The 57,088-nt window shown below is 67.6% G+C and carries 47 protein-coding genes and 1 pseudogene (2 of these 48 only partly in view); 25 read left to right on the forward strand and 23 right to left on the reverse strand.

The genetic code is table 11. From position 1 onward, the window contains the following. Positions 1–323: the 3' end of a sensor histidine kinase gene (locus HNP98_RS12050; protein ID WP_173810321.1), read on the forward strand. Its footprint begins 1,288 nt before the window's first position; only the last 323 of its 1,611 coding nucleotides appear in the window; its start codon lies off the left edge, out of view; the stop codon is at positions 321–323. Continuing rightward, a complete protein-coding gene (locus HNP98_RS12055; RefSeq protein ID WP_173810322.1) occupies positions 301–1,353 on the forward strand; it encodes a response regulator in 1,053 nt (350 codons plus the stop codon). The genes HNP98_RS12050 and HNP98_RS12055 overlap by 23 nt, the downstream gene beginning before the upstream one ends. Before the next feature lie 173 nt (positions 1,354–1,526). On the opposite strand, the gene mgtA is transcribed toward HNP98_RS12055, so the two are convergent. Then, entirely contained in the window at positions 1,527–4,079 is a 2,553-nt protein-coding gene (gene mgtA, locus HNP98_RS12060; RefSeq protein WP_173810323.1) for a magnesium-translocating P-type ATPase, read from the reverse strand. 171 nt (positions 4,080–4,250) lie between these two features. Next, complete coding sequence (locus HNP98_RS12065) at positions 4,251–5,852, reverse strand: Na+/H+ antiporter (RefSeq protein WP_173810324.1); 1,602 nt, start codon at positions 5,850–5,852, stop codon at positions 4,251–4,253. Positions 5,853–6,087: 235 nt separating this feature from the next. On the opposite strand from HNP98_RS12065, the gene HNP98_RS12070 reads away from it, so the two are divergent. Beyond that, positions 6,088–6,405, forward strand: coding sequence for a hypothetical protein (locus HNP98_RS12070; RefSeq protein ID WP_173810325.1), 318 nt, complete (start codon positions 6,088–6,090; stop codon positions 6,403–6,405). A gap of 14 nt (positions 6,406–6,419) precedes the next feature. Here the strand turns inward: HNP98_RS12070 and HNP98_RS12075 are convergent, their stop codons facing one another. Together HNP98_RS12075 and HNP98_RS12080 are read right to left on the reverse strand one after the other, a co-directional pair. Then, positions 6,420–7,250 (reverse strand): universal stress protein, encoded by an 831-nt coding sequence (locus HNP98_RS12075; RefSeq protein WP_173810326.1) that lies wholly within the window; start codon positions 7,248–7,250, stop codon positions 6,420–6,422. Between the two features lie 191 nt (positions 7,251–7,441). Further along, positions 7,442–8,503 carry a cyclic nucleotide-binding domain-containing protein gene (locus tag HNP98_RS12080; protein ID WP_173810327.1) on the reverse strand — a complete coding sequence of 354 codons (1,062 nt, stop codon included), beginning with the start codon at positions 8,501–8,503 and terminating at the stop codon, positions 7,442–7,444. Between the two features lie 278 nt (positions 8,504–8,781). Here HNP98_RS12080 and HNP98_RS12085 point away from each other — a divergent pair, with 278 nt between their 5' ends. Beyond that, positions 8,782–9,948 carry an Acg family FMN-binding oxidoreductase gene (locus tag HNP98_RS12085; RefSeq protein WP_173810328.1) on the forward strand — a complete coding sequence of 389 codons (1,167 nt, stop codon included), beginning with the start codon at positions 8,782–8,784 and terminating at the stop codon, positions 9,946–9,948. 299 nt (positions 9,949–10,247) lie between these two features. On the opposite strand, the gene HNP98_RS12090 is transcribed toward HNP98_RS12085, so the two are convergent. Together HNP98_RS12090 and HNP98_RS12095 are read right to left on the reverse strand one after the other, a co-directional pair. Continuing rightward, positions 10,248–11,078, reverse strand: a complete 831-nt coding sequence (locus tag HNP98_RS12090) for a DUF6544 family protein (protein ID WP_173810329.1) — start codon at positions 11,076–11,078, stop codon at positions 10,248–10,250. Between the two features lie 117 nt (positions 11,079–11,195). Continuing rightward, entirely contained in the window at positions 11,196–12,635 is a 1,440-nt protein-coding gene (locus HNP98_RS12095) for a BON domain-containing protein (protein ID WP_173810330.1), read from the reverse strand. 230 nt (positions 12,636–12,865) lie between these two features. On the opposite strand from HNP98_RS12095, the gene HNP98_RS12100 reads away from it, so the two are divergent. Genes HNP98_RS12100 through HNP98_RS12115 form a run of 4 tightly spaced genes read left to right on the forward strand, consistent with a single transcriptional unit; the run spans position 12,866 to position 16,000 of the window. Beyond that, positions 12,866–13,411, forward strand: a complete 546-nt coding sequence (locus tag HNP98_RS12100) for a hypothetical protein (RefSeq protein ID WP_173810331.1) — start codon at positions 12,866–12,868, stop codon at positions 13,409–13,411. Between the two features lie 60 nt (positions 13,412–13,471). Continuing rightward, positions 13,472–14,194, forward strand: a complete 723-nt coding sequence (locus tag HNP98_RS12105) for an MlaE family ABC transporter permease (RefSeq protein ID WP_246275102.1) — start codon at positions 13,472–13,474, stop codon at positions 14,192–14,194. Between the two features lie 10 nt (positions 14,195–14,204). Further along, a complete protein-coding gene (locus HNP98_RS12110) occupies positions 14,205–14,990 on the forward strand; it encodes an ABC transporter ATP-binding protein (RefSeq protein ID WP_173810333.1) in 786 nt (261 codons plus the stop codon). Between the two features lie 44 nt (positions 14,991–15,034). After that, on the forward strand, positions 15,035–16,000 hold the full coding sequence (locus tag HNP98_RS12115) for an MlaD family protein (protein WP_173810334.1): 966 nt from the start codon (positions 15,035–15,037) through the stop codon (positions 15,998–16,000). Positions 16,001–16,192: 192 nt separating this feature from the next. Here HNP98_RS12115 and HNP98_RS12120 read toward each other — a convergent pair whose 3' ends face one another. Both HNP98_RS12120 and accC read right to left on the reverse strand, forming a co-directional pair. After that, the gene (locus HNP98_RS12120) at positions 16,193–17,188 is read right to left on the reverse strand and encodes an amidohydrolase family protein (protein ID WP_173810335.1); all 996 of its coding nucleotides are present in this window, start codon (positions 17,186–17,188) and stop codon (positions 16,193–16,195) included. Between the two features lie 125 nt (positions 17,189–17,313). Next, positions 17,314–18,825: an acetyl-CoA carboxylase biotin carboxylase subunit gene (gene accC, locus HNP98_RS12125; protein ID WP_173810336.1), complete on the reverse strand. Its 1,512-nt coding sequence runs from the start codon at positions 18,823–18,825 to the stop codon at positions 17,314–17,316. A 217-nt stretch (positions 18,826–19,042) separates the two neighbouring features. On the opposite strand from accC, the gene HNP98_RS12130 reads away from it, so the two are divergent. Together HNP98_RS12130 and HNP98_RS22345 are read left to right on the forward strand one after the other, a co-directional pair. Further along, positions 19,043–20,281 carry an aminotransferase class I/II-fold pyridoxal phosphate-dependent enzyme gene (locus tag HNP98_RS12130; RefSeq protein WP_173810337.1) on the forward strand — a complete coding sequence of 413 codons (1,239 nt, stop codon included), beginning with the start codon at positions 19,043–19,045 and terminating at the stop codon, positions 20,279–20,281. 254 nt (positions 20,282–20,535) lie between these two features. Then, a pseudogene (locus HNP98_RS22345) lies at positions 20,536–20,706 on the forward strand (histone H1); the annotation flags it as partial. A 246-nt stretch (positions 20,707–20,952) separates the two neighbouring features. On the opposite strand, the gene tyrS reads toward HNP98_RS22345, so the two are convergent. Then, on the reverse strand, positions 20,953–22,263 hold the full coding sequence (gene tyrS / locus HNP98_RS12140; RefSeq protein ID WP_173810339.1) for a tyrosine--tRNA ligase: 1,311 nt from the start codon (positions 22,261–22,263) through the stop codon (positions 20,953–20,955). A gap of 170 nt (positions 22,264–22,433) precedes the next feature. On the opposite strand from tyrS, the gene holA reads away from it, so the two are divergent. Beyond that, positions 22,434–23,495 carry a DNA polymerase III subunit delta gene (gene holA, locus HNP98_RS12145; RefSeq protein WP_246275103.1) on the forward strand — a complete coding sequence of 354 codons (1,062 nt, stop codon included), beginning with the start codon at positions 22,434–22,436 and terminating at the stop codon, positions 23,493–23,495. 4 nt (positions 23,496–23,499) lie between these two features. On the opposite strand, the gene HNP98_RS12150 is transcribed toward holA, so the two are convergent. The 9 genes from HNP98_RS12150 to HNP98_RS12190 form a co-directional block, all read right to left on the reverse strand. Beyond that, positions 23,500–23,934, reverse strand: a complete 435-nt coding sequence (locus tag HNP98_RS12150) for a hypothetical protein (RefSeq protein WP_173810341.1) — start codon at positions 23,932–23,934, stop codon at positions 23,500–23,502. An 18-nt stretch (positions 23,935–23,952) separates the two neighbouring features. Continuing rightward, the gene (locus HNP98_RS12155; protein ID WP_246275104.1) at positions 23,953–24,432 is read right to left on the reverse strand and encodes an XrtX-associated membrane protein; all 480 of its coding nucleotides are present in this window, start codon (positions 24,430–24,432) and stop codon (positions 23,953–23,955) included. Beyond that, positions 24,419–24,988 carry an exosortase X gene (gene xrtX / locus HNP98_RS12160; protein ID WP_173810342.1) on the reverse strand — a complete coding sequence of 190 codons (570 nt, stop codon included), beginning with the start codon at positions 24,986–24,988 and terminating at the stop codon, positions 24,419–24,421. Before xrtX ends, HNP98_RS12155 begins: the two co-directional genes overlap by 14 nt. A 94-nt stretch (positions 24,989–25,082) precedes the next feature. Continuing rightward, the gene (locus tag HNP98_RS12165; protein WP_173810236.1) at positions 25,083–25,310 is read right to left on the reverse strand and encodes a PID-CTERM protein-sorting domain-containing protein; all 228 of its coding nucleotides are present in this window, start codon (positions 25,308–25,310) and stop codon (positions 25,083–25,085) included. 78 nt (positions 25,311–25,388) lie between these two features. Continuing rightward, on the reverse strand, positions 25,389–29,111 hold the full coding sequence (locus tag HNP98_RS22235; protein ID WP_173810343.1) for a DUF4394 domain-containing protein: 3,723 nt from the start codon (positions 29,109–29,111) through the stop codon (positions 25,389–25,391). Between the two features lie 242 nt (positions 29,112–29,353). Further along, the gene (locus HNP98_RS12175; RefSeq protein ID WP_317171101.1) at positions 29,354–30,703 is read right to left on the reverse strand and encodes an MFS transporter; all 1,350 of its coding nucleotides are present in this window, start codon (positions 30,701–30,703) and stop codon (positions 29,354–29,356) included. Between the two features lie 76 nt (positions 30,704–30,779). Then, positions 30,780–31,616, reverse strand: a complete 837-nt coding sequence (locus HNP98_RS12180; protein WP_173810345.1) for a phosphatase PAP2 family protein — start codon at positions 31,614–31,616, stop codon at positions 30,780–30,782. Positions 31,617–31,755: 139 nt separating this feature from the next. Next, positions 31,756–33,327 (reverse strand): ABC transporter permease/substrate-binding protein, encoded by a 1,572-nt coding sequence (locus tag HNP98_RS12185; protein ID WP_173810346.1) that lies wholly within the window; start codon positions 33,325–33,327, stop codon positions 31,756–31,758. A 207-nt stretch (positions 33,328–33,534) separates the two neighbouring features. After that, on the reverse strand, positions 33,535–34,191 hold the full coding sequence (locus tag HNP98_RS12190) for a CatA-like O-acetyltransferase (RefSeq protein WP_173810347.1): 657 nt from the start codon (positions 34,189–34,191) through the stop codon (positions 33,535–33,537). A gap of 77 nt (positions 34,192–34,268) precedes the next feature. On the opposite strand from HNP98_RS12190, the gene HNP98_RS12195 reads away from it, so the two are divergent. Further along, entirely contained in the window at positions 34,269–34,964 is a 696-nt protein-coding gene (locus HNP98_RS12195; RefSeq protein ID WP_173810348.1) for an HAD family hydrolase, read from the forward strand. Between the two features lie 180 nt (positions 34,965–35,144). Here the strand turns inward: HNP98_RS12195 and HNP98_RS12200 are convergent, their stop codons facing one another. Next, on the reverse strand, positions 35,145–36,116 hold the full coding sequence (locus HNP98_RS12200; RefSeq protein ID WP_173810349.1) for an ABC transporter ATP-binding protein: 972 nt from the start codon (positions 36,114–36,116) through the stop codon (positions 35,145–35,147). A 199-nt stretch (positions 36,117–36,315) separates the two neighbouring features. Between HNP98_RS12200 and HNP98_RS12205 the strand changes: the two genes are divergently transcribed. From HNP98_RS12205 to trmB, 9 genes are all read left to right on the forward strand, one after another. Next, on the forward strand, positions 36,316–37,302 hold the full coding sequence (locus HNP98_RS12205; protein WP_173810350.1) for an aldo/keto reductase: 987 nt from the start codon (positions 36,316–36,318) through the stop codon (positions 37,300–37,302). Positions 37,303–37,517: 215 nt separating this feature from the next. Beyond that, positions 37,518–40,820, forward strand: a complete 3,303-nt coding sequence (locus HNP98_RS12210; protein ID WP_173810351.1) for a tetratricopeptide repeat protein — start codon at positions 37,518–37,520, stop codon at positions 40,818–40,820. 25 nt (positions 40,821–40,845) lie between these two features. Beyond that, complete coding sequence (locus tag HNP98_RS12215; RefSeq protein WP_173810352.1) at positions 40,846–42,591, forward strand: TonB-dependent receptor; 1,746 nt, start codon at positions 40,846–40,848, stop codon at positions 42,589–42,591. Between the two features lie 126 nt (positions 42,592–42,717). Further along, positions 42,718–43,965 (forward strand): HU domain-containing protein, encoded by a 1,248-nt coding sequence (locus HNP98_RS12220; RefSeq protein ID WP_173810353.1) that lies wholly within the window; start codon positions 42,718–42,720, stop codon positions 43,963–43,965. A gap of 6 nt (positions 43,966–43,971) precedes the next feature. Continuing rightward, positions 43,972–44,679, forward strand: coding sequence for a MotA/TolQ/ExbB proton channel family protein (locus HNP98_RS12225; RefSeq protein WP_173810354.1), 708 nt, complete (start codon positions 43,972–43,974; stop codon positions 44,677–44,679). Positions 44,680–44,776: 97 nt separating this feature from the next. Next, entirely contained in the window at positions 44,777–45,193 is a 417-nt protein-coding gene (locus HNP98_RS12230) for an ExbD/TolR family protein (RefSeq protein ID WP_173810355.1), read from the forward strand. Between the two features lie 129 nt (positions 45,194–45,322). Beyond that, the gene (locus HNP98_RS12235) at positions 45,323–46,237 is read left to right on the forward strand and encodes a hypothetical protein (protein WP_173810356.1); all 915 of its coding nucleotides are present in this window, start codon (positions 45,323–45,325) and stop codon (positions 46,235–46,237) included. A 94-nt stretch (positions 46,238–46,331) separates the two neighbouring features. After that, positions 46,332–47,645, forward strand: coding sequence for a bifunctional folylpolyglutamate synthase/dihydrofolate synthase (locus tag HNP98_RS12240; protein ID WP_173810357.1), 1,314 nt, complete (start codon positions 46,332–46,334; stop codon positions 47,643–47,645). An 81-nt stretch (positions 47,646–47,726) separates the two neighbouring features. Next, on the forward strand, positions 47,727–48,392 hold the full coding sequence (gene trmB / locus HNP98_RS12245) for a tRNA (guanosine(46)-N7)-methyltransferase TrmB (RefSeq protein ID WP_173810358.1): 666 nt from the start codon (positions 47,727–47,729) through the stop codon (positions 48,390–48,392). Positions 48,393–48,533: 141 nt separating this feature from the next. Here the strand turns inward: trmB and HNP98_RS12250 are convergent, their stop codons facing one another. Continuing rightward, positions 48,534–49,391 (reverse strand): redoxin domain-containing protein, encoded by an 858-nt coding sequence (locus HNP98_RS12250; RefSeq protein ID WP_173810359.1) that lies wholly within the window; start codon positions 49,389–49,391, stop codon positions 48,534–48,536. Between the two features lie 207 nt (positions 49,392–49,598). After that, positions 49,599–50,243 carry a beta/alpha barrel domain-containing protein gene (locus HNP98_RS12255; protein WP_173810360.1) on the reverse strand — a complete coding sequence of 215 codons (645 nt, stop codon included), beginning with the start codon at positions 50,241–50,243 and terminating at the stop codon, positions 49,599–49,601. A gap of 222 nt (positions 50,244–50,465) precedes the next feature. Here HNP98_RS12255 and mnmA point away from each other — a divergent pair, with 222 nt between their 5' ends. From mnmA to HNP98_RS12270, 3 genes are all read left to right on the forward strand, one after another. Beyond that, entirely contained in the window at positions 50,466–51,620 is a 1,155-nt protein-coding gene (gene mnmA / locus HNP98_RS12260) for a tRNA 2-thiouridine(34) synthase MnmA (RefSeq protein WP_173810361.1), read from the forward strand. Positions 51,621–51,788: 168 nt separating this feature from the next. Next, positions 51,789–52,553 carry a hypothetical protein gene (locus HNP98_RS12265; RefSeq protein ID WP_173810362.1) on the forward strand — a complete coding sequence of 255 codons (765 nt, stop codon included), beginning with the start codon at positions 51,789–51,791 and terminating at the stop codon, positions 52,551–52,553. Between the two features lie 133 nt (positions 52,554–52,686). Continuing rightward, positions 52,687–54,363: a S8 family peptidase gene (locus HNP98_RS12270; RefSeq protein WP_173810363.1), complete on the forward strand. Its 1,677-nt coding sequence runs from the start codon at positions 52,687–52,689 to the stop codon at positions 54,361–54,363. A gap of 124 nt (positions 54,364–54,487) precedes the next feature. On the opposite strand, the gene aspA is transcribed toward HNP98_RS12270, so the two are convergent. Further along, complete coding sequence (gene aspA, locus HNP98_RS12275; protein ID WP_173810364.1) at positions 54,488–55,894, reverse strand: aspartate ammonia-lyase; 1,407 nt, start codon at positions 55,892–55,894, stop codon at positions 54,488–54,490. Positions 55,895–56,146: 252 nt separating this feature from the next. Between aspA and HNP98_RS12280 the strand changes: the two genes are divergently transcribed. Further along, positions 56,147–56,476: a hypothetical protein gene (locus HNP98_RS12280; RefSeq protein WP_173810365.1), complete on the forward strand. Its 330-nt coding sequence runs from the start codon at positions 56,147–56,149 to the stop codon at positions 56,474–56,476. Between the two features lie 70 nt (positions 56,477–56,546). Here the strand turns inward: HNP98_RS12280 and HNP98_RS12285 are convergent, their stop codons facing one another. Next, positions 56,547–57,088 carry the final stretch of an NAD(P)/FAD-dependent oxidoreductase gene (locus HNP98_RS12285; protein ID WP_173810366.1) on the reverse strand. 1,024 nt of this gene lie beyond the right edge of the window, so the window shows 542 of its 1,566 coding nt (coding positions 1,025–1,566); its start codon lies beyond the right edge, outside the window; its stop codon occupies positions 56,547–56,549.

Below are 57,088 nucleotides of genomic sequence, written 5' to 3' on the forward strand. Positions count from 1 at the left end.
TCGTGGTCAACCTGCTCTCCAACGCCCTCAAGTATTCGGGCGATAACTCGGTGGTGACCGTGCGAGCCAGCTGCCAGGCCAACCAGCTGGTGCTGAGCGTGGAAGACCAGGGCGTGGGCATTTCGGAGGCCGACCAGAAGCACTTGTTCGAGCGGTTTTTCCGGGCCCGCAACGTCAGCACCGTGCCCGGCACCGGGCTGGGCCTCTACATCATTGCCAAGTACCTGGAGCTGCTGCGGGGCACCATTGCCCTGCGCAGCGCGCTGGGCCAGGGCACCACCGTCACCGTCACCATTCCCTATGAAAACGATTCTGCTGATTGAGGACGATGCCTTCATCCGGGAAAATACGGCCGAGCTGCTCGCGCTGACCGGCTACACCGTGCACACCGCCGAAAACGGCAAAGTCGGCGTGGAACAGGCCCTGGCCGCCCGGCCCGATCTGGTCATCTGCGACATCATGATGCCGGTGCTCGACGGCTTCGGCGTGCTGCACATCTTCAACCAAAACCCGCAGCTGGCGGGCGTGCCGTTCATCTTCCTCACCGCCAAAACCGAGCGCGCCGACCAGCGCCGCGGCATGGAGCTGGGCGCCGACGACTACCTCACCAAGCCCTTCAGCGAGCACGAGCTGCTGAGCGCCATCAGTGGCCGCCTCGACCGCTTCCAGCACCTGCAGCCCGACTACGACCTGCAAGCCGGCGGCCTGCACGCGTTTCTGGACGATGCCCGCGCCGTGGGCAACCTGGCCGGCCTCTCGGCCGACCGCCGCGCGCACCCGGTGCGCCGCAAGCAGGACATTTACCTCGAAGGCGACGAGCCCACGCGGGTGTATTTCGTGCAGGCCGGCCGCGTCAAAACCTTGAAAACCACCGAGGGGGGCAAGGAGCTGATTACCGGTTTCTACGGCCCCGGCGAGTTTTTTGGCTACCTGGCGCTGCTGGGCCAAACGCCGCACACCGACTCGGCCGTGGCCGTCGACGACGCGGAGCTGGTCTACATTCCGCAGGATGATTTTTCGCAGCTCGTGCTGCGTAATCCGGCCGTGAGCCAGCAGTTTATTCACCTGCTGGCGGGCCGCGTGGGCGAGCGCGAGCAGCAGCTGCTGGCCATGGCCTACAGCTCCATCCGTCGGCGGGTGGCCGACACGCTGCTGCGCCTCTACGAGCCCACGGCCGCCGACCCGGCCGCCACCATCCAACTCACCCGCGAGGACATGGCCGCCATGGTCGGCACCGCCTCCGAGTCGCTCATCCGCACCCTCAGCGAGTTCAACCAAAGCGGCCTGATTGAGCTGACGCCCAAGAACATCCGGGTGCTGGAGCCCGAGAAGCTGCGCCGGGCGCACTGGTAAGGCCCGCCGCGGCCCACTGCGCTTCCCAAGTCTGTGTCCGTGCGCCGGTCCGTCGGCGGAGCCGGCCGACCGGTTGACGGGTGCGCCGCCTGGCCAGTCATTCAGCCCCCGTTCCCACGACAACCGGCCGGCCGGCTCCGCCGCCGGCGCTGTACACCAACCCCGAAACTGCGCTAGTGCTTGGCGTAACGCCGGTAAAACCAGCCCTTCAGCAGCTCCGCCGCCGCCACGTAGGCCCCCACGATGCCCAGCAGGGCCCCGTAGAGCGCCAACGGCAGCGGCACGAAGCCAAACACGCGGGCCAGGGGCGTGAGCGGCAGCACCAGCACGCCCAGCGCGACGCCGCCCGTGGCCAGGGCCAGCCAGCGGCCCGGCCGGGCGCGGTAAAACGCCCCGCGCGTGCGCACCACCAGCACAATGGTGGCCGCCGACAGCACCGATTCGACGAACCAGCCCGTTTGAAACAGCCGCTCGCGGGCGTGGAACACCAGCAGCAACAGCCCAAAGCTCACGTAGTCGAACACGGAGCTGAGCAGCCCGAACGCCAGCATAAACCGCCGGATGAAGCCCAAGTCCCACTTGGTGGGGCCCGCCACGGCGCCGGGCTCCACGTTGTCCGAGCCGATGGTCATCTCGGGCAGGTCGGTGAGCAGGTTGGTGAGCAGCACCTGGGTGGGCAGCAGGGGCAAAAACGGCAGAAACAGCGAGGCCCCGGCCATGCTGAACATGTTGCCGAAGTTGGCGCTGGTGGCCATGAAAATGTATTTCATGGTGTTGGCAAACGTGCGGCGGCCCTCGCGCACGCCGTCGAGCAGCACGTCCAGGTTTTGCTCCAGCAGCACGATGTCGGCCGAATCCTTGGCCACGTCCACCGCCGAGTCCACCGAAATGCCCACGTCGGCCGCGTGCAGGGCGCTGGCGTCGTTGATGCCGTCGCCGAGGTAGCCCACCACAAACCCGGCCTGGCGCAGGGCCAGAATAATGCGCTCCTTCTGGTTGGGCTCGACTTCGGCAAACACCTGGGTGGCCACCACCCGCTGGCGCAGGGCCTCGGGGCTGAGCTGCCGCAGCTCCGCGCCGGTGAGCACCGCTGGGCTGCCCAGCCCCAGCCGCTCGGCCACGCTGGCCGCCACCAGGGCGTTGTCGCCGGTAATCATCTTGAGCTGAATGCCCAGGCCGGTGAGCGCGGCCAGCGTTTCGGCAATGCCGGCCTTGGGCGGGTCAAACAGGGTGATGAAGCCCAGAAACGTCATGCCCGTTTCGTCGGCTTTGGTGATGTCGCGCTGGCCGTTGGTGTTCTTCGTGGCCAGCCCCAGCGTGCGAAAACCCCGGCGGCTCAGGTCCTGGTAGGTTTGCTGGAGTCGGGCCAGGTGCGCGGCCAGGGGCTCCGGCGGGCCGGGGCCCACGGCCACGAACTGGCACACGTCGAGCACGTTTTGCAGGGCCCCCTTGGTGCTCATCACCAGCTGCCCGTCCAGCTCGGTGAGCAGGGTGAGGCGCTTGCGCAGGAAGTCGTAGGGCACCTCGTCCACCCGCGGGTAGGCCGACACGTCGGCGGGCTCGAAGGCCAGGATGGCCACGTCAATCGGGTTGCGGAAGCCCTGCTGGAGCTGGGCGTTGATTTTGGCCAGCAGCGCCGCCCGCGCCGAGGGCTGCCCGGCCGCGTCCATGATGCGGTCCACGCGCACGTTGCCGTCGGTGAGCGTCCCGGTTTTGTCGGCGCAGAGCACGTTCATGCTGCCAATGTTCTCGATGGCGCTCAGGCGCTTCACAATCACCTGCTTTTGCGCCATGCGCCGGGCCCCCTGGGCCAGGTTGATGCTGATGATGGCCGGCAGCAGCTGCGGCGTGAGGCCCACGGCAATGGCCAGCGAAAACAGCAGCGCGCTCAGCACCGGCTTGTGCAGTCCCACGTTGATGGCGAAAATCAAGAACACCAGCACCAGCGTGATTTCCATCAGCAAGAAGCCGAACCGGCGGATGCCGCGCTCGAAGTCGGTTTCGGGCGCGGCCTGGCCAATGCGCTGGGCAATGCGGCCCAGCTCGGTGCGCTGGCCCGTGAGCACCACCACGGCCTGGCCGCTGCCGCTCACCACGCTGGCCCCCATGAACAGCGCGTTGGTGCGCCGGGCCAGCGGCGCGTCGGCGGGCACGCTGCCGGGCTGCTTTTCCACCGGGAAGGTTTCGCCGGTCAGCGTGGCCTCGTTCACGAATAACTCGTTGGCAGTTAGCAGGCAGCAGTCGGCCGCTACCAGGTGGCCCGCCTGCACGCGCACCACGTCGCCGGGCACGAGCTGCTCAGTAGGGATGGTGGTTTCCTGGCCGTCGCGCCACACCGTCGTTTTCATCGTCACGATGCCCTGCAAGTGCCGCATGGCGTTGGACGCGCTTTTCTCCTGCCAGAAGCCCAGCAGCCCGCTCACGGCAATGATGACGAAGATGATAACCGCGTCGGTGGTGTCGCGCAGGGCAAAGGAGAGCCCGGCCGCGGCCAATAAAATGAGCGAAATCGGGCTTTTGAACTGACTCAGGAACAGCCCAAGCGCCGACGTTTCGGCCGTGGCCCGCAGCTGGTTCGGCCCGGCCGCCTGGCGCGCCGCCGCCGCCTGCGCCGTGCTCAGGCCCGTGGCGGTGGTGCGCAGCTGGGCCAGCAGCGCAGCGGGCGGCAGGGCCCAGAAGGCGGCCCCGTTGGCCGGGGCAGCGGGGGGGGGAGCAAGGGTTGGCATTGCCAGACGGGGTTTTTGGGGAAAGCACTTGGTTTTTCCCAGGGGCGGTAGGGGCGGGGCAGCACCGCAAAGGTTCTCTCGCCGATTCCCGCTGCGCCCTAGCAAAGTGCAGGCCGGGCCATGATTTTGGTCAGGTGCCGGGCGATGCCGGCCGGGCGAAAGGGGGTAAGCTCAAAACAAGCCCTTGTCCAGCTCCAGGCGCACCTCCTCCAAATCCAGCTCGTTCCCGAGCTTGCGCAGCACTTCCTCGCTGGTGCGCTCTTTTTGCTGTAGTTCCTGCAGCACGCCGCGCTCGAATCTAATTAGCTCTTCCTGAAGTAATTGTGACTTGGTAAAGGGCTTTTCGCGCAGGTCGTAGGCGTGGCGGCCTTTGAGGGCGGTTGTCCAGCTGCGCAGCAGGCCCAGGCGCAGGCCGTAGCTGGCTTTCATGCGTTGCAGCACCTCGGCGGGCACCCAGTTGGCCGTGGCGGGGCGGTCCAGGTACGCCAGGATGCGCAGCGCCAGCTGCGTGCGCACGTGCACTTCTTCGCGCCCGGCCTGGGGGTTGGGCCGGATGCCCAGCCAGCGAATAAGCGGCCCCAGGCTGAGGCCCTGCACCACCAGCGTGCAAAAAATGACCACGAAGGTGATGAGCAGAATCACGTCGCGGTGCGGAAACGGCCGGCCGGGGGCCAGGCTGAGGGGCAGGGCCAGCGCGGCGGCCAGCGAGAGCACGCCGCGCATGCCGGTCCAGGCCACCACGCTCACCAGGGCCAGCGGCGGCACGGGCTCGGCGGCCTGAATGTCGGCGCTCAGCCAGCGGGGCGCGTAGGCGCTGGGGTACCACCACAGCAGCCGGGCCACCACCACGGCCAGGCTGATGAGCAGCCCATAGCCCAGCACCGCCCACAGCAAGCTGGGCGCAATGCCGTGCAAGAGCGCGGGCAGCTCCAGGCCCATCAGCATAAATACCAGGCAGTTGAGCATAAACACGGTAGCGCCCCACACGGCCTCGCTGCGCAGCCGGGCCTGGGGCCCCAGCGTAACCTGCCGCCCCAGAAACAACCCCACCGTGACCACCGCCAGCACCGCTGACACGTGCAGCTCCTCGGCCGCGAGGTAGGCGAGGTAGGGCGTCAAAAACGTGAGGCTGGTGCCCACCACGGGGCTGCTGGTGAGGCGGTGCACGTGCAGCACGAGCCAGCCCACGGCCAGGCCCACGCCCACGCCGGCGGCCGCCGCCCACACCAGCTGCAGGCTGGCCTGCCACAGCACGAAGTGGCCCGTGGCCACGGCGGCCACGGCGCAGCGGTAGGCAATGAGCCCGGTCGCGTCGTTGACCAGGCTTTCGCCCTCGATAATGGCCGTGACGCGGCGCGGCAGCCCCAGCCCCTGCGTGATGGCGGCGGCCGCCACGGCATCGGGCGGCGACACGATGGCCCCGAGCAAAAACGCCGCCGGCCAGCCGAAGCCCGGCAGCAGGTAGTGCGCTACCCCGGCCACCAGCCCGGTCGTAAACAGCACGCAGCCCAGCGCCAGCAGCCCAATGGGCCGCCGGGCCGCCTTAAAGTCGGGCCACGACGTGCTCCCGGCGGCCGCGTACAGCAGCGGCGGCAGAAACAGCAGAAACACCAAATCGGGCGCCAGCTCGACCCGGGGCCCGCCCGGCAGCAGCCCCAGCCCCGTGCCCACCAGCATCAGCAAGATGGGGTAGGGCAGCCGGCTGCGCTCGGCCAGCTCGGCCACGGCCGTGGCCACGGCCAGCAGGGCAATCAGAAGTTCGAGGTTGTGCATGGGGGCCGCCCTCCCGGCGGTTGGCTTAAAGCAAAGTGGGGCAAGCCGGCGCCGCCGCGGCGCGCTGCTGGGGTGCCGCCGTCACAATCCGCACCCTTATCATAACCGGCCGCATGAGTTTAATCAACTGAAAACGTGATTTTTGACAGCGCCCACGGGGGCTTGCCAGCGTTACTTGGGGTAGCCGGGCGGAGGCCGCCTTCCGCTCGGCTACCCACGCTAAAACCCCTGCGCCATGCCCTTTATTTCGTTTAGCAATGAGCCGCACTCGCCCCGCCTCAACGTGGCCCACCTCGTGAGCCTGGAGCTGCTGACCGGGGCCGGCCCCCTGCCGGCCGTTCGCATTCGCGCCTCACGGCCCGAAGCCGATTTAACGATTGAGTTTGCCACCCTGGCGGAGGCGCAGGCCCTCATTGCGGCCATTGTGGCGTACAGCGCCCAGGGCGCGGCGGCGGCCCCCGAGCTGCTGGCCCCGGCCGGGGCGAAGCCCAGGCTACTCGCCTTCGCCCACTTCGAAGCCGACGAGCCCTACGAGCCGGGAGAGGCCAGCTAGCCAGCCACGCCCGCCTAGTTGGTGGGCAGCACCAGCACCGGCACCGGGCTGTGGCGCAGCACCTGCGCCGTAACGCTGCGGTGAAACAGCCCCCCCAGAAACGAGTGGGGCCGGGCCAGCAGCACCAGCAGCTGGGCTTGCAGCTCGCTGGCCATCAGCAAAATGCCATCGGCCGGTGATGCGTCGCGCACCTCGTGCAGGCTGCGGCTGGTGAGGGGCCCAAACAGCCGCGTGCGGCGCACCGACTCCAGGGCCACGTTGCCCCGGGAGGGGCCGTGCGTCTGGGTGGCCACGTGCACCACCGAGGTAGTGGGCCGCAAGGCCAGCAGCAGGCTGCCCAGCGCCAGGGAAGGCGGCGTGAGCCAGAACGACTGGCCATCGGCGGCCACCAGCACGCGGCGCGGCAGCTCGGTTTCGGGGCAGCCCTCGGGCACCACCAGCAGCGGGTGGCGCACGCTGCGCAAAATCGACACCGTGCGGTGCGGAATGAGCCGGCCCAGCAGCGAGTGCGGCTGCTCGCGGCCCAGCGCCAGCAGCAGCGGCTGGTGGCGCTGCACGGCCCCGCGCACGGCCGCGTCCAGGGTATCGAGCGAGAGCTCGGCGTCGGCGGTGAGGGGCAGCTTTTCGGCTTGCTGGCACAGGTTGGCGCGCAGCTGCCGGCGGGCGGCCAGCTGGGTAGTGGTGGTGGCCAGCACCGTTTCGGGCTCAATTAAGGCACTGACGTTCAGGAAGACGTGCAGCAGCACCAGGCGGCCGTCCAGGCACGCGGCCAGGCGGGTGGTGTAGGTGAGCGCCGCATCGGCCGCCCCCGACAAATCGGTGAGCACTACAAAGGCTGGTTTCATACTAAAGAGCGGCCGCCACCAGCAGCAACAACCGCCCGCACCGGGCCGCAGGCAGCCCGCAGCCGTAAAAGTCGGCCCTACTGCCCGCCGCCGCAATGATGAATGAACCCCCATTGTCTGATTTATTGCGCAACCGCTTGTGGCGCAAAGCAGGCCGCGGGGGAGTGACCGGGCGCGCTGGTCCGCGCCCCCTACCAGGGCGTATGCCGCAGCTTGTCGGGCTCCAGCAGCCGGATGGTCCTGGCCGTCAGCTCCAGTAAGCCCGCCTGCTTGAACTCCCGAATGGCGCGAATGAGCGACTCCGGCGCGGTGCCTACCAGGGCGGCCATGTCTTCGCGCGCCAGCTCAATAGCCGTGGCCGCAGTGCCGCCCGCCTGCGCGTGCAGGCGCAGCAGCGCATCGGCCACGCGCCGCCGCACCGAGTGGTAGGCCATGTCGAGCAGCTGCTGCTCGCGCTCGCTCACCCGCCCCGCCAGCAGGCGCATAAACTGCGGGCCCACCTCGGCATGGTGCAGCAGCTGGGTGAAGTCTTCGGCTGAGATGTAGATGAGCTCCGAGTCGTCGATGGCCACGGCCGAGTCGCGGTGGGGCGTGTGCTCGAGCAGGGGCAGGTAGCCCAGAAACTCGCCGGGCCCGTAGAGGCCGGTAATCAGCTCCTTACCTTCGGTGTCGGTTTTCAGCGTTTTGAGGCGGCCGGCCTGCACAAAGTAGGCCCGCGTGGCCTCGTCGCCTTCGAGATACACATCCTGGCGGCGGCGCACGGCGTGGGCCTTGCGGTGGCCGGCGAGGTGGTCGAGGCGGGCGGTGGCGCGGGCATCCTCCACAAACTCGCCCAGCCCACCGGGGGCCGCCAGGTCGTGGCCGGCCTGCAAGTGGCGGAAGCGGTCGAGCCGGCCCGCAATGGCCCCCAGCAGCTCGTCGTCGGCCAGGGGCGGCGCGAGGTAGTCGTCGGCCCCCAGCGCCATGGCCCGGCGCTGGCCGGCGTGGTCAGGCCCGCTGGCCAGCAGCAGAAAAGGCACGCCCGCCAGGCGCGGGTGCTGGGTAAAATGCGCCAGCACGGCGTAGCCATCGAGCCCCGGCAGCCCGGGCAGCCCCACGGCGCACAGTACCAAATCGGGGAGGTGGGCCAGCGCCAGGGCCAAGCCGGCCGGGCCGGTGGGCGCGGTGTGCACGCCGTAGCCGGCCAGCTCCAGCAGGGCGGCCAGGCGCTCCCGGTCAGCCGGGTCATCGGCCAGCAGTAGAATCGTTTTCATAGGAAGGCCGCGTGAAAACGGCCGGGCTGCCGAGCAGCCTGGCTGAACGTAAGCGGCGGTAGGAGAGATAGTCAATATCGGCCTAATAAGCTGATAATAAATTTTTTATCTCGCTGAGATAAATCATAGGAATAACCGCTGCCCCGCGCTACCGGCCTGACAATAGTCAGCCCGCCGGGCTGACTACGCTCATGGTGCCCGCCCCGCCTGGCCCGCACCTTTGCCAGCGCCCGCCCCCGCCAACTGCTGAGGTGGGTTTACCTAATTCCCTTCCCGCCATGACCCGCAGACACTTTTGGCCGGCCGTTGGGGGCGTGCTGCTCACTACCGGCGGCCTCGCCTACCTGGCCACCGACCCGCCCCAAACCACCCGACCCCCGGCGCCGCCCGCCGGCCCGGTGACCTTGCTGCCCGACGAACGCGAAATTCTGCGCCTGGCCGCGCTGGCCCCCAGCGGCCACAACACCCAGCCCTGGCGCGTGACGCGCCAGGGGCCCTTCCGGTGGACCATCGGCTGCGACCGCACCCGCTGGCTGGCGGCCGTGGACCCCACCCAGCGCGAAACCATCCTCTCCATGGGGGCCTTCCTGCAAAACCTGGAATCCGCCGCCAACCACCTCGGCTACGCTTGCCGCTGGCAGCTGCTGGCCAACACCAACCAGGCCGCCGACCTGATGGACGTAACCCTGACCAAGACCGCCGGCCTCCCCGCCGCCGACATCACCGGCCTGCTGCGCCGCCGCACCGTGCGCACCGGCTTCCGCAGCGAGCCGCTGGCCCCGGCCGACGTGCGCGCCCTGACGGCGGGGGAGCCCGGCTACCACTTCTTCCGCCGCGACTCGCCCCAGGGCCAGTGGCTGGACGCCCAGACCCTGGCCGCCAACCGCCAGCAAACCTACCGCGACGCGGCCGAGCAGGAGCTGAGCCGCTGGGTGCGGTTTTCGGACCAGGAGGCCGCCCGGCACCGCGACGGCCTCACGCCCGCCAGCATGGAAATTGGCGGCGTGGCCGGGTGGTGGGTGCGGCACTTTTACACCCCGGCCACGGTGATGAAGGCGAGCTTTCGGGAAGCCGGGCTGGCAAACGTGGCCGAGCAGGTGGGCCAGTCGGGCGGCTGGCTGGTGCTCACCAGCGCCGACCGCGCCACCCTCACGCTGCTCGACACCGGCCGGCGGGTGCAGCGCCTGTGGGTGCAGGTGCGGGGCCACGGCATCGCCCTGCACCCCATGACGCAGATTCTGGAGGAAGCCCCCTTCGCCCAGCAGGTAAACGGGGCCCTGGGCCTGGCCGCGCCCGTGCAGTTCCTGCTGCGCTGCGGCTACGTGGATGCCTACCCCGAGCCCGTGGCCGAGCGCCGCCCGGTGGACTGGTTCGTGCAAAACGGCGGGGTGGCGGAGGATGTGGCGCAGGCCGGGGCCCTGCCGCTTGAAAACCGGCGGGCTTAGCGCGGTTTCCAAGCAGACGCGCTTAGTTAAAAGTTAAAAAAACCGAGGGTTAAAATGCTTTTAAACTGCATTTTAACCCTCGGTTTTTTTAACTTTTAACTCTTTTAAAGCGGTTTTCAGGTTCGTGTACGGTCCGGTCCGCCGGCCTTTTCAGCCGGCCGACCGGTTGACCAACCGCCACTTATTTTCCGTAGCGACAATCGGTCGGCCGGCTGAAAAAGCCGGCGGACCGGCAGCAGCCAAACCGTACATCGACCTGAGAACTGCTCTAAAATACGTGCATCGGTGTGAAATGCGCTCTAAAACGGCCGCAGCTGGTCGTAGGCCAGCGCGCGCACGGTGAAGCGGGCGTAGGGCTGCAACTGCCCGTCCACCACCCAGCTGGCCTCCAGCGCGGTGGGGATGCGCACGCCGTGCCGCTCCTGGTAGTGGGCGCAGCGCACCACCCACGGCAGTAAAGTATCCTCGCCGAAGTAGCGCTGCGTTTCGCACTGCACCAGCTCGTCGGCCTCGTTGAAGCGCACGAGGTAGGCCAGCTCCTCGCCCCGGTAGGTGAACAGCAGGCGGGCCGAATGCGCATCCACCGCCTGCCAGCGGAGCCACTGGCTGGGCAGCAGGGCGGTGGGCAGCAGGATGCTTTCGCTCAGCCAGCGCAGCAGCTCGCCCTGGTCGTAGTGCGGGCCGTGGCCCCGCACGATGGCCAGGGCCCCCAGCAGGCGCACTGTGAGGGCCCCCCGGCCGGCCACGTACTCGTCGCGGGCCGTGAACCAGCGCGTGGTGCCCTGCCAGATGAAGCCCGGCGGGTCGGCCGTCACGTACTGCTCGCCCGTGATGTTCATCCAGTCTTTCTTCAAATCGGTTTTGAACTGGCCGGCGTGGCGCCAGCGCAGGCCGCGCAGGTAGGGCTGGCCCGCGCGCAGCACGTGGCGGAAGTAGCGCTGCACCGGCGCGGGCAGCCCGTCCAGCTGCGCCACCCGGAAAACCTGGGGCGAAACATCGGTGGCCCGCGCGAACAGCTGCTCCACGTCGCGGCGCAGCTGGCGGGCGGCCCGGGCGCGGCCCAGTAGGGCCCCCAGCGCGGGCAAGGCCAGGGCGGCGGCCGCCAGTTGCCAGGCAAGTTTCTGGTTCATAGTAAAGGTGGTTGAGGGTAATAAAAGGGCTTTTGCGCGGCGGCTGCGTCCTGGCCAGGGGCCCCACGAAGCACCAAGCCGGAACAGTAAGCCCGTTTTCAAATGGCTAACAACCCATTAAGTAGTTATCAGCAAATGGTTGTTCACGTCGCAGGCCCCGCAGGCGTAGGCCTCGCTGGCGGCCAGATGGCGGAGTAGCCACGAGTCTACGGTGCCGCTGAGCGTGACGCGGCCGGCTTGTACGTGCAGGGCAATCGGCTGGTCGTGGAGCAGCGCCGACCATTGATAGTGTTGGTGCAGGCGCTTTTTTAGCTGATTATCGGCCTTCTCGCGGGCGGGGCGCGCGAGCGTGCCGGGCATCGCCTCGCCCGTGCCGGGGGCTGCCTGGGCACTGGGGGCCCCCGCCAAGTGCACGTGGTTCAGCACCTCTACTACGCCGCTGATGCCGGCGGCTACGTCGGCCGCCCGCTCCCGGTCGAAGTGGGTGGCGGCCCCGCCCGATAGCTGCACCCGCCCGTTGCCAACCCGCACGCTAATGGGCTGCCGACACACGTACAAGTCGTGTTGCAGGGCGGCCAGCACCTGGGCCTGGATGGCGGCGTCGGGCGCGGGGTGGGGGCTGCGCACCTTCAGCAAGTTGTGGACCTCCCAGGCGCCCAGCACGTTGCGGGCATCCTCCTCGGCGGCCTGCCGGGCGCGCAGGTTGCTGAGCGTGCCCAGCAGCGTCACCACTCCGGCGCGCACCTGCACGGTGGGGGGCAGGGGGTCGAGGCGCGGGTCGGCGCGCAGGGCATCGCGGATGGCCTGGGCCACGTCGGCATCGGCTTTGGGGGCGAGCCGCTGGCGGCGCAGGGCGGGGTCCTGGGCCCAGTAGGCCACCCGCAAGGCGCTGGCCTCTACGCGGCTGGCCCCGGCCACGTAGGCCGTGGCCACGGCCTGGTCGTGCGCGGCCGCCGAGCCCACGGTGCCCGTAAAGTACACCACCCCGTCGGTGGTCCGCACGTCCACCCACGCGCTTTGCACCCGGATGTCCCAGGCCAGAAACGCCTGGATTTGGGCCGTAATTTCCGCATCGGAGTTGGTGAGCCGGCCGCCGCGCACCACCAGGTGGCTGTGCAGCTGGCGCAGGCCGGGCACCCCCAGCAGCACCTGGCGCACCAGCTGCGCCTCGGCCCACGACTGCACGGTGCCCTCCACGGTCAGGGCCCCGTTGCTGGCCCGGCAGTCCACGGCGTAGCCGCCCACGGCCGGGTCCTGGGCCAGGGCCTGCCGCACGCGGCGCAGCAGCTCGCCGTCGGGCACGTCGGGGGTGCGCACCGCTAGCTCGTTCACCACGCCGCGCACGCCGCGCACGGCCTTGGCCAGGTCGGCGGCCCGCTCCCGCGCCAGCAGGCTGTCGGTGAAGCCGGTCAGTTCCACGATGCCTTCGCGGCAGGCGGTGGTGATGCGGGCCGCGGCCACGCCCAGCGGCTGGTCAAACAGCCGCGCCACCGCCGTGAGAATGTCGGCATCGGCCAGGCACGCTTCTTCGGTGGGCAGGGCTAGGGGCAGGTACATGGCAGGGGAGGAGAAAAGCGGGGGCATTGGCCGCCCGCGGGGAGGACGGCCGCAAAGCTCCGCGCCAGTGCTTTTGGGGGCGCTGATAAGTGTCAGCCGGGGCCCTGATTTATGTCATGTTCGCCCGCGGCCCGGCGCGGCCACCTTTACGGCACGCCTTGCCGCCTTTTCGACGGGCTGCCAAGGCGCTGTTTACAAGCTAGTTGCTCATTAGTACTTCCCGCCCGCTCATGAAGCCTGCCCCCGCTTTCCTCCACGACCTGCACGTTTCCCAAATCTTCCTGGCCGGCCTCGTGCCGCACCCGCACCCCGGCACCAGCGTGGTTTTGCCGGCCCGCTCGCCCAAATCGGTGGTGAAAGCGCTGCACCACGTGGCCGACTACCTGCGCAAGGAGCAGAAGGCCGCCCGCAAAGCCGCCCAGCCCCCGGTCAAAGCCGCCAGCCGCGCGCTGGCCGCCGAGCTTACGGCCACGCTGCAAGCCTACCTGGCCCCCGCCCCCGGCACCGCCGGCAAGCTGCCCAAAGCCCTGGCCAAACCGCTGGCCCGGCTGGCCACCAAGCTGGTGAAGCAGCGCCGCAAGCAGGTCGAAAAGGCGTACAAAAAGGCCCTCAAGCACCCCCTGGATGCCACTGCCCCGGCGGCCCCGGCCAAGCCCGCGCTGCGCCTGCCGCTGGCCGCGGGCCGGGCCGCGCCCCGCAAGCGGCCGGCGGCCAAAACCGTTTCCCCGCTGCCGGCCCCCGGCGCCGACCACGTGGCGCGCCCGCCCGCCAATTAGCCCCCGCCGCCTTTTCGCTGCCCCATGTTCAACGGCCCCCTTTTTACTGAATTCCGGGCCATGGCGGGCTTTGCCGGCCGGTTCCTCCGCGAGGGGTTCCGGCCGCGCTACGAGTGGCTGGAGCTGGCGAACCAATGCTACGCCATTGGGTACCAGTCGCTGCCGCTGGTGGGCATCACCAGCTTCATCATGGGCCTGGTGCTCACGCTGCGGCTGCGGCCCACCATGGTGCAGTTCGGGGCCACGTCCTGGATTCCGGTCATGGTCGGGCTCACCATCATCCAGGAGCTGGGCCCCATCATCACGGGGCTGATGGTGGCCGGCAAGGTCGGCTCCAGCATCGGGGCCGAGCTGGGCTCGATGCGCGTGAGCGAGCAGATCGACGCCATGGAAGTATCGGGCACCAACCCGTTCAAGTACCTGGTGGTCACGCGCATTCTGGCGGCCACGCTCATGGTGCCCATCCTCACGCTGCTGGCCGATGCCATTGGCCTGGGGGCCTGCTACCTGGGCATCAACCTGCAGGGCGTGACCTCGGTGGCGCTGTTTACCAACAACATTCTGGGCCGCCTCACCTTCGGCGAAGTGCTGCCGGCGGTGGGGAAAACCTTCTTTTTTGGCTTCGCCATCGGCCTGATTGGCTGCTACAAAGGCTACAACGCCGACAACGGAACCGAGGGCGTGGGCGCGGCCGCCAACTCGGCCGTGGTGCTCGCCTCGCTGATGATTTTCCTGCTCGACCTGGTGGCGGTCGGCGTCAGCACCGCGTTTGGCTTTATCTAACCCGCTGCCCATGTCGCCCGCCCTCCCGCCCGCTCCGGCCGCCGCGCTTCCTGCCCCCGCCCCGGGGGCCGAAGTGGTGCTGACGGTGGACAACATCAGCAAGTCGTTCGGCGACAACCACGTGCTGAAAGACTTTTCGCTGACGCTGCACCGGGGCGAAAACGTGGTGGTGCTGGGCAAGTCGGGCTCGGGCAAGTCGGTGCTTATCAAGTGCATCATCGGCCTGCTCACGCCCGATGCCGGCACCATCGCGGTGCTGGGCCAGCCCGTGGCCACCCTCGGCCACGCCGCCCTCGACCAGCTGCGGGCCAAGGTGGGCTTCCTCTTCCAAAGCAACGCCCTCTACGACTCGATGACGGTGCGCGAAAACCTGCTGTTTCCGCTGCGCCGGCACTGGCTGGCCGACCATAAAGGCCAGGAGGACAAGCTCGTGCACGAGGCCCTTGACGACGTGGGCCTGCCCCAAACCATCGACCAGTTGCCCGCCGAGCTGTCGGGCGGCCAGCGCAAGCGCATCGCGCTGGCCCGCACCCTCATCGTACCCCCCGAAATCATTCTCTACGACGAGCCCACCACCGGCCTTGACCCCGTCACGGCCCGCGAAATCGACCAGCTCATCCGCCACGTGCAGCAGAAATACCACGCCTCGGCCCTCATCATCTCGCACGACATGAACTGCGTGCGCCTCACCTCCGACCGCGTCATCCTGCTGGCCGAGGGCCGCAGCTACGCCGAAGGCACCTACGCCGAGCTGCTGGCCAGCACCGACCCCATCGTCCACGCCTTTTTTGAATGAGTTGGGTCAGCCAAACTCATAATTCATAACCCATAACCAAAAACATGCCCACTGCCAGTCGTCACATCCGCCTCGTCCTGTTCGTGCTGGCGGGCCTGGCGTGCCTGGCCGCCACGCTGGTGCTGCTCGGGCAGCGGCAAAACCTGTTCGGCGCTTCGCTGACGGTGCGGGCCGATTTTCGCAACGTGTCGGGCCTGCTCACCGGCAACAACGTGCGCCTGGCGGGCATCACCGTGGGCACGGTGAAGGAGATTAGCATCTTGAATGACAGCACGGTGCGCGTGGTGATGCACCTCAACCGCGACGTGCAGCCCCACGTGCGCAAAAACGCCGTGGCCTCGGTGGGCACCGACGGCCTGGTGGGCAACACCATCGTGAACCTGACCGCCGTGGCCGCGCCCGCCCCGCTCATTGCCGACGGCGACGTGCTGCGCACCACCACCCCGCTGGCCATCGACGAGATGCTCCAAACCCTCAGCGTATCGAACAAAAACCTGGTCGGCATCACCCAGGACTTGCACCAGATTACGGGCAAGCTCAACGGCAGCCGGGCGCTTTGGGAGCTGCTCGGCGACCAGCACGTAGCGGCCAACGTGCGCCAGAGCCTGCGCCACCTGGCCGGCGCCACCGCCACGCTCCAGACTTCCGCCACCGATATCAGCCAGCTCACGCGCGGCATCCGCCAGGGGCGCGGCCCGGCGGGCTACCTGCTGACGGACAAAGACTTTGCGGGCCAGATGCGCCACGCCACCCGCCAGCTGGCCCGCAGCACCGACACCCTGGCCGGCACCCTGGGCAGCCTCCAGCGGCAGGTGCAAACCGGCGCCGGCCCCCTGCACACGCTGCTCACCGACACGGCCATGAGCGGGCAGCTGCGCCAAACCCTCGGCCACGTGGAGCAGGGCACGGCCGGCTTCAACCAAAACATGGAGGCCCTAAAACACAACTTTCTGCTGCGCGGCTACTTCCGCAAGCAGGCCAAGAAGAAGGCCCAGGCCGCCGGGCAGTAACCACGGCAAGGAACCCGAGATGAAAACCGGCGGTGGACGGGTGCGGCGGCTCGGGCAGGGCGTTCCAGGACGGGGTTGTGCACTTCCTTTGCAAACAGGCCAATCAAAACCAGGGGCAGGGGTTGGACCTGCTAACCGGCCAGCCGTGCCCCAACAGCCAGGGCCCCGGCTGGTTTCGGCCGGAGCCCTGCATTACCGCGCCAATTTCAACACCCTGTCCGCGTTCCCGTAAGCCAATTTTTCCAAATCCGCCGGGGCCATTTGCAGGCCATTGAGGAAGGCTTTGCCGGGCGCGTTGGGCGCGAACGGGTAGTCGATGGAAAACAGGACGCGGTCGAGGCCGAAGGTGGCCAGGGCGGCCTCCAGCGGCGGCCGGGTGAAGATGCCGCTGGTGGTGATGTGCACTTGGTCGCGCAGGGTTTGGGACACGGTGCGCGGCAGCTGGGTGACTTTAGGGGCCAGGATTTGGTCGCAGCGGGCCATCATCACGGGCAGCATCTCGCCCATGTGGCCGATGATGAGTTGCAGGCGCGGGTAGCGCTCCAGCGCGCCGGCGAGCACGAGGCGGAGCACGTGGATGGCCGTTTCGGCGTGCCAGCCGAAGCCGGCGATGCCCAGGTTGAAGCCCAGCTCGTGGGGCAGATTACTGTAGTAGGCGTCGCGCACCGGGGCGGGCGGAATGCCGGGGTGCAGGTACAGCGGCACGCCCAGGGCCTCGGCCCGGGCCAGCAGCGGCGCAAACCGCGGGTCGTCGAGGAACAGGCCGTTGGTGGTGCCGTTGACGAGGGCCCCCACGAAGCCGAGGGTTTCCACGGCGCGGGCCAGCTCGTCGGCCGCGGCTTTGGGGTGGGTGAGGGGCAGGTGGGCGAAGCCGGCAAAGCGGTCGGGGTGCGCGGCAATGGCCTGCGCCAGGCGGTCGTTGTATTCGCGGGCAAAGGCGGGCGCCTCGGCGGGGGGCAGCAGCTCGGCCCCGGGGCCCGCCACGGACAGCACCTGCACCGTCACGCCGGCTTCGTCCATCAGCCGCAGCCGCTCGGGCCCAATTTCGGCCAGCTGCGCCGCGTGCTGCTGCTGCGGCGAGTTGGGCGCATCGGCCGGCGGCCAGCCCGCCTGCGCCCGCGCAGCGGGGCTGAGGCGGGCCACCATGTCGGGAAAAGAAAAATGTTCTTCGAGGGCAACGACGCGCATGGCCAGGAGCAGTTGGTGGATGCAAGGGTTCGTCGGTACAACGTAGGGGCCCGGCGGTGGGTTGAACAAAAAAAGCACGGCTGGAGCAGCCGTGCTTTTGTGTTTGCATTGCCCTCACCAATTCCTCACCGCACGCCCAGCCGGTTCCGCCGCCACCCCGAGGCGGCCGGGGCCCCCGCGGCATCGGCGGCGGCCGGGGTTTGGGGCTGCTTGGTTTCCATCAGCATGGCCACCAGGGCGGCCGCTACCTGGGCGGTGGCCTCGTCGGGGGCGGGCGGGGCGAGGGCCCCGGGGGGAAAATGGTCGCGGATGAAGTTGGTGTCGAACTGCCCGCTCACGAAGGCGGGGTGGCGCAGCACGTAGGCCCCGAAGGCCAGCGTGGTTTCGATGCCCGTAATCTGGTACTCTTCGATGGCCCGCAGCATGCGGGCGATGGCCTCGGCGCGGTCGGCCCCGAAGGTCACCAGCTTGGCAATCATCGGGTCGTAGTAAATCGGGATGTCCATGCCCTGCTCGAAGCCGTCGTCCACGCGCACGCCGGGGCCCTGGGGGCGCACGTAGGTGGTGAGGGTGCCGATGTCGGGCAGGAAGTTGTTCTGCGGGTCTTCGGCGTACACGCGCAGCTCCAGGGCGTGGCCCTGGATGGTCAAATCTTCCTGGCGGAAGGGCAGGGGCTGGCCCTCGGCGATGCGGATTTGCTCCTTCACCAGGTCGAGGCCCGTGATTTGCTCCGTCACGGGGTGCTCCACCTGCAGGCGCGTGTTCATCTCCAGGAAGTAAAACTTGTGGTTTTCGTCGAGCAGAAACTCCACCGTGCCGGCCCCGGTGTAGTTACAGGCGCGGGCCACGTCCACGGCCGCGCGGCCCATTTCGGCGCGCAGCGCGGGTGTGAGCACCGACGACGGCGCCTCCTCAATCACCTTCTGGTGGCGGCGCTGGATGCTGCACTCGCGCTCGAACAGGTGCACGATGTGGCCGTGCTCGTCGCCGAGCACCTGGATTTCGATGTGGCGCGGCGAGCCGATGTACTTCTCAATGAACACCGACCCGTCGCCGAACGCCGACGTGGCTTCCGACACGGCCAGCTGCATCTGCTCCACGAATTCGTCGGCGCTGTTCACGATGCGCATGCCCTTACCGCCGCCGCCGGCCGAGGCCTTGATCAGAATCGGGAAGCCCACCTGCGCGGCAATGGCCTGGGCGGCGGGCACGTCGGTGATGGCCTCCTCGGTGCCCGGCACCAGCGGAATATCGAAGTCGGCCACGGCGGCCTTGGCGGCCAGCTTGCTGCCCATCAGCTCCATGGCCTCGGGCGAGGGCCCCACGAAGAGGAGGCCGGCGGCGCGCACGGCCCGGGCAAAGCCGGCGTTTTCCGAGAGGAAGCCATAGCCGGGGTGGATGGCGTCGACGCCTAAATCCTTACATATTTCAATGATTTTGTCGCCCCGCAGGTAGCTGTCTTTCGAGGGCGGGGGGCCCACGCACACGGCCTCGTCGGCGTAGCGCACGTGCAGGGCGTGGCGGTCGGCCTCGGAGTAGATGGCGACCGTCCGGAGGCCCATTTCCTTGGCCGAGCGCAGCACGCGCAGGGCAATTTCGCCCCGATTGGCGACGAGCAGCTTGGTGATTTTTTTCATGCGGCGGGTGGGATGACGGGCAATGTGGCGCAAAGAAAGTTGGAAACCGCCCGGCCCCCGCAAACCTCGCCGGGGTGGGCGGGTTATTACGCCCAAATTATGCACAACCGCGCCCCGGGGTTATCTTTGTAATTGCCCTTTATTATGCAAGCCGCATTCTTTGCGCCCGCCCCGGGCTTTTCTTACGTTACCTCTCATTTCACCAGCCCGTTTTTCAGTGGATATTTTTGACCGCATCGCCGCCAACCGGGGCCCGCTGGGCTCGCACTCGCACTACGCCCACGGCTACTTCACGTTTCCCAAGCTGGAAGGCGAAATTCAGCCCCGGATGCAGTTTCGCGGCAAAGAAGTGCTCACCTGGAGCCTGAACAACTACCTCGGCCTGGCCAACCACCCCGAGGTGCGGCAGGCCGACATCGACGGGGCCACCGCCTACGGCATGGCCTACCCGATGGGGGCCCGCATCATGAGCGGCAACTCCAACCGGCACGAGCAGCTCGAAAACGAGCTGGCCGACTTCGTGCAGAAGCCCGCCGCCCTGCTGCTCAACTTCGGCTACCAGGGCGTGGTGAGCATCATCGACGCGCTGGTGAGCCGCCACGACGCCATTGTCTACGACGCCGAGTCGCACGCCTGCATCATCGACGGCGTGCGCCTGCACCAGGGCAAGCGGTTCGTGTTCAACCACAACGACCTGGCCAGCCTCGAAAAGCAGCTCGAGCGCGCCAAGCGCCTGACCGACGAAACCGGCGGGGCCATCCTGGTCATTACCGAGGGCATGTTCGGCATGTCGGGCAACCTGGGCAAGCTGCCCGAAATCGTGGCCCTGAAGGCCAAATTTGACTTCCGCCTCTTCGTTGACGACGCCCACGGCTTCGGCACGCTGGGGCCCACCGGGGCCGGCACGGCCGAGCATTTGGGCTGCGCCGAGGGCGTGGACCTAATTTTTTACACCTTCGCCAAGAGCATGGCCAGCATCGGCGCGTTCGTGGCGGGGCCCAAAACCGTTATTGAATATTTGCGATACAACATGCGCAGCCAGATTTTCGCCAAATCGCTGCCCATGCCCCTCGTAATCGGGGCCCTGAAGCGTTTGGAGCTGATTCGGACCCACCCCGAGTACCGCGAAAAGCTCTGGACCATCGTGCGGGCCCTGCAAAGCGGTTTGCGCGAAAAAGGCTTCAACATCGGCACCACCCAGTCGCCGGTGACGCCGGTGTTCTTAAACGGCGAAATTCCCGACGCCACGGCCCTAACCTTCGATTTACGCGAGAATCACGGCATTTTCTGCTCCATCGTGGTGTACCCGGTGGTGCCCAAGGGCGTGATTATGCTGCGCCTCATCCCCACGGCCGTGCACTCGCTGGCCGACGTGGACGCGACCATCACGGCTTTCGAAACCGTGGCCGCCAAGCTCGACAAGGGCCTGTACAGCAAAAGCGCCCAACCGGCCTAAACGGCCCCTGCGGGGCGTTGCGCGCCGGCTGCCCCCAGGGCGGCCGGCGCGCTTTTTTTTGTACTATACCAAGGCAAGGGCCGTGGCGGGGCAGGGCGCAGGCAATGCTATTTCACCCAAAAACTGCCTCTCCGTGCAATGCGGGGCGTTTAGAAAATTTCATAAAAGTTGCTTGCATTTGAAATCCCTGTATATTAGGGCCGGCTAAACGCTTAAAACTGTTTCTTTTTCCCATCCAACCCCCCCAAACTTCCATGAACAATTTTGCCAAACTGAAGGACCTGGTACTCTCGCTGGAAGGCGACTTCGACAAGTTTTACGACAAGCACAACGCTGCCGCCGGCACCCGCGTCCGCAAGGGCATGCAGGAGCTGAAGACGATGGCCCAGACGTTCCGCACCGAAGTGCAGAACATGAAGAACACCGCCGACGCCCCGGCTCCCGCCAAGAAAGCTGCCCCGGCCGCCGCCAAGAAGGCTGCCCCGGCCGCCGCCAAGAAAGCCGCTCCGGCCGCCAAGAAAGCCGCCCCGGCCGCCGCCAAGAAGGCCGCCCCGGCCAAGAAAAAGTAATCTGGGCCACGGGTTCGTGCGGCTTGCGCGAATTCTGTGCACGTGAAAAGGGCCCCGCTGTTCAGCGGGGCCCTTTTTTGTGGCTGGTGTGAAACGGCCCGGCTAGACCAGCTCCACGAGGTAGTAGTTTTTCTTGCCGCGCTGCACCACCAGGTACCTGCCGTGCAGCAGCGGCAGGCCGGCCACGGGGGCATCGGGCGCGGTGGCCTTCTGGCCGTTCAGGGCCAGGCCGTTGGCCTGGATGAGCTTGCGCACTTCGCCGCGGGAAGGCAGGATTTGCTGGCCAGTGGCCTCGCTTAGCAGCACGGCCACGGTGAGGGCCCCGGCGTCGGCGCGGGGCACGCGCAGGTGCGGCACCCCGGCAAACACGTCGAGCAGGGTGGCCTCGTCGAGGGCCCCGAGGTCGCCGCCGCCGAAGAGTACCTGCGACGCGGCCAGGGCGGCGTCGCAGGCGGCCGCCGAATGCACCCGGGTGGTCACGTCCCGGGCCAGGGCCTTTTGCAACGTCTTCAGGCCCGGGTTTTGGGCGTGGGCGGCTTCGAGGTCCTCAATTTCGGCTTGGCTGAGCAGCGTGAACACGCGAATGAGGCGGGGGGCGTCGGCGTCGTCGGCCCGCAGGAAAAACTGGTAGAACTGGTAGGGCGAGGTCAGGGCCGGGTCGAGCCACACGGTGCCGGTTTCCGACTTGCCGTACTTGGTGCCGTCGGCCTTGGTGATGAGCTGGCCCGTGAGGGCGTAGGCCTTGCCCTCGCCGCCGCCGAGGCGCCGAATCAGTTCGGTGCCGGTGGTGATGTTGCCCCACTGGTCGCTGGCCCCCATTTGCAGGGTGCAGCCCAGGGCGCGGTGCAGGTGCACGAAGTCGTAGCCCTGCAAAAGCTGGTAGCTGAACTCGGTGTAGCTGATGCCCTCGGAGCCCCCGCCGCCGGCCTCCTCGCCGCCGCCGATGCGGCGCTTCACCGAATCCTTGGCCATCATGTAGTTCACGGTGAGGTGCTTGCCCACTTCGCGCAGGAACTGCAAAAAGCCGAATTCCTTGAACCAGTCGTAGTTGTTGACCACCCGGGCCCCGGTGGGCGAGTCGTCGAACACCAGGAATTTTTCCAGCTGGGCCCGGATGCCGGCCTGGTTGGTGCGCAGCGTGGCTTCGTCGAGCAGGTTGCGCTCGGCGCTTTTGCCGCTGGGGTCGCCGATCATGCCGGTGGCCCCGCCCACCAGGGCCAGGGGGCGGTGGCCGGCGCGCTGCAGGTGCACCAGCAGCATGATGGTGGCCAGGTTGCCGATGTGCAGCGACGCGGCCGTGGGGTCGAAGCCGATGTAGCCCGTCACGGGCGCGTGCCGGGCCAGGTGCTCGGCGGTGCCGGGCATGGCGTCGTGAAACATGCCGCGCCAGGTCAGTTCGTCAATGAGGTCCAATGGGTGAATGGGAGAATGAGTGAAGGAGTGAATGAGCCGGGGCCCCACTCGGAAAAATACGCGCTGGGAACGCCGCGCCAAAGGTACTAGGCCGCTTTACCTTTGCCTTGGAGTGGCAATAAATGTGGCCGGCGGCCATTCACTCCTTCACCCATTCACTCCTTCACCCATTGACCACCGACGCCGACGCCCTTTTCAAGCAGCTGCGGCAGCGGCAGTTCCAGCCCGTGTACTTTTTGCAGGGCGAGGAGCCGTACTACATCGACGTGGTGGCCGATTTGATCGAGAAAATGGCCCTGCCCGAAGCCGACCGCAGCTTTAACCAGGCCGTGATTTACGGCAAGGACGTGGACGTGGCCGCCGTGCTGGGCCAGGCCAAGCGCTTCCCCATGATGGCCGAGCGCACGGTGGTCATCGTGAAAGAGGCCCAGACCATCGCCGACCTGGAGCAGGAGCGGAGCTGGCCGTTTTTGGAGGCTTACCTCAAAAACCCGCTGGCCAGTACCGTGCTGGTGCTCTGCTACAAGCACAAAACCCTCGACAGCCGCAAGAAGCTCGGCAAGCTGCTGGCCGGCAAAGACGCCCCGGGGACGGTGCTGATGACCAGCAAGAAGCTCTACGACAGCCAGGTGCCGGCCTGGCTCACGGCCCACGTGCGGGGCCTGGGCCAGCAGATTACCGGGCAGGCCACGGCGCTGCTGGCCGAGTACATCGGGGCCGACCTGAGCCGGCTGGCCAACGAAATCGACAAGCTGGTGCTCAACCTCCAGCCCGGCCAGGCCATCGACGAGGCGCTGGTGCAGCGGCTGGTGGGCATCAGCAAGGAGTACAACATCTTTGAGCTGCAAAAGGCCTTGGTGCAGCGCGACGTGCTGAAGGCCAACCGCATCCTGGGCTACTTCGCCGCCAACCCCAAAGCCAACCCGCTCATCCCGAACCTGACGCTGCTCTTCGGCTTTTTCAGCAAGCTGCTGGTGCTGCACCAGGCGGGCCCCCACCCAGCGGATGGCGTGTACAAAAGCCTGGGCATCCTAAACGGCTTCGCCCAAAAGGAGTACCAGCACGCCCTGAAGGCCTACCCCGCGGCGCGGGTCGTGGACCTCATCCACCTCATCCGCCGGGCCGACGCCCAGAGCAAGGGCATCGAAAGCGGCAGCATGGACGAGGGCGAAATTCTGCGCGAGCTGGTCTGGCTGATTCTACATGCCGTGCCGGCCGGGGTGGTGGGGTAGGGTTTTAGCTATGGGAGGTTTGGATATAAACCGTTCCTCTGGCCCAATCAATCCATACGGTGCCGTAAAGCTGTGCCGCGTCTGGTGCGATTAAAAAAACATCCTCTTTGCCCGCCGTGACTGTAGCAAACCAGGCCGGTGCATCCGCGGCAGGTGCGGCTGGTGAAACGTGGGCGGTCTGCTTTTTAGCCAACGAAGGAGAGCGCCTAACCCAGGCGTAAATAGCAGTATCGGACGCCGTGAATGTTAACCAGAAAGTTCTGGAAAAAAGACTTCCAGCGGTATTGATGTGGATGTTTTGCGCCCCTGCCGGAAGTTGGGCCAGCCGTCCATAAGCCAGGGCAGCTTCAACTTTATTCTGTTTTGAACGGCCGAATAGGAACGAGAAAACCGCAATGAGCGCAGCACCTAAAGCGACGAGTAACGTACATTTTCTCATTAGCCATGTTTATTGGAATCAGGATTTTTCGGTCCCTGGTGGCGCTGCCCGGGGCCCTGCCAGCAGCGCCAGCGGGTAGGCAAACATGACCGGCAGGGGCGACGATAATACATCGAGCACCCGGTGGCCGGTGAGGGCGGCCACCGGCAGGCCCGCCCGCTGCCCCAGCCACAGCAGGCCCGCGCCGGCCGCGTAGCCGCCAGCGAAGCCCAGGGCCGCGGCTTTGGTGTAGCGGCCGCCCAGCAGCAGGTGCAGCAGGGCCACGTTCAGCCCCGCGTAGAGCAGGCGGTAGCTGATGGCCACGGGCCAGCCGTGGGTGGTGAGGCCGGGCACGGCCGCCGCGGCCCCGCCGCCGGGGTGCCACAGGCGGCCCAGCGCGGCAAACACCGCTTCGTCGAACAAGCCCAGGCCCAGGAGCAGGGCGATGAGCCCGGCCACCAGCAGGCGGCGGCCCCCGGCCGGGCCCGGGCCCGGGCCCGGCGGGCTAGCCGGGGCCATGCAGGGGCAGGGCCGCCAGCATCGCCGGGGCGGCGGTGCTGCGCCGGGCCCACAGCGCCCAGAGGCCCCCGATGGCCCCGTACACGACGAAGGTGAAGGTGTAGTGGTGGTTGAAATCGACGGTGTGGTACCAGTAGGCGTGGTTGAGGGCCAGCAGGGCCACGCGGGCCACGTTGAGGGCGTAAATGGCGAAAATGCCCAGCGGCACGAACCACAGCTTCTGCCGCCCGCGCCCCGGAAACGCCACCACGAACCCGGCAAACAGCGCGTACATCAGCAGGCCGTTGCACGGGTCGCCCACGGACACCACCGGCTGGCCGTTGAGCAGCACCAGCGTGGGCACCGACGCCCCGGTGCCCGCCGCGAAGCCGGCCAGCCGCAGCACGGTGCCCGCCGCCGCCGCCAGGTTCACCGACAGGGCGTGGTCGAGGCGGCCGTTGGGGCCCACCAGGTCGTCGTAGCCCAGCACCCACGCCGCGTACAGGGCGGCAAATACCAACAGAAAGCGCCAAGCGGGCCGCATCGGCCGCGCGCGGGAGGGTAGCGAAAGCATCATACCAGCAAGGAAAAAAGGTGGAAAAACGAAGGCCCGGCGGCCGCTTCGCCCCGCGGGGTGCAGCGCCCGCCGGGCCCGTAGCAAAGCACTGCGCCTACTTGCGGCGGCGGCGCAGCACGCGCACCCCGTAGGCCACGCCCCCGGCCAGCAGCAGCGACGCGCCCCCGTCGAGCGGCACGGCCGTGGGCGGCGTAGTGGGCGGCGTAGTGGGCGTGGGGCCCCCCGAATCCTGGGCACGGGCCTGGGTGGCGGCCCCGGCCAGCAGGGCCAGGCCCGCGCCGAACACCACGGCGCGGCGCGTAGAAGCAAATATATTTTTCATGGCGGAGAAGCAATAGGTGGGAAAAAGCCGGCCGGAGCCCCGGGCCGCCGTGGCCCGGGGCTCGTGGGTCAACGGCCGTTATTCAACGATGAGGCGCTTGCTGACGGTGCCGTCCGCCGTGAGCAGGCGCAGCGTGTACACGCCCTGCGCCACGCCGGGCAGCGCCAGCGCGTGGGCGGCCGTGCCGGCGGGCAGCGTGGCCCGCAGCACCGTCTGGCCCAGGGCGTTTACCAGCGTGGCCTCGGTGGCCTGGCGGGCCAGGGCGGCGGGCAGGCCCACCGACACCGTGCCGCGGGCCGGGTTCGGGAACACGCTCACCTGCTGGCTGATGGCGGCCGGGGCCGTGGCCAGCACGCCTTGCGTGGTGAGCAGCAGGCTGAAGCGCCCGGTGGCCGCCGCGCCGGCCACCACCTCAAACGCGTAGCTGGGCTGGGCGGCCAGGTCGGTGGCGGTGCCGGTGAGGGCGTCGCGCAGGTAGGCCTTCACGCCGGTGGGCAGGCGCAGCAGCTCGGCGGCGTTGAGGGTGTAGGAGCCGGCGGCGGCCCGCACTTGCAGGGGCACGGCCACGGCGGCGCTGCCCAGGGCCGGGCGGGCGTCGATGGAGAGCACGGCGCTGGTGGCCTCGGTGGCCAGGGCCATCGTGGCCCCGGCGGGGTTCAGCTTGTAAGCGTCGAGGGCGGCGTCGAAGCCCGGGGTGGCGGCGTCGTCGAAGTACACCACGGCTTCGTCGGCGCGGCCGGCGGCGTCGCGCAGGGCCAGGCGCACCAGCGGGGCGCTGCCGCTGCCGCGCTGGAAGGCGGGGCTGGCGTAGGCCGTGAGGCGGCCGGCGTTGGTGAAGGTGAGGGCCCCGGGGGTGCCGGGGGTGCTCACGCGGGCAAAGAAGCCCTGCATGGCGGCCAGGTTGTCGGTGCCGCCGTTGATGCCCGTGCCGTTCACGTAGCTGGCGTAGCTGCCCGCGTACTGGCCGCTCGACTTAAACACGTACACCGCGTTGTCGAGGCCGGTGGCCCCGTTGGCGTAGGTGGCGGTCCAGCTGATGGGCGAGGGGTAGGGGTTGCCCAGCAGCTGCCAGCCCGAGCTGGCCTGGGTGCCGCGGCTGAGGCCGGTGCGGGCTACGTTGCCGTTATTGAGCACGCCCACGAAGTCCACGGTCTGGGTGGCGGGGATGTTCACGGTGTAGCCCTGCCCGGGCACGAGGGCGTCGGTAAGGGCCCCGGGCGAGAAGAAACCCTTGTCGAAATCCTGCGGGGCGGCGTTGCCGCTGGTATTCACGCGGGTCTCGTCGTAGCCGTACACCGTGGGGAAGGGCGTGACCTGGCTGGGCACGGCGGCGGTGTTGTAATCCGGGTTCACTACCGGCGAGTAGCCGGCGGTGGCCAGGTCGGCCACCGTGGTGGCCTGCACCGGCGCGGCGTAGTGGCGGTAGCCGGGGCCCCCGTTGAGGCTGCCGTCGATGTAGCGCTGCACCGTCACGGGGCCGGTCACGACGGCCGCGCCGCTGTTCACCACGTGGGCCGAGCCGTTGGCGTCGGAGAGCAAGGTCAGCGACTGGCCGGTGGCGGTGAGGTTGCCGTTAAGCAGCAGCACGCGGCGCACCGCGGCGGGGCCCGCCAAGCTGGCGGGGACCGTGCCCACGGTCAGGTTCTGGAAGGCCGAGGTGCCGGTGCCGCCGATGACCTGGGCGGCGGTGCCGGCCAGGGCGATGGTGCCGGAGCCCGCGCCGAGCAGCGTGCCGCCGTTGTTGGTGAAGTTGCCGCCCACGGTCAGCGTCGAGCCGTCGTTGCTGGTCAGCGAAGCGCCGCTGGCCAGCACCACGTAGCGGGCCGCCTGGCTGCCGCTCACGGCGGGTTGGTTGGGCGTGCCGGCGTTGATAGTCACGTCGTCCACGTTGGTGGGCACGCGGTTAGGGGTCCAGTTGGCGGCCGTGGCCCAGTCGGTGCTGGCCGAGCCGTTCCAGGCCAGCGCCGTGCCCACGGCGATGAACGCCGTTAGGCCGCTCACGTTGCTGCCCAGGCCAATGCGGCCGGCCGATGCCGTGCTGCCAGTACCCAGGTCCACGGTGTACAGGTTGTCGAAGTTGGGTTGCCCGGCGGTACCGCCGGGGGCCACGGCCAGGAAACCGGCGTTGGTGGTGGTGCCGCGGGTGTTGAAAATATCAAAATCAGCCCCGTCGGCGCTGGTAGGCCCCCCGCCCATGGGCAGGGCCACCAGGGTGCCGTTGTTGGGCGGGTTCTGCTGGTAGAGCTGCCCGGCGACGGCGTCGTAGTCGTAGAGGACCGTGCTGTTGGCGTTGCTGCTGCTGTTGGTGTAAGCTGCCCCCGAAACTGCGGCTGGGCCGGGGTTGATGCTGCCATCGGTGGCCGCGATGCTGCCGTTGATGGGGTTGAGGCGATAATTGTTGCCGTTGGTGGCCACCACCCGGATGCGGTCCACGGTGGGGTTGAAGTCAAAGCCCACCCGGTCGGTAGCCGCGCCCAGCGCCAGCGGAATGGCCGGGCCCGCGGCCGTGAGGCCCCCGGTGGTCAGGCTCACGGCGTACACCGTGCCGGTGCCCGCTACCGCGTTGTAGCCCAGGGCGTAAAGCTGGCCGGTGGCGGGGCGGAAGTCGATGCCCACCACGGTTTCGCCAGCGGTGAGGCCGCCGCCGAAGTTCACCGCCGAGCGCACCACGCCGGGGTTGCCCGAGTCGAACGAAATCAGGTTGCCGCTGGCCACGGCGTACAGCAGTTGCCCGGTGAGGGCCGGCTGGGTGGGCGGGGCAATGGCCAGGGCGATGTCGCGGATGTCGAACGGGGTGACGACGCTCGCCGGCACCACGTTGCGCTTGTTGCTGGCCGTGCCGGTGGCCAGGTTCAGGTCGTACAGGTTGCTGCTCGACACGCCGCTGGCGTTGGGGCTGGTTACTTCCGTCAGGTAGGCCTCGTTGAGGCCGGTGCTGGCGTTGTAGTACACGTCCACGCCCACGGCGGCCGGGTCGCCGAAGGGGCCGCCGGCCAGCGTCACCTTATTGGAGTTAATGAGGGTGCCGTTGTTAGGTGGATTCTGCAACGACAGCAAGCCGTTGTTGGCCACGCTGCCGTCCGAGAGGCCCGTGCCGTTGCCGGGCGCGTCGATGGCGTAAAGCGCGGTGCTGGTGCTGCCGATGTACGAGTTGGTGTAGGCCACGGCCCCAATCAGCGGGTTTACGCCCGCCAGGGCGGGGTAATTTAGAGGCCCGTTCAGGGCGGCGTCGTCGAACGCCACAGCCCCGTTGTTGGGGTTGAGGCGGTAATTGGCCTTGGTGGTGCCTCCTTCCACGCGGATGCGGTCCACGGTGGGGTTGAAGTCAAAGCCAATGCGGGTAATCGTGGTGCCCAGGTTCAGCGTTGTGGCAGCCCCCACCGCGGTTACGGCCCCGGTAGCGGGGTTAAGCACGTAGAGCTGGGCGTTGGCCGCGGTCAGGCTGGGGTCGTAGCCCAGGGCGTAGAGCGTACCCGTGTTGGGGCGGTAGTCCATGCCCACCAGCGTCTGGCCCAGCGTCACGCCCGTCACGAGCACGCCCACGGCTCCCGACGAGGTAGGCACGGCTACACCCGTGGCCGGGTTAATTTGCACGATGCCCTGGGCGCCGGCCGCGGCCCCGCTGGGAAACAACGGGTTGCCGACGGCCACGGTCTGGCTCAGCGTGCCCAGGCCATAAAGCGTAGGCGTTTGGGCGAGGGCCGGGGTGGCGGCCAGCAGGCCCAGGCCGAGGCCCAGGGTGGCCAGCCAGGGGCGGGCGGTATGGTTACGCGACGGTAAATGCGGTACTACTGCTTCCATGAAAAAGAAAATGAAGGGTGGAGAAGAGGGGCCGGGAGCTGGCCCGGAGAAAATCCAATTGCGTTGGGTGGCGGGGCCGGGGCAATGGCCCCCCACCCGACGCGGCCGAACAGTTTAATTGCCTACGAAACTAAGCAATATCTGGATGTCTCCCCCAATCTTCATTATGATTTCATGTAACGAAAAACCTTATTTTATCAGGAAATTGCTATTTTATGGCATTTAAGTACCCGTGTTTCGCATCAACTACGGACGACTTTATAAAATTTTGCGCCGTACACGAACACGACGGCGTAGCAAATGATGGGCAGGTAGTAGGCGTGGGCCACGCTCTGGTTGGCCACCGCGCCCATCACGAAGCGCGGAAACAGGGCCGCGCCCACCACGCCCATCACGATGAACGACGAGGCCAGCTGCTTGTGCCGTCCCAGGTCCTTCAGCCCCAGGCTGTAAATAATCGGGAACATGACGCTGAAAAAGAAATTGAGTCCGATGAGGGCCCCGAACGACACCCAGCCCCAGTGCTGGGCCACCACGAGGCACAGGACCATGTTGGCCACGGCCGCGAAGGCCAGCAGCCGGTTGGGGGCGATGAACTGCATGAGGTAGGTGCCCAGGAAGCGGCCCAGCATCATGCCCACCAGGCTCAGCGAGAAAAAGTACGCCGCCACGTCGTTGGCCAGGTGCGGCAGGCCGGGCACCAGGCCCACGGTGCGGCCCAGCAGCGTGCCCACCTGCCAGAACCCGTGGATGGCCGGCCCCGGCTTCAGGGCCATGTAGTCGGTGCCGTAGTTGATGAAAAACGCCCAGGTGCCGCCCTGCGCCGCCGTGTTGAAGAGCTGCGCCACGCAGGCCCACACGAAGTGCGGGTGCTGGAACAGGCTTTTGTCGGCCGCCAGGTCGGTGGGCGCTTCGCCGGTTTCGGAGGTGGCCGTGCCGGGCGTGTGCTCGGCGTTGAGCGGGGGCACCTTCACGAAGGCAAACAGCAGCCCGATGCTGCCCACCACCGTGCCGATGATGGTGTAAAGCACCTTCACCGAGGACAAGTCGCCGGCCGCGTGGGTGCCGCGCAGCACGAAGTAGCCCCCGATGAGGGGCCCCGACACGGCCCCGATGCCGTTGATGGCGTGCGAAAAGGTAATGCGCCGGTCGGAGCTGGCCGGGTCGCCCAGGCCGTCCAGGAACGGGTGCGCCACGGCCTCCAGCGTGCCCAGGCCGCAGGCCAGCACGAACAAGGCCATGAGCAGCAGCGGGAACGAGGCGGCGCTGGCGGCCGGCACCATCAGGAAGGCCCCGGCGGCGTACAGGCCCAGGCCCAGGAGCACGCCTTTCTGGTAGCCGAAGCGCTTCATGAACCAGCCCGCGGGCAGGCCCATCACGAAGTAGGCCCCGAAGGTGGCGGCCTGCACGTAGGCCGAGTTGGCCTTGCTCACGTGTAGCACCTGCTGGAAGTGCTTGTTGAGGACGTCGGCCATCGTGACGCCCAGGCCCCAAAGCATGAACAGCGACACCACAAAGACAAGCGTGAGCAGGTAGCGCCGCTCGGTTAGGGGCGGGGCGGCGGCCGGGGCCGGAGGAGCGGTTGGAAGCACGGGGGAGGAAAAAGTCGGCAATAAAGAGAATTCCGGCCAGAACCGCCACCCGGCCATTAAGTTGCCGCCCGGCCCCCTAGCGCAGCTGCCAGCGCACGGCGAGGCCGGTGGCCCCGCCGTAGTACATCGGGGCCACGTGGAACGTGGAGCCCGTGGCGCCCGTGGCGGCCGCGCCCGGCCGGTGGCCCCAGCGGTAGCGGTGGGTGAGGTAGGCCAGGTGGGCCGAGAGGATGCCGAAGCCGGCCCCGGCCACCACGTCCGATTCCCAGTGCTTGTCGTTCACCATGCGCAGCACGGCCACGCTGCTGGCAATGGTGTAGGCCCCGATGCCGTACCACTGGCTTTTGTCGCGCAACTCGGTGTGCACGATGCTGGCCGCCAGAAACGCCTGCGCCGTGTGCCCCGACGGAAACGACTGGTTATTGGAGGCGTCGGGCCGCTCGATGCCGGTGGCGAACTTGGTGACGAACACCGACGAGAGCATGATGGCCTCGCCCTTGAGGATGACCAGGGCCAGGTTGGTGCGGTCATTTTTGCTCTCGACGCCGGCCAGCAGCACGCCGCCCAGCTCCAGGTAGGGCGCGTACTGCAAAAAGTCGTCGACGTGGGTGTGGCGGCCCGCGCCGAAGAGGTGGTTGATGTCGCTCTTGGCGTCGTAGGACGAATAAAACCCGTGCCCGTTGATCGTGCTGATGCCGTAGCCGATGAGCAGCGCCGGCACGATGGTGGCCTGGAAGCCCTTGCTCTGAAAAAAAGACTTTTTTTCGGCGGCCGCGCCCGTTACGGGGCGCTGGTACTTGTGCAGGGTATCGGCGGGGGCGGGGGCCGGCACCTGCTGGGCCCGGGCGGCGGTAAGCGGCCCGAGCAGCAGCAGCCCGACCCCGGCCTGCTTAACAAAAGCGGAAACGTTCATGCGAATCATAAAGTAAAACGTAAAACCGACCCCGCCCCGGCCGCCCAAACGGCGAAACCGGCCGCCGGGTTCAGGGGAGCAGCCCCAAAAAACGGGCGTAATTCTGAAGGAATTCGGCGCGCAAGCCGGCCCGGGGCCCTCACCGCCGCAGGTAGACGCCCAGCTCCGAGATGCTGGCGATGCCCAGCTGCCGGGCCTGCTGCCGCCGCATCAGCAGGCAGTAGGCGTTGTTGAAGCCCAGCGGGGCGCGCCAGGCCAGGCCGTAGCGGCGCTGAAATTCGGCCTGCACGTACTGGAACACCGCCGCCGGCCGCCCGCCCAGCGAGTCGAGCACCGCCGCCGAGGGCTGGAGCAGCACCTGCAAGCCGGTGCCGGTGTACTCGGGGTACAGGTCGATTTCGCCGCCGCGCAGCGCCTCGAAGCAGATGGTGGTGCCGCCGAGGCCGGTTTTGGTGGCCACGCCCAGGCCGGTGTTGCCGCGGATGAGGGCGGCGTACATCTCCACCAGAATGTACTGCTCGGCGAAAATCTTCGAGCCCAGGCGCACCACCGGGGCCCCGGGCGGCAGCGGGCGCGGCGCTTTCCAGAGGCCGGCGCGGCGCAGCCAGGCCAGGGCCACGGCCCGCGGCTCGCGGTGCAGGTAATCGACCTGGTAGTTTAGGTTCGTCATGGCCGAGTCGGAGAGCCGGCCGCTGAGCTGGTCGAGCACGGGGCCCAGCTCGGGGTGGGCGCGCAGCAGGGCGGGGCGCACCACGGGCGCGGCGAAGTAGGGCGGCAGGGCGTGGCGGTCGTCGCGCAGCACGCGCAGGCCGTAGGCCCGGATGCGCCCGTCGGTCGAGTAGCCGTCGATGACGTCCACGTTGGCGGCGCGGGCGGCCTCGTACACCAGCGCCGGGGCCAGCACCACGTTGGGCAGGTGCACGAGGCCGTAGGCGCGGGTGAGGCCCGGCAGGCAGTCGGCCCTTCCGATGAACTCCGGGCTGAAGCCCGCCCGCAGCCGGCCGCGGGCCTGGGGCAGCCAGTAGCCGGCGGCCAGCACCGACAGGGCCAGCAGCAGGGCCCCGCCCACCGCCCGCAGCCGCTGGGCCGAGAGCTTTTCCAGGGCCCCCAGGCCGGCGTCGAAGGCCAGGGCCAGGGCGGCGGCCGGAATGGCGCCGGCCAGAATCATCACCGGGTTGTTCAGGGCAATGCCGCCGAAGATGAACTCGCCCAGCCCGCCGGCCGCCACGTAGGCCGCCAGCGTGGCCACCCCCACGTTAATCACGGTGGCCGTGCGGATGCCGGCCATCAGCACGGGCAGGGCCAGGGGCAGCTCCACCCGCCGCAGAATCTGGCCGTCGGTGAAGCCCAGGCCCCGGGCGGCTTCCACCACGGCCGGCGGCACGCCTTGCACCCCGGCCACCGTGTTGCGGATGATGGGCAGCAGCGAGTACAGCAGCAGCGCCAGGATGGCCGGCCCCGCCCCGATGCCCATCACCGGAATCAGAAAGCCCAGCAGGGCGATGCTGGGCACGGTTTGCAGCACGCCGGCCGCGCCCAGCACCGCCGGGGCCCAGCGCGGCCGCCGCGTGAGCCACAGGCCCACGGGCACGCCCACGGCCACGCCCAGCAGCAGGGCCGCGGCCGTCAGGGCCACGTGCTGCAAGGTTTGCTGGCCCAGCTTGCCGGCCTGTTCGTGCCAAAAGGCAAAGAGTTCGGCAAGGATTTTCATGGGCGGAGAGGAGTGAATAGGTGAGTTGGTGAATGAGTGAGTGGTTGAATGGGTGAATGGAATGGGGTCGCACAGGGAATTGTCAGGCCGTCATGCTGAGCGCAGCCGAAGCATCTCTAACGCTCACTAACTATGATTACTGCCGCGGTAGAGATGCTTCGGCTGCGCTCAGCATGACGGCCTAACAATTTTCCAGACAGCCTCCATTCACTCATTCACCCACTCACCAATGCCTCCGCCGCCCAGCCGCTGCTGAAACGCCTCCAGGAACTGGCCCACGTGGTAGCCGTCGGCCAGGCCGTGGTGCACGTTCACGGCCACGGCCATGCGCAGGCCGGCGCCGTGCGCGTAGGCTTGGCCGAAGGAGAGCTTCGGGCAGCTGTCGGGGTGCTGGAAGCTGCGCGCGTGGGTGAGGCCCGTGAAGCGCGCCCACGGCACGGCCGAGCAGTGCAGCACGTCGGGCCGGCCGGTGCGCTCGGTCAGGTTGAGGCCCCGGGTGGCCTGCACGGCGGCAATTTCCAGCTGGGCCCCGGCCACGAAATCGGCCAGGTCCGGCTTTTGCTCGATGAAGGAAAAGCCGAACGTGTGGTCGGGCCGGCCGATGGTGGCCGAGGCGTGCACCCGGTCGTAGGCCACCACCTGGCCCGGCTCGATGCGGTGCCGGAACTCGGGCACCGCGTTGGCGGCCGCCAGGGCGTGGTGGAGGTAGTAGAGAAAAAACGACACCCCGAGGCGCCGGGCTTCGGCGCGGGCGGCGGTCACGTCCACGTCGGCCACCAGCCCGAAAAACGGTTCGTCAAACGTCGAAAAGAACTCAAAATGCTCGCGGCGGGGCCAGGTGGCCAGGTCAATGGGCTGCTTCATGGGGCGCAAGTTCGGTACTTTTGGGCCCTGACTGGCCCGTGGGGGCCGGTTTGCTTGCTCACGCTCCTTAGTTGTACATGCCCCGGCCCCAGCTCATTGCCTTCGACGCCGACGACACGCTCTGGCCCAACCAGCCGCACTTCGACCGCGTGGAAGCCCAGCTGGCGGAAATCCTGGCCCGGTGCGGCGCGGCCGACGCCATCGGGGCCCGGCTCTACGCGGTGCAGCGCGCCAACATGCACCTGTTCGGCTACGGCGCCAAATCGCTGATGCTGACCATGATCGAAACGGCTATCCAGCTCACCAACGGGGCCGTGACGGGCCGCGAAATCCAGCTGCTGCTCGACCTGGGCAAGCGCCTGCTCGACTTCCCCATCGAGCCGCTGCCCGGCGTGGTGGAAGTATTGGGCGAGCTGCGGCGGCGCGGCGAGCGGCTGATGGTGCTCACCAAGGGCGACCTGTTCGACCAGGAAAGCAAGCTGGCGCGCTCGGGCCTGGGCGATTTTTTCGACCACGTGGAGATTGTGAGCGAGAAGGACGAGGCCACCTACCGGCGCATCCTGGCGCGGCACGGCGTGGCCCCGGCCAATTTCCTGATGATTGGCAACTCGCTCAAGTCGGATATTTTGCCGGTGCTGGCCCTGGGGGCCCCCGCCATCCACGTGCCCTACCACACCACCTGGATCCACGAGGAAGTGCCCGCCGAGCGCCTGGCCGGCCTCAACTTCCACCGCGTCGAGGAGTTGGTGGACGTGCTGGCCTATTTGGACTAAGGGCGCGTTCTGGATTTTCTAAGAAAAGAAACCAGAACGTCATGCTCATCTGGCGTCCGCGCAGCCGAAGCATCTCTCCCGCAGCAGTAAATAATTACTTGCGCGGGAGAGATGCTTCGGCTGCGCGGACGCCAGATGAGCATGACGTGCTTTTAAACCCCCACCCGACCCCGGCCCGAACTACCCCAGCGCCCGCCCGAAGGCGGCCAGCAGCTGCCCCAGCGTGAGGGGCTGCGGGGCCCCGGCGATGCAGAGGTGGCCGGTGCCGGTGTCGCCCAGCAGCGCCACGGCGGCCTGCACGCTGGCGGTGGGGGGCAGCGTGGGGGCCCCGGCGGGCGCCGCCGGGCCGTCAAATTCTACGAAGGGCAGCACCTCGGCCAGCGTGGTCACGCGCATTTGCAGGGCCAGGCGCTCGGCCTGGAAGAAGCTGCGCACGAAGTCGTTGGCCGGGTGCTGCAATAATTCGCGCGGGGGCCCCAGCTGCTGGATTTTGCCATTGTTCAGCAGCATGATGCGGTCGGCCAGCTCGAAGGCCTCGGTCACGTCGTGGGTCACGAGCACCACGGTTTTGCGGCGCAGCTCGTCCAGCTCGCGGAAGTCGCGGCGCACGGCGGCGCGGGTGAGGGGGTCGAGGGCCCCGAAGGGCTCGTCGAGCAGCACCACGGGCGGGTCGGCGGCCAGGGCGCGGGCCAGGCCCACGCGCTGCTGCTGCCCGCCCGAGAGCTGCGCCGGCAGCATCCCGGCGAAGCGGGCCGCGGGCAGGTGCAGGCGCTCGAGCAGCGCGGTGGTGCGGGCGGTGGTTTCGGCGGGCGGGCGGCCCAGCAGCCCGGGCACCACGCCCACGTTCTGGGCCACGGTGTAGTGCGGCAGCAGCCCCACCTGCTGGATGACGTAGCCGATGCCGCGCCGCAGGGCCTCGGGGCCCTGCTGGCGCACGTCGCGCCCGTTGATTTCGATGGTGCCGCCGTCGGGCTCGATGAGGCGGTTGAGGGTTTTGAGGAGCGTGGTTTTGCCGCAGCCGCTGGGGCCCAGCAGCACCAGCGTTTCGCCGGCCGCCACCTCAAAGCTCAGGTCATCGACCACCGCCTGGGCCCCGTAGCGCTTGGTGAGGTGGGCAACGCGGATGACGGGCAGGGGCTGGGTAGCGGGCATGAAAGAATTGAACGGCGGCGGCCAAAGTACGTTAGAACGGTTCCAGCGGCCCAGCGAACGGTTTCGGTGGCCCAGCGAAGGGGATATTTGCAAAGCCTGCTGAGCATGACGTTCAGCGCGACGTTCTGGATTTCCTTACCTATCTATCCTATCCTAATTTAGGCCCGTTTCCAACTTTTTCCACCGCACACTTTCCCTCATGCACCAGCGCACCCTCGGCAAAACCGGCTTTTCCGTCTCTGAAATTGGCCTCGGTACCTGGCAGGTGGGCGGCAAGTGGGGCGAGCCCTTCAACGCCGCCACCGCCGACGCCATCCTGAACGCGGCGGCCGACGCCAGCGTCAACTTCATCGACACGGCCGACGTGTACGGCGACGGGGCCAGCGAGGCCGCCGTGGGCCGCCTGGTGCGGGCCCGGTCCGAGCGTATCTTCGTGGCCACCAAGTGCGGCCGCCGCCTCCAGCCCCACACCAACGCCGCCTACCAGCCCGCCGCCCTGCGCGGCTTCGTGGAGGACAGCCTGCGCAACCTGGGCCTCGACACGCTCGACCTGGTGCAGCTGCACTGCCCGCCCACCGACGTGTTCTACCGCCCCGAAATTTTCGAGCTGTTCGATAAGCTGCGCGAAGAAGGCAAAGTGCAAAACCTGGGCGTGAGCGTGGAGCGCGTGGAAGAAGGCCTCAAGGCCCTGGAATACCCCAACGTGGCTGCGCTGCAAGTTATCTTCAATATGTTCCGCCAGCGCCCGGCCGAGCTGCTTTTTAAGGAAGCGAAGCGCCGCGACGTGGGCCTCATCGTGCGGGTGCCGCTGGCCAGCGGCCTGCTCACGGGCAAGTTCGGGCCCCGGACGCAGTTCGGCCCCGACGACCACCGCCACTTCAACCGCGACGGCGCGGCCTTCGACAAGGGCGAAACCTTCGCCGGCGTGGACTACGCCACCGGCCTGGCCGCCGTGGACGAGCTAAAGGCCGTGTTTCCCGGCCCCGGGGCCCTGGCCGCCGCGGCCCTGCGCTGGGTGCTGATGTTCGACGCCGTGAGCTGCGTAATTCCGGGGGCCTCGCGCCCCGAGCAGCTCACCAGCAACCTGCACGCGGCCGACCTGCCGGCCCTCACGGCGGAGCAGATGGCGGCCGTGCGGGGCGTGTACGAGCGCCGCATCCGGCCGCTGGTGCACCAGCTGTGGTAGGCTTTGAGGAAGTTTTTAATTAAAAATTATGCATTAAAAATTCAAAATGAAGCGGCTACTCCCCGGCCACTTTTAATTTTTAATGCATAATTTTTAATTATTCCCTGCGTTGCCCCGGCAGCCCAAACGGCCCGCGTCGCCCATCCGCGCCATCTTTGCCTACTTTTGGGGCCTCCCCGGGCCGCGTGCGGCCCTTCTCACGCTACTTTTTTTCGATGAAGCTATTCCCCCGGCTGGTGCTGGCCGCCACGCTCGCCGCCGCGGCCCCGGCCGCCGCCCTGGCCCAGCAAACCCAGGTGTTTGCCAGCGACGAGCGGTTTTTTCAGGAAGGGCTGGAGTTGTTCGACCGCCAACAGTACGGGGCCGCCCAGCAGGCGTTCCGGCAGTACCTGGCCGTGGAGCCCCGGCGCACCGGCCGCCAGGAGCCCGTGGCCCGCGACCGCACCGCCGACGCCGAGTACTACGACGCCGTGGCGGGCCTCTACCTGCTGCACCCCGACGCCGAAGGCCTCGTCCTGGCCTTCGTGGCCCAGCACCCGGCCCACCCGCAGGCCGCCGTGGCCTACTTCGAGCTGGGCAAGTTCTATTTCGACCAGCAGCAATACCCGCAGGCCATCACCTACCTCCAGAAGGTGGCCCCCGCCAACCTCAGCGATGCGCAGCGGGCCGAGTCGGACTTTAAGCTGGCTTACAGCGAGTTTCAGCAGAAAGACTACGCCCAGGCCCGCCTGCTGTTCGACCGTACCAAGCAGGTGCCGGGCCCCTACCGCTACGCCAGCGCCTACTACGCCGGCTACTTGGCCTACCGCGCCAACGACTACGCCGCCGCCCGCGCCGACCTGGCCGTGGCCGAGCAGAACGACGGGTACAAGGCCGTGGTGCCGGCCATCATGACCCAAATTTACTACAAGGAAGGCAACTACGACGGCCTCATCGCCTACGCCGCGCCCCGCCTGCGCCAGGAGCCGCCGCCCCAGAACGCCGACGAAATCCAGCTCTTGGTGGGCGACGCCTACTACCAAAAGGAGGACTACCAGCAAGCCACCGGCTACTACAACCAGTACGCGGCCGTCCACAAAAACAAGGTGGAGCCAGCTTTGCAATACAAAATCGGCTTCGCCAACTACAAGATGGGCGACTACAAAAGCGCCATCGCCAACCTGCGCGCCGTGGCCACCCGCCGCGACACGCTGGGCCAGAACGCCGCTTACCACCTGGGCCTGAGCTACCTGCAAGCCGGCCAGAAGCCCCAGGCCGTCACCGCCTTTGAGGCCGCCCGCCAGGGCCCCGTGCAAAAGGACGTGGCCGAAAACGCTACCCTCAAGCTCGCCCAGGTGCAGGCCGAGCTGGGCAACCAGCCCGAGGTGGTGGCCGTGCTCAAGGACTTCCGCCGCAAGTACCCCCGCTCGCGCAACCTGGCCACGGCCGACGACCTGCTCAGCGAAGGCTTCCTGGCCTCCAACGACTACGCCCAGGCCATCGCCTACCTCGAAGGCCTCGACGACCGGGGCCCCAAGCTGAACGCCACCTACCAGCGCGTGACCTACGCCCAGGCCGCTACGCTGTACAACGCCGGGCAGTACGACCCGGCCCTGGCGCTGCTCGATAAGTCGCTGAAATACCCGTCGGACGATGCGCTGCGGGCCGCGGCGCAGGTGCTGAAGGGCGAAATCTACAGCGTGGGCCAGCGCTACCCCGAGGCCGCCACGGCCTACGCCGCCGCCGCCCGCACCGTGCGCCAGGGCGGCGTGTCGCCCGAGGAAGTAGCCTTCGAGCAGCGGGCCCGCTACGGCCTGGGCTACGCTTATTACAACACGAAGCAGTACGGCCCGGCCCGGCCCCAGTTCCAGGCCTACCTGGCGGCCGACGACGCCAGCAACACCCGCGACGCCAACTACTACGACGCCACCCTGCGCCTGGCCGACCTGAGCTACGTGGCCAAAAGCTACCAGCCGGCCCTGGCCGGCTACGACAAGGTAATTCAGGCCAACGCCGCCGATAAAGACTACGCCTATTACCAAAAGGGCGTGACCCTGGGGCAGATGGGCCGCCGCGCCGAGGCCGACCAGACCCTGGCCGCCCTGTTGCGCACCAGCCCCAACTCGCGCTACGCCGAGCAAGCCGCCTACCAGCAGGCCCAGCTGGCCTTCGAGGCTGGCGACTACCAGCCGGCGGTGGACGGCTTCACGAAGCTCATCAGCGGCCGGCCCAACAGCCCGCTGGTGCCGCAGGCCCTCCAAAAACGCGGCGTGGCCTACGCCAACCTGCAAAAACAGGACGCCGCCGTGGCCGACTTCCGGCGCGTGCTCACCGATTTTCCGCGCTCGGAGGCGGCCGGCCAGGCCATTTACAGCTTGCAGGAAAGTTTGACCGCCCAGGGCAAGACGGAGGATTTCGACCAGGCCCTGGCCGCTTTCAAGGCCCAGAACCCCGGCAGCAAGGCCACCGAGAGCGTGGAGCTGGAGGCGGCCAAGTCGCTGTACCTGGCCGAGAAGTACCCCCAGGCCATCCAGCGCCTGGAAAGCTACCTCCAGCAGTACCCCGATAACGCATTGGGGGCCGACGCCCGCTACTACCTGGCCGACTCGTACCTGAAAACCGGCAACAAAACCGAGGCCCTGCCCCGCCTGCGGGCCGTGGTGAGCGAGAACAAGAGCGAGTTCGTGAACCGGGCCCTGGGCCGCGCCGCCGACCTCGACCTCGAAACCAAAAACTACCCCGAGGCCATCCAGTACTATACCCAGCTGCGCACGGCCAGCCCCAACCGCCGCGAAGTGGCCAACGCCACCCTGGGCCTGCTGAAGGCCGAGTACGAGAGCGGCGACGACGCCGCTACCCGCCGCGTGGCCGAGGAGCTGCGGGCCCAGGCCGGCGCCACCGCCAGCGCCACCAACACGGCCCTGCTCTACCTGGGCAAGGCCAGCTACCGGGCCGGCAGCCTCGACCAGGCGGCCCCCGAGCTGGCCGCCGCCGTGGCCGCCGCCCCCAACGACGCGCTCGGGGCCGAGGCCAACTACCTGCTGGCCGACACCCAGTTCAAGCAGAAAAACTACGACCAGGCCCTGAAAACGGCCCTGCGCAACAACTCCGACTTCGGCAACTTCGCGCTGTGGCAGGGCCGGGCCTTCCTGCTGGTGGCCGACGTGTACGCCGCCCAGGGCGACAACTTCCAGGCCCGCGGCACGCTCAACTCCATCGTCGACAACAAATTTCCGGTGGCCGAAATTGTGGCCGCCGCCCGCGAGCGGCTGAAAACCCTCGGCCCCGACGAGGCCGAAACGCCCGCCGCGCCCACGAAATCCACCCCGGCCAAAGCGGCCAAAGCCACGCCCGTCAAGCCGGCTTCGGCCCCGGTCAGGGGCGCTACTGCAACGCCCCGTGCCCAGCCGCCCCTGCGCAGCGGCTTGCAACCGGCCGGCACGCCCCCCGCTACGGCCCCGGCCGATACCTTGCAACCGGCGGCTCCGACGGCCCGCCCGGCCACCGCCCCGGCCGCCGACAGCACCAAGCAGCGCTAAGCGCGGCCGTTGATATTTTTTGCTTATGAATCTGTTAATGAAGCATTTTTCAGTCCGTGGTTTAAGCCAGCGTTTAGGTGCGCCGCTGGTGGGCGCGGCGGTGTTGGCGGCCGTGGCCGGGGCCCTGCCCGCGGCGGCGCAGGCCCAGCCCGCCAAGCCGCGCAAGGGCGGCACCATTCAGGAAGCCGAGATTGAGATTGTGAAGGACCGCGTGAACGAACTGGGCACGGCCACCCGCAACTTCGACAAAATCGCGGTGCCCGCCCCGCCCAAGTCGACGCGGGCCGCGACCTACACTTACCCCGATTTCCGGCTGCCGCCCGACCGCCTTGTGCCCTCGGTGCGGGTGCTCACCATCAAGCAGGAAGAGCTGACGCCGCTCTACGGCAACTTCCTCAAGGCCGGCATCGGCAACTACGGCACCTTTTACGGCCGCGCCTACCTGCACAGCGCCCGCAGCGCCGACCACAGCTACGGCCTCGACCTCAAGCACGTGAACTCGCTGAACGGGCCCGTGGACGGCAAAAACTCGGGCGTGTCGCAAACCAGCGCGGCCCTCACCGGCGAGCTGTACAAGGGCAACGCGGCCTTCGGCGGGGCCCTCGACGTGAGCCGCGAGCGCTACAACTTCTACGGCTACACGGGCCCGGCCGCCTCGCCGCTGCCGCTGCCCACCCCCGACGCCGGCGACATTAAACAGGTGTTTACGCGGGTGGGGGCCCGGGCCTACGCCCGCAACCAGGCCCCCGGCGCGGCCTTGCAGTACGAGGTGGGCGTGGGCTACAAGTACTGGAAGGACAACTACACGGCCACCGAGAGCAACGTGCTGCTCAACGCCCGGCTCGGCTACGCCCTGAGCACCACCAGCCGCTTCGGGCTGAACGCCGACGCCTCGTTCATCACCGACCAGGACTCGCTGAGCCGCACGCGCAACTTCGTGCAGGCCACCCCGGCCTACGAGTTCACGGCGGGGCCCCTGGCCGTGTCGCTGGGCCTCACGCTGGGCTACTCGTCCGATGCGCTCAACGGCGTGAGCCGCGGGGCCGTGTACCCGGCCCTGCGCGCCACCTACGCCGTGGTGCCCGACCAGTTCAGCGTGTACGGCGGCTTCGGCGGGGCCATCCAGCGCGTGACGCGCAACGACCTCACGGCCGAAAACCCCTGGCTGAACCGCAACGTGTTCGTGGCCGACAGCCGCCGGGGCCCCACGGGCTACCTGGGCTTCACGTCGGCCCCCGCCCGCGGCCTGGAGCTGAACGGGCGCTTCACCGTCGGCACCGACAAAAACCTGTATTTCTACCTCAACGACCCCCTGCACCAGGACAAGTTCAACTTGGTGTACGACGACCGGGCCACCTTCAACGCCAACGTGCACGGCGAGGCGCTGTACTCGGCCGGCGACAAGCTCCGCCTCGGGGCCCGGGCCGACTACAACTACTACGGCACCCACGCGCTGGCCCAGCCCTTTGGCCGGCCCGAGTTCCAGGCCACCGTGTTCGGCACTTACAACGCGTCAGACAAGCTGCTGCTGGGCGTGGAAACCTACTTTTACTCGGCCAACTACGGCATCAGCTACGCCAACGGCCTCGCCGATTTCTACCGCGCCACCACCCCCATCTACGACCTCAACCTGCGCGCCGACTACCGCATTACGTCAAATTTATCCATCTTTGCGATGGGTAACAACCTGGCCAACCGCCAATACCAGCAGTTTTACCGCTACCCCGTCAAGGGCATCAACGTGCTGGGCGGCGCGACTTATGCTTTTTGATGGCTTAATTGCTGTTTGTTAAATTTTTGATTGTTAAGGAGTTGCTTATTGCATCGGGTTATTCCAGTAATAAATAAACCAGAACGGCCAACAATTTAACCACCAACAATTCAACACTACAGTCCCATGCACCTCGCCGACCACATCCGCCCCCTGCTCCGCGACCACGACTGCGTGATTATCCCGGATTTTGGGGGCCTGGTGGCCGACGCGGTGCCGGCCCGGGTGCAGCCCAACCGCCACGCCCTGAGCCCCCCGGCCCGCCTGCTGGCCTTCAACCAATCGCTGACGCGCAACGACGGCCTGCTCGTGGACGCCCTGGCCCAGCACCTGCGCGTGCCCACCGCCCAGGCCCGCGAGGCCCTGCGGACCGCCGTGGCCGGCTTGCAGCACGACCTCGACGCCACCAGCCGCACCGAACTGCCGGGCATCGGCATCTTCCGCCGGGCGGACGGGCGCGGCCTGTCGTTCGAATACACTGGCACCGACGTGGTGCTGCCCGCGGCCTACGGCTTGCCCGTGCTGGCGGCCCGGCCCGTGCGGGCCGCCGCCCGCGCGGGCGCGGGGCCCCGCGCCCCGCACGCGCCGTTGGTTCCGCAACTGCGCCCGGCCCGGCCCACGCGCCGCCGCCTGCTCAGCTACGCCGCCGTGGGGCTGGTGGCCGGGCTGGTGGTGTCGGCCAATTACCTGTTTGCCTTGCATTCGGGCTACCTGCCCGCCGCCTGGCAGGCCCGCGTGCCGTTGTGGGCCGCTACCCGTCCCGCCGCCCCCGAGCCCCAGCAGGCCGGGCTGGCCCGGCAGGCTTGGAACCAGCCCGCGCCGGCAGCCCTCGCGAAAGCTGCTGCCTCCGATGCGGCCTTGCTTGCCGAGGCCAACTCCCTGGTATTGCCGGCCAGGGCCCCCGACGGCATCCGGGTCACCACCCGCCCCGAAGCGGCTCCGGCAGCTGAGCCAGCGGTTGCGGCGATGAAAGTCGCACCAGTGGCCAAACCCGGAACAACGGCGGCCAAACCCGGCGCGCTGGTAGCCAAGGCCACTCCGGTGGCCAAGGTTGCTTCAGCGGCCAGAGCACCGGTGGCTAAGGTTGCGCCGGCGGCCAAGGCCATGCCAGCGTTTTCTACTACAATCAAAGGGCCCACGGGCCGTTACTACATTGTGGGGGGCAGCTTCCGCACGCTGGCCGCGGCGCAGGCGCAGCAGCGGACGCTGGCGAAGCTGGGCCACCGCTCGCGCGTCGTGCTGCCCCGCTTCAGCGGCCACAAAATCAAGGTATCCATCGACGATTTCGCCGATAAAACGACGGCCCAACGCGAGGCGCAACGCATGCGCACCCACACGCACCTGGGCTCCGACCTCTGGGTTCTAGCTAATTAACACCGAATGTCTATTTTCCTGTTGCAGGTAACCAACGCGGCCGTGTCGGCCGCGCCCGACTCCGTTAACAAAGCCGTGAACGCGGCCAACCAAGCCGGCGGCGGGCTTTCGCTGCTCGACCTGATACTGAAAGGGGGCTGGATTATGCTGCCCCTGTTCATCCTCCTGTTCGTGACGGTGTACATCATCTTGGAGCGGTACCTCACCATCCGCAAGGCCGGCGGACAGCCCGAGCCGTTCATGAACGGCATCAAGTCGCTGATGGTGAAGGGCGACGTGCAGGGGGCCAAGCTGCTCTGCGCCCAAAACCCCTCGCCGCTGGCCCGCATGGTCGAAAAAGGCCTGCGCCGCCTGGGCCTGCCGCTCACCGAAATCGAGGCCAGCGTGGAAAACGTGGGCAAAATCGAAATCGCCCGCCTCGAAAAGAACATCAACATTTTGGGCATCATCGCCGGCATTGCGCCCATGCTGGGCTTTGTGGGCACCATTATCGGGGTTATTAAGATTTTCTACGCCATCAACGCCACCGGCGACTTCGGCATCGCCCAGATTGCCGGGGGCCTCTACACCAAGATGGTGACCTCCGCCGCCGGCCTCATCGTGGGCATCATTGCCCACGCCGGCTACCACTGGCTCAGCATTTTGGTCGAGCGCATGGTGTTTCGGATGGAGAACTCGGCCATCGAGTTCATGGACATTTTGCAGGACAACTAATTTTTTAGCTGTTAGCCATTAGCTGTCAGCCGTTAGCTTTTTTAAAGCACCGGGTGAAAGCTAATAGCTAACGGCTGTCAGCTAACAGCTAAAAGCCGTGAACCTCTCCCGCCGCCATCGCCTGACGTCGCACGTCGAAACGGGCTCGATGAACGACATCATGTTTTTCTTGATGCTGTTCTTCCTCATCGTCAGCACGATGGTGAACCCGAACGTCATCAAGCTGCTGCTGCCCAACGCCAAAAGCAGCAAGCAGGTGATGAAGCAGCCCATCACCGTGTCGGTGGACGCGGCCGGGGCCTACTTCGTTAACAAAAAGCCCGTGCAGCCCGCCGATTTGGAAACCGAGCTGACGGCCCTCATCGGCAAGAACAACCTCGACACGCCCACCGTGGTGCTGCGCGTGGACGCCTCGCAAAACGTGCAAAAACTGGTGGACATCCTCGAAATCGGCAACCGCCTGAAAATTAAAATGGTCATGGCCACCCAGGCCCAGCAGGTGGCCGGCAAGTGATTCATTCAAGCTGTTTGCTTATCTTCAAGTGTCAGCCAAAAGCTGTTGGTAACACTGGCTTTCGGCCTCCGTTTAAGCATCAGCAAAAAAAGCTAACAGCTAACCGCCAATAGCCAACAGCTCAAAAAAATGGCCCTCGACTATCCCGAACAGCACCGCCGCGAGGCCCTGATTGGCACCGTGGCCCTGCACGTGGCCCTGGCGCTGCTGTTCATTTTCACCGTGTTCAAGGGCCCCGACCCGCCGCTCGACGAAATTGCGACGCCCGGCGGGGGCGGGGTGGAGCTGAACTACGGCCTGGACGCCGCCGGCGCGGGCAACGTGCAAACGACGGCCCGCGCCAGCGCCGCGCCCAACCGCCAGGACAGCCGCCCGCCCGCCGCGGCCCCCGTGCCGCGTGCCGCGCCCGTGGCCGCGCCCCCAACCGCGCCCACGCCCCCGGCCGCCGAGAAAATCATCACCAGCGACGCCGAGGAGAGCCCCGTAACGGCCCCCGCCGTGGCCACGCCCGCCCCGCCCAAAGCGGAGGCGAAGGAAGTGCCCAAGCCGGCCCGCAAGGTGGCCGTCACGTTCTCGCCCAGGGGCACGGCCACCGGCGGCGGCAACGGCGTAAGCGGCGCCAGCAACGCGCCCACCGGCAACAACAACGGCGACCGCCCCGGCACCGTGGGCGACCAGGGCGACCCGCGCGGCTCGCTCAACGCCAAGGCATTGTACGGCCCCGGCGGCGGGGGCGACGGCGCGGGCGGCGGGCGCGGCAGCGGCCGGGGCAACGGCAACGGGGCCGGCCTGGAAATGAGCGGCTGGGCTTTCGATTCGACGCCGAAAGTGACGGCCATCGACGACAATTCCGGGGTGGTGCGCTTCAAAATCAACATCAACGCCGACGGTGAGGTCGAAGGCGTGGCCAAGGTGTCGGGCAACGTGTCGCCGGCCCAGGAGAAGCTGTGCCGCGACGCCTTGCAGGACGCCAGCTTCCGCCGCACCAACGGCGGCAGCGGCGGGGCCACGGGCTACTACACGTTCAAATTCTCGGTGCGGTAGCTGCTCATTTAACAATTAACAGTTGTCATTTAATAGTCGGGTTTCGACCGTTTGGCCAACTATAAATTGTTAAATGTTAAATGTTAATTGCTAAATGACTTACGAAGAAACCCTGGCCTGGCTCTACGCACAACTGCCCATGTACCAGCGAGTAGGGGCGGCGGCATTCAAAAAGGGCTTGGGCAACACGGAGGCCCTGATGGTGGCCATGGGCCACCCGGAGCGGCGCTTCCGCAGCATCCACGTGGCGGGCACCAACGGCAAGGGCAGCAGCGCGCACCTGCTGGCGGCGGTGCTGCAAAGCGCCGGCTACCGGGTGGGGCTCTACACCTCGCCGCACCTGCGCGCGTTCACCGAGCGGGTGCGCCTGAACGGGCAGGAGTTGGCCCCCGCCTACCTGGTGGCCTGGGTGGAAAAATGGCGCGGGCTGTTTGCCGATGTGCAGCCCTCGTTTTTTGAGATGTGCGTGGCCCTGGCCTTCTCGTACTTCGCCGACGAAGCCGTGGACATCGCCGTGGTGGAGGTGGGCCTGGGCGGGCGGCTCGACTCGACCAACGTCATTACGCCGCTCGTGTCGCTCATCACCAACATCAGCTACGACCACCAGGCGATGCTGGGCGATACGCTGCCCGAAATTGCGGGCGAGAAAGCCGGCATCATCAAGCCCGGGGTGCCGGTGGTGGTCGGCCAGACCCAGCCCGAAGTGGCGGCCGTATTCGCCGCCAAAGCCGCCGCCGAAGCCGCGCCCCTGACCTGGGCCGACCAGGTGTACCGGGCCCGCCCGGTACCGGCGGCAGCCGGCGGCCCGCCGACCGGCGCCCAGCTGTTCGCCCTCGACCGGGCCGGGGCCCCGTACCTGTCGGGCGTGGCCCTGGGCCTGCTCGGCGACTACCAGGCCCTGAACCTGCCCGGCGTATTGGCCGCCCTCGACGCGCTGCGGGCCCAAGGCTTTGCCCTGCCCGAAGCCGCCGTGCGCCGCGGCCTGCGCGAGGTGGGGGCCCTGACGGGCCTGCGCGGGCGTTGGAGCATCCTCGGCCACCGCCCGCTGGTGGTGGCCGACACGGCCCACAACGAAGCGGGCTTGCGCCTGGTGGTGCAGCAGCTGCTGCGCGTGCCGCACCAGCGGCTGCACCTGGTCATCGGCACCGTGAACGACAAGGACGTAACCAAAATATTGCCTCTGCTGCCGGTGGAGGCCACTTACTACTTCTGCCAGGCCGACATTCCCCGGGCCTTGCCGGCCGACGAGCTGGCGGCCCTGGCCGCGGCGGCCGGCCGGCCGGGCCGGGCCTACGGCCCGGTGGCCGCCGCCGTGGCCGCCGCCCGCGCCGCCGCCGCGCCGGAGGACGTGGTGTTTATCGGCGGCAGCACTTTTGTGGTGGCCGAAGTAGATTTTAATGAAGAATGAGTCGTCAGGGGCGGCGCAGGATTGGCACTTGAACCAGCGTTGCGCCGATCTTTACAACACTTGTTCATTGCTGCTTAAAAAATGCCCCGCGTAAAACTTCACCGCTTCGCCGATAATGCCACCCGACCCGACATTATTGAGCCGGGCAAGCCCGAATTTGAAGCCTTAGGGGGCCGGTGGCAAACCGATTTCTTCCGCAACCACCACCCGCTGACCCTGGAAATGGGCTGCGGCAAGGGCGAGTACACCGTGGGCCTGGCCCAGCGCCACCCGCAGCGCAACTTCCTGGGCCTCGACATCAAGGGCGAGCGGTTGTGGTCGGGCAGCACCCGCGCGGCCGCCCTGGGCCTGGCCAACGTGGGCTTCGTGCGGGCCCGGGCCGAGGCCCTCACGGCGCAGTTTGCCCCCGGCGAGCTGGGCGAAATCTGGATTACGTTCCCCGACCCGCGGCCGCGCGACCGCGACATCAAGCGCCGCCTCACGGCACCGCGCTTCCTCAACCAATACGCCGAGCTGCTGGCCCCCGGGGCCCCGCTGCACCTCAAAACCGACAATGATGGATTGTTCGACTACACTTTGGAAATCCTGGCTGCCCGGCCGGGTGCGGTAGTGGACGCGCAGACCCGCGACCTTTACGCCGAGTCGGGCCCCGGCTTCGCCGAGGCCCAGGCCATCCAAACCAACTTCGAGGGCAAGTACCGCGCCGTGGGCGTACCCATCAAGTACGTGCGCTTCCGGCTGAGCTAGCGCAGTCTCAAATATTACGTGCCGGGCCGAAAATGAGAAAGCGACGAATGAAAAACCTAGCTCACAGGTTTTTCATTCGTCGCTTTTTCGTGGGTTTTCAAGGAGCGCGCCGGGCCGGAAATGGCCTTGGGCCGTGCGGGGCTACTGGATGTCGCGCAGGATGGTTTTAGCGTTGGCTACGTGGTCGGTGGCTTCGTTGAGGGAATTGAATACGTAGCGCACGCGCCCTTCGCCGTCGAGCACGTAGGTGACGCGGCCCGGCAGCAGGCCCAGTACGGCGCGGGGCACGGCGTACTTGCTGCGCAGCTGCCCGCCTTTGTCGCTGAGGAGCGGAAACGGCAGGTCGTACTTGGCGGTGAACTGGCGGTGCGAGCGTTCGGAGTCCGAGCTGATGCCGATAACTTCCGCGCCCAGGGCCGTAAAATCCTCGTACTGGTCGCGGAACGAGCAGGCCTCCTTGGTGCAGCCCGACGAGCCGTCTTTGGGGTAGAAGTAAAGCACGACGGGGTGGCCGCGGTGCTCGCTGAGCTTGAAGGTCGCGCCGGTGGTGGTCGGCAGGTAAAAGTCCGGGGCCAGGTCGCCCACGCGCAGGGCCCGGCCGAGGCCTTCATCCAAGCTCGGGGACAGGTGCACGCTGAGCTGGGGCTGGTTGGCCGCGACGTTCAGTACCAAGTCGTCGCAGCCGGCGTAGCCCGCTACCAGGGTGTTGAGGGTGCGGACGGGCAGGTCCAGGGCAAAGCTGCCCGTCGCGTCGGTGCTGACCACCTGGCTTGTGCCTTTCAGCAGCAGCGTGGCGCCCGGCAAGGGCTCGCCGTCGGGGTCAAACACCCGGCCCGTCAGGCGGTAGGTCGGGGCCGGGACCGAAGCCGGCGCGGGGGCCGGGGCGGCAGCGTTGCCCTGCATCGCCAGCAAAGCGGCGGGCGGGCGGGTTTTAACGGTTTGCGCCTGCCCGGTGAGGACGGTGGCCGAGGCAAGAACGAGGGCTAAAGAGTAATTCATGGGGGGCTGTAAGTCGGGCAAAATTACGTTCCCGGAGTACCGGCCAGTTTGCTGCCGCGGCCACCTGCCTGCCGAACATCTACTTTTCCCCCCTAAAATACCGGAATTACTAGGTGAAAGACGCTCATTGGCTGGGCAACGGTTTTGCCTTTCCGGCCGCGCCGCCGCGCGCCTGCTTTTTTTGGCGGGCCCCGGGTGCCGCGGCCCTTACTCCACCTCCTCCAGCGCCTCGAACAGTTCCTCCAGGCCGCCGAAGTCACGCAGGCCGGGCTTCAGCTCGTCGCCGCCCCGCAGCACAAGGCCGTAGGGCCGCACCGCGTCCACGAGGCCGGGCAGGTCGGCCACGGCAAAGTCGCCGCCCAGCCACAGCGGAAAACGCCGGGCCAGGGCCGCCAGCTGGTCCTGCCAGCCCACGAGGTCGGCCCCGGCGGGCAGCGTGACCAGCAGGGCCCCGCCGGCGGGGGCGAAGTCGGCGCTGCGCAGCTCGTGGGCCAGCTCGGGGTCAATCAACGCCTGGAGGGCGGTGATGAGGTCGGTTTCGCGCAGCACCGGGAAGGGCAGGGGCGGGTGCAGGCCGGGGATGAACAGGGGGGCGTCGTGCAGCAGCACCTGGTGCAGGCCGCAGGCCGTGGCCACGGCGATTAACTGCTCGGGGTCGGCATCGCCGAACTCGCCGATGAGGGCCACGCCCGCCACCCAGCCGGCCAGCTCCTGCACCGTGGCCGGGTCGATGGCCCCGGGCAGCTCGGGGTCGAGGGTGAAAACGAGGCCGGCGGCCCCCATGCCGGCGCAGTAGCGCGCGTCGGATAAGTTGTTGATGCCGCGGACGAGGACGGGGATGCGAAGGGCCATTTCTTTGAAGGGGAAGGATGCGAAGGAATGTGGCAGCTGCGGGAAATGATGCCGGGGCAAAGGTCGCACGGACAATTTTTCAGTTGCCTACGTCCTTCACATTTAAGCCTATTTTCACAGCTGCCACATTTCCCACATTTAAGCACATCTTATTATCTGCCGTACCTTTGCGTTTCGAACGGTAGCCAAACCATTCACCTTTCGGGTGCTGTTCAGAACTAAATGGAAAACAACCCCAAAGGCCGCGTGCTCGTGGCCATGAGCGGTGGCATCGACTCGTCGGTGGCCGCCGTGCTCCTGCACGAGCAGGGCTACGAAGTGGTCGGCATGACCATGAAAACCTGGGACTACGCCTCGGCGGGCGGGTCGAAAAAGGAAACCGGCTGCTGCTCCTTGGACAGCATCAACGACGCCCGGCAGATTGCCGTGGACCTGGGCTTCCCGCACTACATCATCGACATCCGGGAGGAGTTCGGCGATTTTGTCATCAACAACTTCACCGACGAGTACCTGGCCGGGCGCACGCCCAACCCCTGCGTGCTCTGCAACACCCACATCAAGTGGGACGCGCTGCTGCGCCGCGCCGACCAGCTCGGGTGCCAGTTCATCGCCACCGGCCACTACGCCCAGGTGCGGCAAGATGCGGCTACCGGCCGCTTCGTGGTCAGCAAAGGCCTGGACGACCACAAGGACCAGAGCTACGCGCTGTGGGGCGTGAGCCAGGCCAGCCTGGGCCGCACGCTGTTTCCGCTGGGCCAGCTGCGCAAAACCGCGATTTACGACGAGGCCCGCCGCCGCGGCTTCACCGCGCTGGTGAACAAGCCCGAGAGCTACGAAATCTGCTTCATCCCCGACAACGATTACCGGGGCTTCCTGCGCCGGCGCGTGCCGGGCCTGGAGGCCCGCGTGGCCGGCGGCCGCTTCGTGGACCGCCATGGGGCCGAGCTGGGCCGCCACGAGGGCTACCCGTTTTACACCATCGGGCAGCGCAAGGGGCTGGGCATCGCGCTGGGCTTCCCGGCCTACGTCACGGAAATTCGGCCCGACACCAATGAGGTGGTGCTGGGCAACTACGACGAGCTGGCCAGCACGGCCACCGTGGTGGGCCAGCTCAACCCCGGCAAGTACGCCACCCTGGAAGGGCGCGGCCTGGTGCCGGCCGTGGTGAAAGTGCGCTACAACCACGACGGGGCCCCCGCGTTCCTGGAAGAAGTGGCCGGTAAAATCCACGTGTATTTCGAGGAGCCCGTGCACGCCATCACGCCGGGCCAGGCGGCCGTGTTTTACGAAGGCGACGACGTGCTGGGCGGCGGCTGGATTGAGCGCCACGTCATCGGCGAATTTCCCGTACCTTTTGCCCTGGCGGCAAGTAAGTAACCGCGTAATTAAAAACGAGGCGTGAAGAACGAGGAATTCTCAAGGAGAAATCGGGGCCGATTATGGTTGTTGCCTCGTTTTTGCTTGAGAAATTTTCATTCATTGCCAACGCTCACCCATTGATATTGCCTGTCGTTTGGTTTTCAATTTGTTAGCCTATTATATTTTATGCGTTTGCTCTATACAATTATGGCCGCCGCCAGCACCGCCGGGGCCCTGCTGCTGGCCGGTTGCAGCAACAAGGACGCCGCCGCGCCCGACCTGGGCAACGACTACTACCCGGTGGTGGTGGGCACCTACCGCGCTTACCAGGTGAACGACACCGTGTGGGCCAACGCCGTGGCCGCGGTGCCCGCGCCCTACCAGGTGCGCGAGGCCATTACGGGCACGTACACCGACGCCGCCGGCCAGCTCGCCTACCGCGTGGAGCACGCCCGCCGCGCCACCGCCAGCGCCGCCTGGGCCCCCGACAGCACCTTTGCCCTGAGCGTGACCCCTAACGCCGTGGTGCTGAACCGCGGCAACCGGCGCACGGTGGAGGCCGTGTTTCCGGTGCGCGAAAACTACCTCTGGAACTTCAACGCCTACCAGGGCTTCAGCAGCATCACCCTGCCCCCGGCCGACACCGTGAACGCCCAGAACCGGCGCTACGACCGCGTGGGCCAGGCCCTGACTGTGCCTGTAGCCGGCGGCACCGCCCGCGCCTACGACGCCACCGCCACCGTGAGCGACGCCGGCGCGGCCGCCGCCGACGACCAGTGCAACCTGGTGGGCTACCAGCAGGTGCTGGCCCGCGGGGTGGGCCCCGTGCTACGCCGCCGCGTCAGCCTGAGCTTCCAGGTGCCCGGGGCCGGCGCTTGCGTGCGCAACGGCTACCGCGCCACCAGCGGGGCCGTGCACCGCGAAACCCTGATTGACGCCGGCAAGCTGTAGAAGCGATGGGTTGCTGGTTGGGGGCTTAGGGGTTAGTATTAATTGTTGAGTTGTTTCCGAACGATTAACGCCCGATCCTTCCAAAACAACCAACAATTTAACCACCAACAACAGAACAATTAATTCGAATTATATGCGTGCGTTTTGGTTGCGGGCCCTGGCCCTGGTGGGAGCGGTGCTGCTGGGCGAAATGGCCCCGGCAGTGGCCCAGGGCACGGTGCGCCGCCACCTGGTGTACTTCCGCGACAAGGCCGGTACGCCGTACCAGGTGGGCCAGCCGGCGGCGTTTTTGTCGGCCCGCGCCGTGGCGCGGCGGCAGCGCCAGGGCATCGCCGTCACTCCCCGCGACCTGCCGGTGAGCCCCGCCTACCTGGCCCAGGTGCGGGCCGTGGCCGGGGCCCAGGTTGTGTACCCGTCGCGCTGGCTAAACGCCGTGCTGGTGGCCTGCGACTCCGCCGTGCTGGCCCGTGTGCAGGCCCTGCCCGCCGTGCGCCAGGCCACCACCCTCAGCCGGGGCCCCCGCCCGGCGGTCCCGCCGGCCGCGCCCACGCTGGCCCAAACCGCCCAGCAAACCCTCGTGCTGGGCACGCGCCCCGACTACGGCAAAACCTTCGCCCAGGACCAGCTCATCGGGGCCGTGGCCATGCACGACGCCGGCTACCGGGGCGAAGGAATGCAAATTGCCGTCTTCGACGCCGGCTTTCCGGGGGCCGACGCCGTGGTGCCGCTGCAACCCGTGTTCGCCCAGCAGCGCGTGCTCGGCACCCGCAACTTCGTGGACGGCGGCCCGCAGGTGTACGTGCGCAACAGCCACGGCACCAACTGCTTCTCGCTGATTGGCGGCGAGCAGGCGGGCGTGTTCGTGGGCACGGCCCCGCGCGCTTCGTTCCACCTCTGCATCACCGAAGACGCCAACTCGGAGCGGCCGGTGGAGGAAGCCAACTGGCTGGCCGCCGCCGAATACGCCGACTCGGCGGGCGTGGACGTCATCAGCTCGTCGCTGGGCTACACCTCGTTCGACCCGCCCGCCGCGCCCCACACCTACGCCGACCTGGACGGGCGCACGGCCATCGGCTCGCAGGCCGCCGCCATCGCCGCCCGCGTGGGCATGCTGGTGGTGAGCGCCGCCGGCAACGAAGGGGCCAGCGCCTGGCACTACGTGTCGGTGCCGGCCGACGCCGACTCCATCATTTCCGTCGGGGCCGTCGATTCGCTGCGCCGCCACGCCAGCTTCAGCTCCTACGGGCCCACGGCCGACGGGCGCCTCAAGCCCACGCTCGCGGCCATGGGCGTGGCCAGCGCGGTGGTGACGGCGGCCGGGGCCGTGGTGCGCGGCAGCGGCACGTCCTACGCCTGCCCCGAGCTGGCGGGGCTGGCGGCGGGCCTCTGGCAGGCCCACCCGCGGCTGTCGGCCCAGCAAATCATTTTGGCCCTCACCCGCACCGCCTCGCAGGCCACCGCCCCCGACAACGTGCTGGGCTACGGCGTCCCCGACTTTGCGGCGGCCGACGCCTACGCCGCCACCCTGGTGCCGCCCGTGCCGCTGGGCCCGCCGCCCGCTCGCGTGCAGCTCTACCCCAACCCCACGCGCACCGGCCAGCTGCTGCTCGTGCTGCCCGCCGAATTGCAGGGCCAGGCCCTGGAAGTGCGCATCATCGACGCCCGCGGGGCCGTGGTGCGCCGCCAGGCGGTGGCCCCGGCCGGGCCCCAGGAAATCAGCGTTTCCGCCGGGGCGCTGGCCAAGGGCACTTACCTGTGCGAGGTGAGCGGGGGCGGCCAAAAGCAGGTGGTGCGCTTCGTGCAGCAGTAGGCCATCGAACGACAAGGCAGCAACGGTGGCGCGGCAATGGCGCGGCCGGGCAACGCCGCGGGCCCCGCCCGCGTCATTGCCGCCCGCGGCGGGCCGGGGCCCCGCGCCAACCGCCTGCCCAACTTTACTGCATGAACACCGGCCGAATCAGGTTTTCAAAGGTGAAAATCTCGTCCCACTTGGCCTGGGTGAGGAGCCCGCGCTCGGTTACGGCGATGTCGTGCACCGACTTGCCGGTGGCCAGGGCCTCTTTGGCGAGGCCGGCGCTGGCCTCGTAGCCCAGCACGGGGTTGAGCTGCGTGACGATGCCGATGCTGTTGTACACCAGGGCGGCGGCGTGCGCGGCGTTGGCCGTGATGCCGGCCACGCACTTCTCGCGCAGCGTGTCGCAGGCGTTGGTCATGTACGAAATGGAGGTGAACAGGGCGAAGGAAATCACCGGCTCCATCACGTTGAGCTGCAGCTGGCCCGCCTCGGCGGCCATCGTCACCGTGAGGTCGGCCCCGATGACGTAGAAGGCCGTTTGGTTCACCACCTCGGGCACCACCGGGTTCACCTTGCCGGGCATGATGCTGGAGCCTGGCTGCAAGGCCGGCAGGTTCAGCTCGTTGAAGCCGCAGCGGGGGCCCGAGCTGAGCAGCCGCAGGTCGTTGCAGATCTTGCTCAGCTTCACCGCCGTGCGCTTCAGCACGCCCGAGAGCTGCACGTAGGCCCCCGTGTCGTAGGTGGCCTCGATGAGGTCGCCGGCCAGCAGCAGGTCCAGGCCCGTCACGGCCCGCAGGTGCTGCGTGACGAGGCCCGCGTAGCCGGGCGGCGTGTTCACGCCGGTGCCGATGGCGGTGGCCCCCATGTTGATTTCGCAGATGAGCCGGCGCGAGTCGTCGATGCGCAGCAGCTCCTCGCGCAGGTTGGTGGCGAAGGCGCGGAACTCGTCGCCCAGGCTCATCGGCACGGCGTCCTGGAGCTGGGTGCGGCCCATCTTCAGCACGTTGCGAAACTCCTCGCCCTTGGCGGCGAAGGCCTCGGCGAGGCGGGCGAGGGCCTCGCGGTAGCCCACGAGCTTGTTGTTGAGGGCGATGCGGAAGGCGGTGGGGTAGGCGTCGTTGGTGCTCTGCGAGCGGTTTACGTGGTCGTTGGGGTGGCAGTACTGGTAGGCCCCCTTGGGGTGGCCCAGCGCCTCCAGGGCCACGTTGGCAATCACCTCGTTGGCGTTCATGTTCACCGACGTGCCGGCCCCGCCCTGGATCATGTCGGTGCGGAACTGGTCGTTGAACGCGCCGCTGGCCACCCGGTCGCAGGCGGCTACGATGGCGTCGGCAATGCCGGCGTCGAGCACGCCCAGCTCCTTGTTGGCCAGCGCGGCCCCTTTTTTCACGAAGGCCAGGGCCTGCACAAACAGCGGCTCCGACTGGATGGGGATGCCCGTGATGCGGAAGTTTTCCAGGGCCCGCAGCGTCTGGATGCCGTAGTACACGTCGTTGGGCAGGCTGCGCTCGCCCAGAAAATCGTGCTCGATGCGGTTGGTGCTCATGCTGGGAAGGGGAGGAGAGAAGAAAAGGGAACGGTAGCGCTTCTACGCAAAACCCGCCCGGACCGCCCGCTTTGGCCCGGGCGGGCCCCGCCGGGCCACCCGGGCCAGGGCCTCGGCTTCCCTGTGGCCAAAAATATTAGCCAAGGGGCCTCGATTACTAATATTAGTAAGAAAATAAAGCCCTAAATTAGCGCCGCCGCGCACTAATGGCGGCACTTACCGGTTAGTAAATCGTACCAAAACCCGCGTGTTATGCTGCAAATGATGATTACCAAGCGCATTGGCCGCCGCCAGTTTCACTTCACCGTGCAGGGCAGCAACTTCCACGAAACCGTGGCCGAGTACGACCGCCTGAGCTTCCCCGACGTGGCCGCCTGCGGCCTCTGCGGCTCCGACAACCTCGACCTGACCAGCCGCGTGGCCCAGGGCAAGTTCAAGTACACCTCCATAAAGTGTTTGAGCTGCCGCGGCGACCTCACCTTTGGCAAGAACAAAGACGACGAGCAGAGCTACTTCCTGCGCAAGAAGGACAGCGGCGAACTAGACTGGCGCGCCTACGAAAAAGCCGTCGAGAAGGCTTAGGAGCAGATTTTGTTAAAATAAAGGCCGTCAAGCTCAGCTTGACGGCCTTTTTGCATCGATGAATGCTCTCTTAATCCAGCAGCGCGGCCACGGCTTCGGCCACCCGTTCGCCGTCCATGGCGGCGCTCACGATGCCGCCGGCGTAGCCCGCGCCCTCCCCGCACGGAAACAGGCCCCGCACCACCGGGTGCTGCAAGGTGTGCTGGTCGCGCGGGATGCGCACCGGCGACGAGGTGCGGCTTTCCACGCCCACGATTTGGGCGGCGTTGGTGGCGTAGCCGGGTATTTTGCGGCCGAAGCTGGCGAAGCCCTGGCGCAGGCGCTCGGCCAGCGGGGCCCCCAGCACGTCGTCCATGCGCACCGGCACCAGGCCGGGCTGGTAGGAGGTTTCGAGCAGCTGGATGGAGGGTTTGTTCTTCAGAAAATCGCCCAGCAGCTGGGCCGGGGCCCGCTGGGTGCCGCCGGCCGCCTGGCAGGCCCGCTGCTCCAGCGCCTGCTGGAAGCGCAGGCCGGCCAGGGCCCCGTGCTGCGCCACGTCGAGGTCCTCTAATTCCACGGCCGCCACGATGCCCGAGTTGGCAAAGCGCGAGTCGCGGCGGCTGGGGCTCATGC

It is taken from the genome of Hymenobacter caeli (genome assembly GCF_013294115.1).
Taxonomy (GTDB): Bacteria; Bacteroidota; Bacteroidia; order Cytophagales; family Hymenobacteraceae; genus Hymenobacter; species Hymenobacter caeli.

Excerpts from the sequence above, each read along its gene's own strand:
- HNP98_RS12255 (WP_173810360.1), bottom strand. The coding sequence starts at position 50,243 with ATGGCCCTTCGCATCCCCGTCCTCGTCCGCGGCATCAACAACTTATCC.
- HNP98_RS12200 (WP_173810349.1), bottom strand. The coding sequence starts at position 36,116 with ATGCCCGCTACCCAGCCCCTGCCCGTCATCCGCGTTGCCCACCTCACC.
- HNP98_RS12215 (WP_173810352.1), top strand. The coding sequence starts at position 40,846 with ATGAATCTGTTAATGAAGCATTTTTCAGTCCGTGGTTTAAGCCAGCGT.
- HNP98_RS12115 (WP_173810334.1), top strand. The coding sequence starts at position 15,035 with ATGCCCACTGCCAGTCGTCACATCCGCCTCGTCCTGTTCGTGCTGGCG.
- HNP98_RS12090 (WP_173810329.1), bottom strand. The coding sequence starts at position 11,078 with ATGAACCAGAAACTTGCCTGGCAACTGGCGGCCGCCGCCCTGGCCTTG.
- HNP98_RS12155 (WP_246275104.1), bottom strand. The coding sequence starts at position 24,432 with ATGGCCCCGGCTAGCCCGCCGGGCCCGGGCCCGGGCCCGGCCGGGGGC.
- HNP98_RS12220 (WP_173810353.1), top strand. The coding sequence starts at position 42,718 with ATGCACCTCGCCGACCACATCCGCCCCCTGCTCCGCGACCACGACTGC.
- HNP98_RS12070 (WP_173810325.1), top strand. The coding sequence starts at position 6,088 with ATGCCCTTTATTTCGTTTAGCAATGAGCCGCACTCGCCCCGCCTCAAC.
- aspA (WP_173810364.1), bottom strand. The coding sequence starts at position 55,894 with ATGAGCACCAACCGCATCGAGCACGATTTTCTGGGCGAGCGCAGCCTG.
- HNP98_RS12105 (WP_246275102.1), top strand. The coding sequence starts at position 13,472 with ATGGCGGGCTTTGCCGGCCGGTTCCTCCGCGAGGGGTTCCGGCCGCGC.
- HNP98_RS12205 (WP_173810350.1), top strand. The coding sequence starts at position 36,316 with ATGCACCAGCGCACCCTCGGCAAAACCGGCTTTTCCGTCTCTGAAATT.
- HNP98_RS12195 (WP_173810348.1), top strand. The coding sequence starts at position 34,269 with ATGCCCCGGCCCCAGCTCATTGCCTTCGACGCCGACGACACGCTCTGG.
- accC (WP_173810336.1), bottom strand. The coding sequence starts at position 18,825 with ATGAAAAAAATCACCAAGCTGCTCGTCGCCAATCGGGGCGAAATTGCC.
- xrtX (WP_173810342.1), bottom strand. The coding sequence starts at position 24,988 with ATGATGCTTTCGCTACCCTCCCGCGCGCGGCCGATGCGGCCCGCTTGG.
- HNP98_RS12150 (WP_173810341.1), bottom strand. The coding sequence starts at position 23,934 with ATGAGAAAATGTACGTTACTCGTCGCTTTAGGTGCTGCGCTCATTGCG.
- HNP98_RS12165 (WP_173810236.1), bottom strand. The coding sequence starts at position 25,310 with ATGAAAAATATATTTGCTTCTACGCGCCGCGCCGTGGTGTTCGGCGCG.
- HNP98_RS12065 (WP_173810324.1), bottom strand. The coding sequence starts at position 5,852 with ATGCACAACCTCGAACTTCTGATTGCCCTGCTGGCCGTGGCCACGGCC.
- HNP98_RS12250 (WP_173810359.1), bottom strand. The coding sequence starts at position 49,391 with ATGAATTACTCTTTAGCCCTCGTTCTTGCCTCGGCCACCGTCCTCACC.
- HNP98_RS12055 (WP_173810322.1), top strand. The coding sequence starts at position 301 with ATGAAAACGATTCTGCTGATTGAGGACGATGCCTTCATCCGGGAAAAT.
- HNP98_RS12080 (WP_173810327.1), bottom strand. The coding sequence starts at position 8,503 with ATGAAAACGATTCTACTGCTGGCCGATGACCCGGCTGACCGGGAGCGC.
- trmB (WP_173810358.1), top strand. The coding sequence starts at position 47,727 with ATGCCCCGCGTAAAACTTCACCGCTTCGCCGATAATGCCACCCGACCC.
- HNP98_RS12265 (WP_173810362.1), top strand. The coding sequence starts at position 51,789 with ATGCGTTTGCTCTATACAATTATGGCCGCCGCCAGCACCGCCGGGGCC.
- HNP98_RS12180 (WP_173810345.1), bottom strand. The coding sequence starts at position 31,616 with ATGAACGTTTCCGCTTTTGTTAAGCAGGCCGGGGTCGGGCTGCTGCTG.
- HNP98_RS12280 (WP_173810365.1), top strand. The coding sequence starts at position 56,147 with ATGCTGCAAATGATGATTACCAAGCGCATTGGCCGCCGCCAGTTTCAC.
- mnmA (WP_173810361.1), top strand. The coding sequence starts at position 50,466 with ATGGAAAACAACCCCAAAGGCCGCGTGCTCGTGGCCATGAGCGGTGGC.
- HNP98_RS12210 (WP_173810351.1), top strand. The coding sequence starts at position 37,518 with ATGAAGCTATTCCCCCGGCTGGTGCTGGCCGCCACGCTCGCCGCCGCG.
- HNP98_RS12075 (WP_173810326.1), bottom strand. The coding sequence starts at position 7,250 with ATGAAACCAGCCTTTGTAGTGCTCACCGATTTGTCGGGGGCGGCCGAT.
- HNP98_RS12270 (WP_173810363.1), top strand. The coding sequence starts at position 52,687 with ATGCGTGCGTTTTGGTTGCGGGCCCTGGCCCTGGTGGGAGCGGTGCTG.
- HNP98_RS12240 (WP_173810357.1), top strand. The coding sequence starts at position 46,332 with ATGACTTACGAAGAAACCCTGGCCTGGCTCTACGCACAACTGCCCATG.
- mgtA (WP_173810323.1), bottom strand. The coding sequence starts at position 4,079 with ATGCCAACCCTTGCTCCCCCCCCCGCTGCCCCGGCCAACGGGGCCGCC.
- HNP98_RS12190 (WP_173810347.1), bottom strand. The coding sequence starts at position 34,191 with ATGAAGCAGCCCATTGACCTGGCCACCTGGCCCCGCCGCGAGCATTTT.
- HNP98_RS22235 (WP_173810343.1), bottom strand. The coding sequence starts at position 29,111 with ATGGAAGCAGTAGTACCGCATTTACCGTCGCGTAACCATACCGCCCGC.
- HNP98_RS12085 (WP_173810328.1), top strand. The coding sequence starts at position 8,782 with ATGACCCGCAGACACTTTTGGCCGGCCGTTGGGGGCGTGCTGCTCACT.
- HNP98_RS12120 (WP_173810335.1), bottom strand. The coding sequence starts at position 17,188 with ATGCGCGTCGTTGCCCTCGAAGAACATTTTTCTTTTCCCGACATGGTG.
- HNP98_RS12110 (WP_173810333.1), top strand. The coding sequence starts at position 14,205 with ATGTCGCCCGCCCTCCCGCCCGCTCCGGCCGCCGCGCTTCCTGCCCCC.
- HNP98_RS12225 (WP_173810354.1), top strand. The coding sequence starts at position 43,972 with ATGTCTATTTTCCTGTTGCAGGTAACCAACGCGGCCGTGTCGGCCGCG.
- HNP98_RS12100 (WP_173810331.1), top strand. The coding sequence starts at position 12,866 with ATGAAGCCTGCCCCCGCTTTCCTCCACGACCTGCACGTTTCCCAAATC.
- HNP98_RS12185 (WP_173810346.1), bottom strand. The coding sequence starts at position 33,327 with ATGAAAATCCTTGCCGAACTCTTTGCCTTTTGGCACGAACAGGCCGGC.
- HNP98_RS12235 (WP_173810356.1), top strand. The coding sequence starts at position 45,323 with ATGGCCCTCGACTATCCCGAACAGCACCGCCGCGAGGCCCTGATTGGC.
- HNP98_RS12095 (WP_173810330.1), bottom strand. The coding sequence starts at position 12,635 with ATGTACCTGCCCCTAGCCCTGCCCACCGAAGAAGCGTGCCTGGCCGAT.